General features: G+C 68.9%; 48 protein-coding genes and 1 pseudogene (2 of these 49 running past the window's edge). 19 read left to right on the top strand and 30 right to left on the bottom strand.

What is annotated here, in order from left to right:
* Positions 1 to 399, bottom strand: partial view of a DnaE2-dependent mutagenesis accessory factor ImuA' gene (imuA', locus tag NI1_RS12345; RefSeq protein WP_067818799.1) — the 5' portion only. The gene continues 336 nt to the left of window position 1, outside the view; 399 of the gene's 735 nt are visible here — the first part of the coding sequence; it begins with the start codon at positions 397 to 399; the stop codon falls past the left edge of the window.
* Between the two features lie 208 nt (positions 400 to 607).
* Here imuA' and NI1_RS12350 point away from each other — a divergent pair, with 208 nt between their 5' ends.
* Positions 608 to 1738 carry a serine/threonine-protein kinase gene (locus tag NI1_RS12350; RefSeq protein WP_067818802.1) on the top strand — a complete coding sequence of 377 codons (1131 nt, stop codon included), beginning with the start codon at positions 608 to 610 and terminating at the stop codon, positions 1736 to 1738.
* A gap of 128 nt (positions 1739 to 1866) precedes the next feature.
* Here NI1_RS12350 and NI1_RS12355 read toward each other — a convergent pair whose 3' ends face one another.
* Positions 1867 to 2502: a response regulator gene (locus tag NI1_RS12355; protein ID WP_067819296.1), complete on the bottom strand. Its 636-nt coding sequence runs from the start codon at positions 2500 to 2502 to the stop codon at positions 1867 to 1869.
* A 42-nt stretch (positions 2503 to 2544) separates the two neighbouring features.
* Positions 2545 to 3864 carry a PspC domain-containing protein gene (locus tag NI1_RS12360; RefSeq protein WP_067818805.1) on the bottom strand — a complete coding sequence of 440 codons (1320 nt, stop codon included), beginning with the start codon at positions 3862 to 3864 and terminating at the stop codon, positions 2545 to 2547.
* Between the two features lie 369 nt (positions 3865 to 4233).
* Between NI1_RS12360 and NI1_RS38470 the strand changes: the two genes are divergently transcribed.
* From NI1_RS38470 to NI1_RS12385, 5 genes are all read left to right on the top strand, one after another.
* Positions 4234 to 4884 carry an MspA family porin gene (locus tag NI1_RS38470; RefSeq protein ID WP_067818808.1) on the top strand — a complete coding sequence of 217 codons (651 nt, stop codon included), beginning with the start codon at positions 4234 to 4236 and terminating at the stop codon, positions 4882 to 4884.
* 170 nt (positions 4885 to 5054) lie between these two features.
* A complete protein-coding gene (locus NI1_RS12370; RefSeq protein ID WP_157535083.1) occupies positions 5055 to 8393 on the top strand; it encodes an nSTAND1 domain-containing NTPase in 3339 nt (1112 codons plus the stop codon).
* Positions 8351 to 9004: a WD40 repeat domain-containing protein gene (locus NI1_RS12375; protein WP_067818814.1), complete on the top strand. Its 654-nt coding sequence runs from the start codon at positions 8351 to 8353 to the stop codon at positions 9002 to 9004. The genes NI1_RS12370 and NI1_RS12375 overlap by 43 nt, the downstream gene beginning before the upstream one ends.
* A 79-nt stretch (positions 9005 to 9083) precedes the next feature.
* The gene (locus tag NI1_RS12380; RefSeq protein WP_067819299.1) at positions 9084 to 10634 is read left to right on the top strand and encodes a PspC domain-containing protein; all 1551 of its coding nucleotides are present in this window, start codon (positions 9084 to 9086) and stop codon (positions 10632 to 10634) included.
* Positions 10627 to 10830: a hypothetical protein gene (locus NI1_RS12385; protein WP_067818817.1), complete on the top strand. Its 204-nt coding sequence runs from the start codon at positions 10627 to 10629 to the stop codon at positions 10828 to 10830. Before NI1_RS12380 ends, NI1_RS12385 begins: the two co-directional genes overlap by 8 nt.
* A 112-nt stretch (positions 10831 to 10942) precedes the next feature.
* Here NI1_RS12385 and guaA read toward each other — a convergent pair whose 3' ends face one another.
* Positions 10943 to 12502 carry a glutamine-hydrolyzing GMP synthase gene (guaA, locus tag NI1_RS12390; protein WP_067818819.1) on the bottom strand — a complete coding sequence of 520 codons (1560 nt, stop codon included), beginning with the start codon at positions 12500 to 12502 and terminating at the stop codon, positions 10943 to 10945.
* Positions 12503 to 12955: 453 nt separating this feature from the next.
* On the opposite strand from guaA, the gene NI1_RS12395 reads away from it, so the two are divergent.
* Positions 12956 to 13909, top strand: coding sequence for an alpha/beta fold hydrolase (locus tag NI1_RS12395; RefSeq protein ID WP_067818822.1), 954 nt, complete (start codon positions 12956 to 12958; stop codon positions 13907 to 13909).
* Positions 13910 to 14256: 347 nt separating this feature from the next.
* On the opposite strand, the gene NI1_RS12400 is transcribed toward NI1_RS12395, so the two are convergent.
* Complete coding sequence (locus NI1_RS12400) at positions 14257 to 15390, bottom strand: GuaB3 family IMP dehydrogenase-related protein (protein WP_067818824.1); 1134 nt, start codon at positions 15388 to 15390, stop codon at positions 14257 to 14259.
* 236 nt (positions 15391 to 15626) lie between these two features.
* Entirely contained in the window at positions 15627 to 17168 is a 1542-nt protein-coding gene (gene guaB, locus NI1_RS12405; RefSeq protein WP_067818826.1) for an IMP dehydrogenase, read from the bottom strand.
* Between the two features lie 346 nt (positions 17169 to 17514).
* Here guaB and NI1_RS12410 point away from each other — a divergent pair, with 346 nt between their 5' ends.
* Positions 17515 to 17928, top strand: a complete 414-nt coding sequence (locus NI1_RS12410) for a DUF5319 domain-containing protein (protein WP_067711659.1) — start codon at positions 17515 to 17517, stop codon at positions 17926 to 17928.
* An 83-nt stretch (positions 17929 to 18011) separates the two neighbouring features.
* Here the strand turns inward: NI1_RS12410 and NI1_RS12415 are convergent, their stop codons facing one another.
* The 3 genes from NI1_RS12415 to NI1_RS12425 all read right to left on the bottom strand — a co-directional run bounded on the left by NI1_RS12415 (position 18012) and on the right by NI1_RS12425 (position 20792).
* A complete protein-coding gene (locus NI1_RS12415) occupies positions 18012 to 19136 on the bottom strand; it encodes an anti-sigma-D factor RsdA (RefSeq protein ID WP_067818829.1) in 1125 nt (374 codons plus the stop codon).
* Complete coding sequence (locus NI1_RS12420; protein ID WP_067711665.1) at positions 19129 to 19710, bottom strand: sigma-70 family RNA polymerase sigma factor; 582 nt, start codon at positions 19708 to 19710, stop codon at positions 19129 to 19131. Before NI1_RS12420 ends, NI1_RS12415 begins: the two co-directional genes overlap by 8 nt.
* A gap of 155 nt (positions 19711 to 19865) precedes the next feature.
* On the bottom strand, positions 19866 to 20792 hold the full coding sequence (locus NI1_RS12425) for a hypothetical protein (RefSeq protein ID WP_067819302.1): 927 nt from the start codon (positions 20790 to 20792) through the stop codon (positions 19866 to 19868).
* Between the two features lie 609 nt (positions 20793 to 21401).
* Between NI1_RS12425 and NI1_RS12430 the strand changes: the two genes are divergently transcribed.
* The 4 genes from NI1_RS12430 to NI1_RS12445 all read left to right on the top strand — a co-directional run bounded on the left by NI1_RS12430 (position 21402) and on the right by NI1_RS12445 (position 24075).
* Complete coding sequence (locus NI1_RS12430) at positions 21402 to 21695, top strand: WhiB family transcriptional regulator (protein WP_067711670.1); 294 nt, start codon at positions 21402 to 21404, stop codon at positions 21693 to 21695.
* A gap of 387 nt (positions 21696 to 22082) precedes the next feature.
* A complete protein-coding gene (locus NI1_RS12435; protein ID WP_067818832.1) occupies positions 22083 to 22667 on the top strand; it encodes a sigma-70 family RNA polymerase sigma factor in 585 nt (194 codons plus the stop codon).
* Between the two features lies 1 nt (position 22668).
* The gene (locus NI1_RS12440) at positions 22669 to 22983 is read left to right on the top strand and encodes an RskA family anti-sigma factor (protein ID WP_245663185.1); all 315 of its coding nucleotides are present in this window, start codon (positions 22669 to 22671) and stop codon (positions 22981 to 22983) included.
* 114 nt (positions 22984 to 23097) lie between these two features.
* Positions 23098 to 24075, top strand: coding sequence for a hypothetical protein (locus tag NI1_RS12445; RefSeq protein WP_067818835.1), 978 nt, complete (start codon positions 23098 to 23100; stop codon positions 24073 to 24075).
* A 106-nt stretch (positions 24076 to 24181) separates the two neighbouring features.
* Here the strand turns inward: NI1_RS12445 and groL are convergent, their stop codons facing one another.
* On the bottom strand, positions 24182 to 25789 hold the full coding sequence (groL, locus tag NI1_RS12450) for a chaperonin GroEL (RefSeq protein ID WP_067818839.1): 1608 nt from the start codon (positions 25787 to 25789) through the stop codon (positions 24182 to 24184).
* 99 nt (positions 25790 to 25888) lie between these two features.
* The gene (groES, locus tag NI1_RS12455) at positions 25889 to 26191 is read right to left on the bottom strand and encodes a co-chaperone GroES (RefSeq protein WP_067818842.1); all 303 of its coding nucleotides are present in this window, start codon (positions 26189 to 26191) and stop codon (positions 25889 to 25891) included.
* 635 nt (positions 26192 to 26826) lie between these two features.
* Between groES and NI1_RS12460 the strand changes: the two genes are divergently transcribed.
* Together NI1_RS12460 and NI1_RS12465 are read left to right on the top strand one after the other, a co-directional pair.
* Positions 26827 to 28320, top strand: coding sequence for a DUF7159 family protein (locus tag NI1_RS12460; protein ID WP_157535084.1), 1494 nt, complete (start codon positions 26827 to 26829; stop codon positions 28318 to 28320).
* Between the two features lie 107 nt (positions 28321 to 28427).
* Positions 28428 to 29069, top strand: a complete 642-nt coding sequence (locus NI1_RS12465; protein ID WP_067818847.1) for a maleylpyruvate isomerase N-terminal domain-containing protein — start codon at positions 28428 to 28430, stop codon at positions 29067 to 29069.
* Between the two features lie 92 nt (positions 29070 to 29161).
* On the opposite strand, the gene tsaD is transcribed toward NI1_RS12465, so the two are convergent.
* The 7 genes from tsaD to NI1_RS12500 form a co-directional block, all read right to left on the bottom strand.
* Complete coding sequence (gene tsaD / locus NI1_RS12470; protein WP_067818850.1) at positions 29162 to 30193, bottom strand: tRNA (adenosine(37)-N6)-threonylcarbamoyltransferase complex transferase subunit TsaD; 1032 nt, start codon at positions 30191 to 30193, stop codon at positions 29162 to 29164.
* On the bottom strand, positions 30190 to 30708 hold the full coding sequence (gene rimI / locus NI1_RS12475; RefSeq protein ID WP_067818853.1) for a ribosomal protein S18-alanine N-acetyltransferase: 519 nt from the start codon (positions 30706 to 30708) through the stop codon (positions 30190 to 30192). Before rimI ends, tsaD begins: the two co-directional genes overlap by 4 nt.
* Positions 30705 to 31400, bottom strand: coding sequence for a tRNA (adenosine(37)-N6)-threonylcarbamoyltransferase complex dimerization subunit type 1 TsaB (gene tsaB, locus NI1_RS12480; RefSeq protein WP_067818856.1), 696 nt, complete (start codon positions 31398 to 31400; stop codon positions 30705 to 30707). Before tsaB ends, rimI begins: the two co-directional genes overlap by 4 nt.
* A 187-nt stretch (positions 31401 to 31587) precedes the next feature.
* The gene (gene tsaE / locus NI1_RS12485) at positions 31588 to 32046 is read right to left on the bottom strand and encodes a tRNA (adenosine(37)-N6)-threonylcarbamoyltransferase complex ATPase subunit type 1 TsaE (protein ID WP_067818861.1); all 459 of its coding nucleotides are present in this window, start codon (positions 32044 to 32046) and stop codon (positions 31588 to 31590) included.
* Positions 32043 to 33179 carry an alanine racemase gene (gene alr, locus NI1_RS12490; RefSeq protein WP_369690133.1) on the bottom strand — a complete coding sequence of 379 codons (1137 nt, stop codon included), beginning with the start codon at positions 33177 to 33179 and terminating at the stop codon, positions 32043 to 32045. The genes tsaE and alr overlap by 4 nt, the downstream gene beginning before the upstream one ends.
* Before the next feature lie 174 nt (positions 33180 to 33353).
* Positions 33354 to 34943, bottom strand: coding sequence for an NAD(P)H-hydrate dehydratase (locus NI1_RS12495; RefSeq protein WP_245663186.1), 1590 nt, complete (start codon positions 34941 to 34943; stop codon positions 33354 to 33356).
* Between the two features lie 14 nt (positions 34944 to 34957).
* Entirely contained in the window at positions 34958 to 35440 is a 483-nt protein-coding gene (locus NI1_RS12500) for a hypothetical protein (protein ID WP_218026740.1), read from the bottom strand.
* Between the two features lie 19 nt (positions 35441 to 35459).
* Between NI1_RS12500 and NI1_RS12505 the strand changes: the two genes are divergently transcribed.
* Positions 35460 to 35885 carry a cupredoxin domain-containing protein gene (locus tag NI1_RS12505; RefSeq protein ID WP_067818864.1) on the top strand — a complete coding sequence of 142 codons (426 nt, stop codon included), beginning with the start codon at positions 35460 to 35462 and terminating at the stop codon, positions 35883 to 35885.
* Positions 35886 to 35909: 24 nt separating this feature from the next.
* Here the strand turns inward: NI1_RS12505 and glmS are convergent, their stop codons facing one another.
* Positions 35910 to 37778, bottom strand: a complete 1869-nt coding sequence (glmS, locus tag NI1_RS12510; protein WP_067818867.1) for a glutamine--fructose-6-phosphate transaminase (isomerizing) — start codon at positions 37776 to 37778, stop codon at positions 35910 to 35912.
* Between the two features lie 102 nt (positions 37779 to 37880).
* Here glmS and NI1_RS12515 point away from each other — a divergent pair, with 102 nt between their 5' ends.
* The gene (locus NI1_RS12515) at positions 37881 to 38741 is read left to right on the top strand and encodes a dienelactone hydrolase family protein (RefSeq protein ID WP_067818870.1); all 861 of its coding nucleotides are present in this window, start codon (positions 37881 to 37883) and stop codon (positions 38739 to 38741) included.
* 206 nt (positions 38742 to 38947) lie between these two features.
* On the opposite strand, the gene NI1_RS12520 is transcribed toward NI1_RS12515, so the two are convergent.
* The 4 genes from NI1_RS12520 to NI1_RS12535 form a co-directional block, all read right to left on the bottom strand.
* Positions 38948 to 40882 (bottom strand): hypothetical protein, encoded by a 1935-nt coding sequence (locus tag NI1_RS12520; RefSeq protein WP_067818873.1) that lies wholly within the window; start codon positions 40880 to 40882, stop codon positions 38948 to 38950.
* Complete coding sequence (locus tag NI1_RS12525; RefSeq protein WP_067818876.1) at positions 40879 to 41199, bottom strand: hypothetical protein; 321 nt, start codon at positions 41197 to 41199, stop codon at positions 40879 to 40881. Before NI1_RS12525 ends, NI1_RS12520 begins: the two co-directional genes overlap by 4 nt.
* Positions 41200 to 41229: 30 nt before the next feature.
* Positions 41230 to 41538, bottom strand: coding sequence for a DUF6802 family protein (locus NI1_RS12530; RefSeq protein WP_067818879.1), 309 nt, complete (start codon positions 41536 to 41538; stop codon positions 41230 to 41232).
* Positions 41539 to 41639: 101 nt separating this feature from the next.
* On the bottom strand, positions 41640 to 41837 hold the full coding sequence (locus NI1_RS12535; RefSeq protein ID WP_067819311.1) for a PspC domain-containing protein: 198 nt from the start codon (positions 41835 to 41837) through the stop codon (positions 41640 to 41642).
* 116 nt (positions 41838 to 41953) lie between these two features.
* Here NI1_RS12535 and NI1_RS12540 point away from each other — a divergent pair, with 116 nt between their 5' ends.
* The gene (locus tag NI1_RS12540; RefSeq protein ID WP_067818881.1) at positions 41954 to 43597 is read left to right on the top strand and encodes an ABC-F family ATP-binding cassette domain-containing protein; all 1644 of its coding nucleotides are present in this window, start codon (positions 41954 to 41956) and stop codon (positions 43595 to 43597) included.
* Positions 43598 to 43952: 355 nt separating this feature from the next.
* Here the strand turns inward: NI1_RS12540 and glmM are convergent, their stop codons facing one another.
* From glmM to NI1_RS40110, 6 genes and pseudogenes are all read right to left on the bottom strand, one after another.
* Complete coding sequence (gene glmM, locus NI1_RS12545) at positions 43953 to 45329, bottom strand: phosphoglucosamine mutase (RefSeq protein WP_067818883.1); 1377 nt, start codon at positions 45327 to 45329, stop codon at positions 43953 to 43955.
* A 210-nt stretch (positions 45330 to 45539) separates the two neighbouring features.
* Positions 45540 to 46058: a 30S ribosomal protein S9 gene (gene rpsI, locus NI1_RS12550; protein ID WP_084523062.1), complete on the bottom strand. Its 519-nt coding sequence runs from the start codon at positions 46056 to 46058 to the stop codon at positions 45540 to 45542.
* Positions 46055 to 46498, bottom strand: a complete 444-nt coding sequence (rplM, locus tag NI1_RS12555; protein ID WP_067711732.1) for a 50S ribosomal protein L13 — start codon at positions 46496 to 46498, stop codon at positions 46055 to 46057. Before rplM ends, rpsI begins: the two co-directional genes overlap by 4 nt.
* A 438-nt stretch (positions 46499 to 46936) precedes the next feature.
* The gene (locus NI1_RS39235; RefSeq protein ID WP_245663187.1) at positions 46937 to 50113 is read right to left on the bottom strand and encodes a hypothetical protein; all 3177 of its coding nucleotides are present in this window, start codon (positions 50111 to 50113) and stop codon (positions 46937 to 46939) included.
* 139 nt (positions 50114 to 50252) lie between these two features.
* Entirely contained in the window at positions 50253 to 52304 is a 2052-nt protein-coding gene (locus NI1_RS12565) for an ATP-binding cassette domain-containing protein (protein WP_157535104.1), read from the bottom strand.
* An 834-nt stretch (positions 52305 to 53138) separates the two neighbouring features.
* Positions 53139 to 53348 (bottom strand): annotated as a pseudogene (locus tag NI1_RS40110) (FHA domain-containing protein); the annotation flags it as partial.
* 162 nt (positions 53349 to 53510) lie between these two features.
* On the opposite strand from NI1_RS40110, the gene NI1_RS12575 reads away from it, so the two are divergent.
* Positions 53511 to 54917, top strand: a complete 1407-nt coding sequence (locus NI1_RS12575; RefSeq protein ID WP_067819316.1) for a neutral zinc metallopeptidase — start codon at positions 53511 to 53513, stop codon at positions 54915 to 54917.
* 75 nt (positions 54918 to 54992) lie between these two features.
* Here the strand turns inward: NI1_RS12575 and NI1_RS12580 are convergent, their stop codons facing one another.
* Entirely contained in the window at positions 54993 to 56369 is a 1377-nt protein-coding gene (locus NI1_RS12580; RefSeq protein WP_067818889.1) for an FHA domain-containing protein, read from the bottom strand.
* A 199-nt stretch (positions 56370 to 56568) separates the two neighbouring features.
* On the opposite strand from NI1_RS12580, the gene NI1_RS12585 reads away from it, so the two are divergent.
* Positions 56569 to 57671 carry the 5' portion of a DUF7373 family lipoprotein gene (locus tag NI1_RS12585; RefSeq protein ID WP_067818892.1) on the top strand. 106 nt of this gene lie beyond the right edge of the window, so only the first 1103 of its 1209 coding nucleotides appear in the window; it begins with the start codon at positions 56569 to 56571; its stop codon lies off the right edge, out of view.

The raw sequence follows: 57671 nt of genomic DNA on the forward strand, positions 1-57671 counted from the left end.
ATCCAGACCATCCAGCAAAACCGAGGCAACTTCCAGCGGGTCGGAGCCCGGGTCGGAGATCACGGCCAGGCGGTCCAAGCGGGCGCCCATTTCGACGGCGGCCAGCAAGCCCAGGCGGGGTAAACCGACGACGGCGGCATGCCCACCGGCACCGGTGACGGCGGCCAGCAAACCGGACAGCAACGAGCTCGCGCCTTCATAGGCCACGACCGAGCCCTTCGCCAAACCACCGTCCGGCAACAGACTTTCGAGCGCGGCCGGAACCGGCAGCGACTCCCGCTTCAGGTCTTCCGCCGCCGGTACGCGGGCCGCACGTTCCGCACCCCGCGCCGGAATGGCGGCCATGCGGCGGCGCAGTTCCGCCAGCTGCTGTTGCTTCGCTTCACCCGCCGAACCCATCTATCGACCACCTCTCCCGATGAACGGACCCCGACCTGCACGACAGAACCGATGGCCAGCACCGATTCAGTTACCAACCATACTAGAACATACGTTCGATTCTCTGCACAGTAGAACTCGAGCCCGGGCGCGCGTCAAGGGGCAGTGGCGCAAACGACGAGTTTCGAACCAGGCCAGTCAGGATGGTTTTCCGCTACCCTGCACCCTTGTGACCGAACGCCCCCGTCCCATCGTCGGCCCCGATTACCTGGTCGCCGGCCGCTACCGCCTCCAGTCGAAGCTCGGTGGCGGCGGCATGGGCGCTGTCTGGCTGGCCACCGATCGCCTACTGCACCGCGACGTGGCCATCAAGCAGGTGCTTTCCACCGCCGGGCTGAGCGAGGAAGAGGCCCGCGAGGTCCGCAGCCGGATCATGCACGAGGGGCGGGTGGCGGCCAAGCTGTCGCACGAGCACGCCATCGCCGTGTACGACGTGGTGCTGGAAGCCGGTGAACCCTGGCTGGTGATGGAGTACCTGCCCTCGCGCAGCGTCGCCAAGGCGCTCTCGCTGGCCGACACCCTCTCCCCCATCGAAGTGGCGCAGATCGGCGCGCAGGTCGCCGACGCGCTGGCCGCCGCGCATGCCGCGGGCATCGTGCACCGCGATATCAAGCCCGGCAATATCCTGGTCGCCGATCGCGGTGACGAGGTGGGCATGGTGAAGCTCAGCGACTTCGGCATCTCCAGCGGGGCCAACGACACCTCCGAGGAGGTCGGCGACGTCATCACCGGCACCCCCGCCTACCTGCCGCCGGAGGTGGCGCGCGGGGCCCGGCCGACCACCGCCAGCGACGTATTCTCGCTCGGCGCAACGCTGTACACCGCCATCGAGGGGCAGCCGCCGTTCGGTTTCGACGAGGACAGCAATGTGATCGTGGAGCGCGCCGCCATGGCGCAGATCATTCCGCCGCAGCGCAGCGGGCCGCTCACCGAGGTCCTGCTGCACATGATGGAGCCCGCGCCGCAGCGCCGCCCCACCATGACCGAGGCGCGCAACGAAATCCTCACCGCCGCCTTCGGTCCCGGGACCGCGCCCTACATTCTCGGTGCGCCGGTGCGCACCGAGGACGGCACCATTCCGGCGTGGGCGGCACGCAATTCCGCCGCCGGACTGCGCAGCCCGAACTCCAGCCCGCTGCCGCGCCCGCAGCGCGCGGCCGCCGCGACTCCGGCTGCCCCGCAACGCAAGTCGGGTGGATTCAACCTGGCGAATCTTGGCCCGAACGCCGGGCCGATGGCGGTGGCGGTGGGCCTGCTCATCGGGCTGCTGATCATCATCGTGATTCTCGTCGCGCTCTAGCCGACTGATTTCGCGCGGTCGGGGTAACTCGCCGGGGACGACCGAAATCGGTTCGGCTCCCAACCGCGAGCACGCGTGCACGACAGTCAACGGCACTCTGCCGGGCGCTGAAGTCGCGGAGAGGCGGCTCAGTCGATGCGGCGGCGGTGCGCCCAGCGGGTGAGCGCATTGCGGTTGGACTGCTGGGTCTTTCGCAGCACGTTGGAGGCGTGGGTCTCCACGGTCTTCACCGAGATGAACAGGGTTTCGGCGATCTCGCGGTAGGTGTAGCCGCGGGCCAGCAGGCGCAGGACTTCCAGCTCACGCGGGGTAAGGGAGTCCAGTTCCGGATCCAGGGGCGGTTCCGGCACTTGGGATTTGCCGGTGAAGGAGTCCAGCACGAAGCCCGCCAGGCGCGGACTGAACACCGCGTCCCCACCGGAGACGCGCCGAATGCCGTCGGCCAGTTCGGGTCCCGAGATGGTCTTGGTGACGTACCCGCGCGCGCCGGCGCGAATCACCGCGATCACATCCTCCGCCGCATCGGAGACGCTGAGCGCCAAGCACACCGGACCCGATTCGATGCCCTGCAAGACCGCGACCCCGCCGCCGTCCGGCATGTGCACATCGAGCAACACCACATCCGGTGTCATCGCCTTGATCCCGGCGATGGCCTCCGAGACCCCGCCCGCCTCACCGACCACCTCGATATCGGATTCCCGGCCCAACTCCGCCCGCACTCCGGACCGGAACACGGCATGGTCGTCGACCAGGAAAACCCGGATGCTCACTACCTCTCCTCACTGACGAACCGGACCCACCCCGTTTCACAGTGGGGCGGCGTCTTCGGGGATGTCGTTCTGCGCGACCAGGCGGTCGTCCCTGCCATCCTTGCGCGGCATGATGATTCGCACCTCGGTACCGCGGCCCGGTGTGGACTCTATCTCCACATGCCCGCCGCGGCGTTCGATCCGGGCGTGAATGGACTTGGCCAGCCCCTGCCGGTCCGACTCGATCGTCTTCGGATCGAACCCCTTGCCGCGGTCGCGCACGAAAATGCTCACCTGATGCGGTTCCGCCTCCGCGAACAGGTCGATGGCGGGCACCTCGGCATGCTTGGCCGCGTTCACCAGCGCCTCGCGGGTCGCGCCCAGCAGCGCGGTGAAATGCTCCTTGGGCAAGCCGGTTCCGCTGTCGTCGACATCCATGGACACATCGCCCACCGTCACCGGCGTCACCTTCACCCCGTGCTGATCCTCCACCTCGCCCGCGATGGTGCGCAGCGCCGCCGCCAGACTGGATTGCGCCGGCCCGGTGTCGTCGAACAGCCACCGGCGTAGCTCGCGTTCCTGGCTGCGCGCCAGCCGCGCCACTTCCTGTGGGTCGTCGGCCTGCCGCTGGATCAAGGCCAAGGTCTGCAAGACCGAATCGTGCAGATGCGAGGCGATCTCCTCGCGCTCCTCGTTCCGGATGCGCGCCGCCCGTTCGGAATTCAGCGCCCGCACCATGCGCAACCACAGCGGCACGGTGAGCAGCCCGGCCCCGACCAGGGTCACCGCGACCGCCAGCAGCGCCGACCCGAGCGAACTCAGATCGATGCGCGCCAGCACCACCACGCCCAGCCCGACCACGATCAGCGTCGCCCCGCCGACGATCCGCGCCCAGGTCACCACCGACGAATCGGCCGGCAGCCCGAAGACGGAACGCGGTCCCTCCGCATCGAATTCGCGCCACACCAGCGCGACACCGACCGTCACCACGATGATCGGCCCCACCACCTGCGCGGCCGTCCCGTTGAACACCCACGCCATGGCGACGGCCGAACCCATACCGAGCAGCGCCAGCCCGATGGCCTGCCGCCGCTCCGCCGGACTCGGCTTGACGCTGTCCGCACCGCCCGGCGTGAAGATCCACAGCAGCCCGTACGCCACCACCCCGGCCCCGGCCAATGCGGCGAGCAGCACGAACGCGATCCGCACCTTGAAGACGTCGACCCCGAGATGATCGGCGAGCCCGCCCGCGACCCCGCCGACGATCCGCCCGCCGCCGCGCCGCACCAGTTTCGGCGGCATCGGCCCGGCCTCCACCGCGCGCGGGGGCTCGAACGCTCCGCGGGCAGGGTCGTAGAAGGGCGCGGCCGGGTACATGCCTTCGATACTGGCACGCCGGACCGACGCCCGGGCATCCGGAAACACCCGGATTCACACCCTGAGACGGGTGAGCAGAGGCGCTCCGGAGGGGATTTTCTGTCCGGTCCGGACAACCTCAGCGCCCTCGGACGACCCCCTGCCGACCGGACCGGAGAATCCGTCAAACCCTCTCTACCAGCTGTTTTATCGCCGTTCTCGATCTTGCGAGCTCGTCCGCTCCCGTCCGCGTCCATAAATTTCTGCTCAGCGGGCCACCGAGTCCGACCTCGGGGGCCCGGCCCATCGGGGAACCGAATTCCACAGGGCGAGAGCCCGACACCGCGACCGCTATCGCAGCGGCGCACACCGGTTCGGGGAGGAACCATCATGATCATCAAGACCGCTACCGCCGCCGTACTCGCCGCCACCGGCCTCGTCTTCGGAGCCACCGCCGGCATCGCACCCGCTTCGGCGGCCGATCTCGCACCGCACGAGAAGACGACCACCGCACCCAACGGAATGGCCGCCACCGTCGGCCACCTGGACAACGCCGCCTGGGCGATCACCGGCATGAACGGGATGCCGACCAGTCGCGAGGTGTACCTGAACAACACCGCCTACGGCCGCGTCGCAGCCGGCACCGGCAAAATCAAGACCGGCTTCTTCGTCGGCTGCGCCATCGACCTGGACGTGAAATTCACCATGAGCGCAGCGATCGGCGGCAGCGCCAGCGCCACCCTGGGCGCCGGCCTCGGCAGCTCCGGCCTGATGCCCTCCGCGACCTTCAGCATCGGCCCGACCGTCACCGGCAGCATGGGCGTCGCACTGACCCTCGACGAAGGCAAATACATCGAAGTCAAAGGCGGCGAGAAGACCATCCCCGCTGGCGGCACCGCCTACCTCGTCAACCGCGACATCCGCGCCACCGTCGAAAACTGCGCCGGCCCGGTCACCGTGAAGGCGTACACCATCATCGAGGCGACCTCCCCCGAAGCCGACGTGACCGACTGGGTCATGGGCGATCCGGCGATCCTCTGATCGGCGACGGCGTCTCGATGCCGGGCGGCGGCGGAGCCCGGCGCTCCGCCGCCGTCGCGGCAATTCCCTTGCCGGACGGCGTATCCGGTCTCATATCCTCGGCTCCGAACCTGCACGGAGATCGACGCCGTCGCATGCCGTTACTTCTTCCCGGACAGTAGATTTGGCTCATGCTCGCGGGGGAACGTAAGAATGCCGGACCGGATGGCGAGGACGAGGTTCGGATCCTTTCGCCTCGTGCGCTTTTCGCACAGCGGTTCGGGGAGTTGTATGCGGCGGCCGGGAATCCGACGTTGCGGCGGGTGGCCGCGGCGGCGGACCAAAGGATGCGGGCGGCGCAGGGGAATCGGGCGGGGGCGGCTTCGGCGCAGCGGATCAGTGATTGGAAGGCGGGGCGGAATGTGCCCGCACGGTTCGAGTCGTTGCTGCCGGTGGTGCTGACGCTTGTCGAGCTGGCGCGGAAGAACGAGGCTCCGTTGTCGCGGGAGTTGGCGGATCCACAGCGGTGGCAGCGACTTTGGCAGTCCGCCACGACCTGGGATCCGGAGGGGGAGGCCGAGTCGGCGTGCCCTTATCCGGGATTGGCTCCCTACGGGCGTGCGGACCGGGCGTTGTTCTTCGGACGAGATCGGGCCGTCGGCGAGCTGGTCGAATTGGTCGGCGCGGCGCGCGGGATCGTGGTGGTGGTGGGAGCTTCGGGGGCCGGAAAGTCGTCGCTGCTGGCGGCCGGAGTGGGTGCGGCGAAAACCGGGCGACACGTCGTCACGTTCACGCCCGGTGCGCAGCCCCGGGCGCGCCTCGCGGCGGCGCTGGGTGAGGACGACGGCGGCGCGGATCGGCTGGTGATCGTGGACCAGTTCGAGGAGCTGTTCACCGTCTGCACCGATGACACGGAACGCCAGAGCTTCCTCACCGAGCTGCACGAATGTTCTTGCCGGGCCGATGATCCGATCGCCGTCCTGGTGGCGCTGCGCGCCGACTTCTATGCGCAATGCTTGAACTATCCGACTCTGCGGGATGCGCTGGAGCATCGCAGCTATCCGCTCGGCCCGCTGTCGCCGGATGAACTGGCGCAGGCGATTTCGAGCCCGGCGCGGGCTATCGGAATGGAGTTGGAGGCCGGGCTCGAGGAGCTGATCGTCAGCGAATTGCGGAGCGCCGGAGACCATCACGACGATCGGGCCTACGATCCCGGCGCATTGCCGCTGCTGTCCCACGTCATGGCCGCGACCTGGCAGCATCGCGAAGGACGAAGGCTCACCGTCGACGGATATCGCAAGGCCGGTGGCGTGGCCGGCGCGGTCGCCGAAACCGCCGAACGGACCTGGAGCGAGCTGTCGCCCGCACAGCAGGCGGCCGCGAAGGAAATCCTGCTGGGACTCGTTGCGGTCGGCCAGGATTCGCGCGACACCCGCCGGCACGCCGACCGCGCGGAACTGCTGCGACGAGCGGCCGAGCCCGAAGACGTCACCGCCGCACTGGAAGTCCTCGCCCGCGCCCGCCTGATCACCCTCGACGCCGATGCCGTCACGCTGACGCACGAGATCGTGCTGTCGGCGTGGCCGCGGCTGCGGGGGTGGATCGACGAGGATCGGGTGGGGTATCTGATCCGGCAACGGCTGGAATCCGATGCCGCGGAATGGGCCGGGCAGGACCGGGATTCCTCGTTGCTGTATCGGGGGACGCGACTACAGAGCGCACGTGCCGCGACCGACCGCTCGCCGGTGGGTCCACTCGCCACCGAATTCCTCGCCACGTCGGTCACCACCTCGGTCGGGGCCCGGCGCCGCACCACGCGCATGAAGGCGCTGTTCGCCCTGCTCGGAGTGGTGCTGCTGCTCATGGGATTCGGGCTGTACACCCAGGACCCGCAGGCCGATCAACGCCGGGCGGACCGGGACTACGCGGCGGTACTGGCCGCGGCCGATCAGGTGCAGCAGACGAATCCGACGCTGGCCGCGCAATTGAACCTGGTCGCCTGGCGGCTGCGACCGGGCGATCAGGCGGTCCGGTCGCGGTTGCTTCAGACCGAGGCCGATCCCCTGTTCACCGTCTCCACGGGCGCGCACCAGCAGAATGTCGGCAAGGTGGTCCGGCAGCCGGGTGGGTCCATGCTGGCCTCCCTGGCCGGTACCGAACTGCGCTTCTGGGAGTTCGGCCGGCCTTTGCGGGCGATCGGTGAGGCGCAGGCGAACATCGACGATGTCGCGATGGCGCCGGGCGGCAGGCTGATGGCAACCGCGGATCTCCGGGGACCCGCGGAGCACACCGTCACCCTCTGGGACATCGCCCTCCCCGGCCCGCCGCGACGACTCGGGACGTTGCCGGGTCCGACCGACGCGGGCACGGCACGCATCGCGTTCGCCCCGGACGGCCGCACGGTCGCCGCGCTGACCGATACCCGTCTCGTCCTGTGGAACGTGAGCGATCCCCGCACGCCGGTCGTCACCGCGATCCGAGAACTGAACGAAGCACAGCGCGATGCCTCGCAGGGACGAATCGTGTTCAGCCCCAACGGCCGGACGCTGGCCCTCGCCCTTGGCTCGGGCGACGCGGCGACCGGCAATACGCAGCTCTGGGATGTCACGGATCCGGCGCACCCGGCCATCGTGACCGCTGCCCTCGCCGTCTCCGGCCCCACCAAGGCGATCGCCTTCAGCCCCGACGGCGCCACCCTCGCGGTCGGCAGCGGGTACAGCTCCATCGACGGCGAGGGCAAACGCGCCGCGATACAGCTCTGGGATACCGCACAGCCCCGGCAGGCGCAGTTGCTCTCGACCTTCGAGACCGGCGACAATTCCATCGCCGCAATGGAATTCGCCCCGGCCGGCGATGCGCTGGCGAGTACCGGGAACCGGACCGCCGGGCTCTGGAACGTGCTCGATCCAGGCAGTCCGCGGCGATCGATCGACAAACTGCCCACGGCCCTGTCCGACTGTCATTTCGGCACCGTGTCGGCCCGCTGTACGGGCGGTCCGAAAGCGCTCGCCTTCGCCTCGGACGGACGTCAACTGGTGACCGGCGGGCTGAGCGGCGAACTGTACGTCTGGTCCCTGCCGGCCGCGGTGCTCACCGGGCATATCGGCTGGCGCTACCCGCCCGCGTTCGCCGCGAACGGCGCACGCATGGCCACCAGCACCGCCGACGGCAGGATCGAGCTGTGGGACATCCGCGATCCGCGCTCCCCCACGCGCATAGGCGAATATCGCACCGCGCGCGGCTCTTTCGGTGCGACGCTGTCACCGGACGGCAGCCAGCTCCGCATCCTGGACCTGACCGCGCGCACGCTCCGCACCCTCGACATCTCCGATCCGGCGCACATCGGACTGCGCGGCGAATGGACGCTGCCCGCCTCCGAATCTCTCGCGGGGCTCAGCGTCAGCAGAGACTTCCGCCGGCTCGCCACCTCCGATGACAAAGGCGGCGTCCAGCTGTGGGACCTCTCCGACACCACCCGCCCCGGCCCATGGGCACCCGATTCACCGCCGCCGACTCGACAGGCTCGCTGAGCCTCGGCTCCGACGGCCGGACACTGACCGTCACCGCGGTCCGGTTCGTCGCCGGCCGGAGCCGGACGGAACGCGTCATCACGCTGTGGAACCTCGCCGATCCCACCGAGCCCCAACGCGTGGGCGAGCTCCTCCGCCAGCCGACCGATGTCATCGACACCACCCTGATCAGCCCCGACGGACGCTTACTGGCCGCCACCGAGAACGAGACCGTGCAGCTCGCGGACATCAGCGACCCGCGGCATCCCGAGCGGCTCGGCGAACCCATCACCCATGTGCTGCCCGCCATCCCGTTCGACTACACCCCGGACTCCCGCAATCTGCTCACCGTCGGCGTGGACGGCAGCTTGAACCGGTGGGACGTCAGCGATCCCGCGCATCCGGTGAAGACCGTGAGCCTCACCCAATCCGACGGCTACTCCTGGAACGCGACGCTCGCACCCGATGACCGACATGTCGCCTCGGCCTCCTCGGACGGCACCGTGCACCTGTGGAACCTCGACGAGAACGCCGCCATCGACCGCATCTGCGCGATCACCGGTGACATGTGGACCGAGGAGTTGTGGAAACACCGTCTCCCCCAACTCCCCTACTCCCCACCCTGCCGCTGACCGGCCGAATTCAATTCGGGTGATTGTTCAGGGTCAACCCTGATGCGCCTGAGCTGGGCGAGCCGCCACGATGGGAAACATGACGAAGACGAGCGACTGGTCCCAGAACACCGGCCGGGCCGGCTTCTCCGATCAGCTACACGAATTGTGGCGGACGCGGCCGGTGCGGCTGCCGCAGCAGGGGCCGATCGCGGGGGTGGCGACCGGGTTCGGGCGGCGGTTCGATGTGGATCCCGTGGTGGTCCGGGTGGCGTTCGTGGTTTCGGCGCTGTTCGGCGGGGCGGGGATCGCGCTGTATTTGATGGCGTGGTTGCTGCTGCCGCAGGCCGGGGATGAGACCTCAGCGGCGGAATCGCTGTTCGGGAAGGGGCAGAGTTCGCAGAATTCTTCGCGGACCATTGTGCTGATGGTGGCGTTGGGGATCGTCGTCAGCACGATGGGGCCCGTCGGGGTGGGGCTCGGCGGGTCCGGGGCGATCAGTTTCGCGCTGATGCTGGCGGGGTGGTGGTTGCTGTATCAGCGGCAGCCGCAGCCGCCGGTGGGGTATTCGGAGGTAATCGCCGGAGGTGCGGGCACGGAGGCGGTCACCAATCCCTGGTGGACCGGATATCCGGGCACCACACCGCCTTTCGAGACTTACGGGCCGTACACGAAGCTGCCGGATCATTACGAGCCGGAGCCGGGGCAACCGGCCGGTAATGCGGTCACGTTCGAGACGGAGCAGCCGACCGAGGTCATCGAAAAGGACAGCGCAACCGTCGTTCTGGCGAAGGACGAGACGGTTCGCGCGGAACCCGAACCGGAACCGGGCGAACCGTCCGACCCCGAAACCGTGCAGCTGACCAAGGAATTCACGGTCGAGAAAACGGGAACCGCTGTTCTGCACAAGATCCCGAGTGCGATGGAGCGCCCGTACGCACCGGTCGGTCCGGCCCCCATCTCCCCCGATTTCGGCCCCACGCCGCCCGGCTGGGATCCGCTCGGCGTCGCGCCGATGGCCTGGGATCTGCCGGAACCCACTGCGCCCGTACAACAACCGGTACAGACGGTCGTACCGCGTAAACCGCGCTCCCGGCTGACCCCGGTCACCATCGGACTGGCCATGCTGGCCGCGGCCGCCGCGGGGTCGGCCGCTGCCTCCGGCGTCGATTGGATGACCCCGGGGCGGGTCGGCGCGGCGGCGCTGGCGGTGGTGGCCATCGGCCTGATCATCGGGGCGTTCCTGCGCCGCGGCTACGGGCTCATGGTGATCTTGGCTCCACTGGCGGGGTTCGTCATCCTGTCCTCGCTGGTCGGTCCCATCGGATTCGATCAGGGTTCGATGGGCGACCGCACCTGGTCCGCCGCCACGGCCGCCGACCTCCAGCCCGAGTATCACCTCGGAATGGGTTCGGCCACCCTCGATCTCAGCCATCTGACGCTGACCGAGGACCGCACCGTCAAGGTCTCGCTGGGCATGGGCGAGGTGCGGGTGCTGCTGCCGGAGCACCTGCGCGTGCGCACCACCTGCGATATCGGCATGGGTGACAACGCGAACTGCAAGGAAGGCATGTCCGGTCCCGCGACGGGTCCGGTCCTCAATCTCGATATCGATGTCCGGATGGGCAATGTGGAGGTGAATCGTGGCTGACAACAAGACTTCTCGACGTCCGTCGTTCTCGCTGCTCCTGGCGGGACTGCTCGGACTGGGCGTGAGCATCTGGGCATTCATCGGCCCGCACTTCTGGCCCGTGTCCGGCGGACTGTCGCTGGGCTGGATCGTGGTGATCGCGGCCATCGTGGTCGGGATCGTGCTGGTGCTCTCGCCCCGCAAACCCCGCGAATAGACTTCGCCGTCACCGACCTCCCCCCTACGGGGACGGCGAAACGCCTTCCACCGGAAGGCGAGAAGGCCCCGCACACCGGGTGTGCGGGGCCTTCGCTATGCCTGGGGGAAACTTATTCCCATTCGATGGTGCCCGGCGGCTTGCTCGTCACATCGAGCACCACGCGGTTGACCTCCGCCACCTCGTTGGTGATGCGGGTGGAGATGCGCTCCAGCACCTCGTACGGCAGGCGCGTCCAGTCCGCGGTCATGGCGTCCTCGGACGAGACCGGGCGCAGCACGATCGGATGACCGTAGGTGCGGCCGTCGCCCTGCACGCCGACGCTGCGGACATCGGCCAGCAGCACCACGGGGCACTGCCAGATCTGCTTGTCCAGCCCGGCCGCGGTGAGCTCCTCGCGGGCGATGGCATCGGCCTGGCGCAGCAACTCCAGGCGCTCGAAGGTCACCTCGCCGACGATGCGGATGGCCAGGCCCGGGCCCGGGAACGGCTGGCGCGCAACGATTTCCTCCGGCAGGCCGAGCTCGCGGCCGACGGCGCGCACCTCGTCCTTGAACAACAGGCGCAGCGGCTCGACCAGCGCGAACTCCAGATCGTCCGGCAGGCCGCCGACATTGTGATGGCTCTTGATGTTCGCGGTGCCGGTGCCGCCGCCGGACTCGACCACATCCGGGTAGAGCGTGCCCTGCACCAGGAATTCGACCTTGGTCTCGCCCTGCTCGCCGACCACCTCGGCCACCGCGTCCTCGAAGGAGCGGATGAACTCGCGGCCGATGATCTTGCGCTTCTCCTCGGGATCGGAGACGCCCTTCAGCTCGCCCAGGAACTTGTCGACCGCGTCGACGGTGACCAGCTTGGCCCCGGTCGCGGCGACGAAATCGCGCTGCACCTGCTCGCGCTCACCGGCACGCAAGAGCCCGTGATCGACGAACACACAGGTCAGGCGATCGCCGATGGCTCGCTGCACCAGTGCGGCGGCCACCGCGGAATCGACACCGCCGGACAGACCGCAGATGGCGTGGCCGTCGCCGACCTGCTCGCGCACCTGCTCGATCAGCGCCTCGGCGATATTGGACGCGGTCCACGCGCCCGGAATGCCGGCGATCTCGTGCAGGAAGCGGCTCAGCACCTGCTGGCCGTGCGGCGAATGCAGCACCTCCGGGTGGTACTGCACACCCGCGAGCTTGCGCGCCCGATCCTCGAACGCCGCGACCGGCGCGCCCGCCGACGTAGCGGTGACCTCGAAACCGGCGGGGGCATCGGTGACCGCGTCACCGTGGCTCATCCACACCGGCTGCCGGGTCGGCAGACCGCCGTGCAGGATGCCGCCGTCCACACTCAGCTCGGTGCGGCCGTACTCGCGAGTCCCGGTGTGCGCCACCGTGCCCCCGAGCGCCTGCGCCATCGCCTGGAAGCCGTAGCAGATGCCGAACACGGGGAGTTCGAGATCGAACAGCCGGGCGTCCAGCTGCGGCGCGCCGTCGGCGTACACGCTGCTGGGTCCGCCGGAGAGGATCACCGCGACGGGATTCTTCTCCGCGATCTCCTCCACCGTGATGGTGTGCGGCACCACCTCCGAGTAAACGCTGGCCTCGCGCACCCGGCGCGCGATCAGTTGGGCGTATTGCGCGCCGAAGTCGACGACAAGGACTGGTCGCTGGGTTTCTGCCACCGGATAAGTCTAAAGAGCGACATAGAACACAGTGTGCGCGGGCGGGCCCGCGACCCGCCGCTGCGCGACTTCGGCACGCGGGCTCGAGCTGTTTGGACCTCCACCGGGCCGAGCGCACACCGGCCTCGGAGCGGTGGCGGGTCGGCCCGATCGGTGGAGGCGTTGGGACGGTATCGAGTGATCACCACACGGCAATAGGGCATTCCGACCCTAGGCGGCGAACGCGCCGGGCGGGCGGAAGCGACACGCCCGGCACAGCTTCGGGCGTCACCGCTCCGGCCGATACGGGCGGACAGGTCGCGGACGATAGCGGGCGGGCTCGTCCGGCACCAGGGTGTGCCGTCATCGCCGGCGAGGGAACTCCGGCTCCGAGCGGCGGGTCCGGTGACCCCGGGTGTGTCGCACGGAGGAAAGCAGAGCTTTTCGTCAGTGGGTCTGGCTATTCTCTAACTCGTGCCATTCGCCCGTGCGATCGACGCCGAGATCCACTACGAGGACAGCGGGGGCGAGGGACCGGTAGTACTGCTGGGGCACGAATTCCTCATGGACCGAACGATGTTCGCGTCGCAGCAGGCGGCTCTCACGCCCGAGTTCCGGCTGGTGACCCCCGATGCCCGCGGTCACGGCCGCACCCGCGACGAGGGGCTGCCGTTCACCTACTGGACCTGCGCCCGCGACGCGCTCACCGTGCTGGATCAGCTCGGCGTGGAACGAGCCGTGCTGGGCGGAACTTCGCAGGGCGGTCACATCGCGTTGCGCGCCGCCCTGCTCGCACCGGATCGTGTTGCGGCACTGATCCTTATCAGCGCCGAGGCGCACGAGCCCACGCCCGAGGAGCAGCTGAACGCCCGCCGCTTCCTCGACAAGTGGCACGAGGACTCCTCGCGTCCCGCGCTGGCCGCCTTCCTCGCGCGCCGCCTCATCGGCGATGACGATCGGCAGCACGCGGTCTGGGTGGCCCGGTGGCTCGCCCGCGACCCGCACGCCACCGAGATCGGCGCGGGCGCACTGCTCGGCCGCGACTCCATCCTGGATCGACTAGGCGAAATCACCTGCCCCACACTGGTTATCCACCCCACCCTGGGCGGTGTCCCGCGCAGCCACGCCCGCGCACTCGCCGACCGGCTGCCCGACGCCCGCTACCTGGAGATCACGGGCGCTCGCCAGACCGTGAACATGACCCACGCCCCCTTGATCAACACCGCCATCCGCGAGTTCCTGCGCGCCACCTCGGTCAACCGCGCCCTGGCGTCCCCCTCCATCCGCCTCTGGTCCGGCGAAATCCCCATCCGCACCACCGATCCCGCCCCGCATCCGACCGAAATCCCCCGGAGCGCACCGCAATCCCCTGCGTCCGCCGAAATATCACGCACCCCAACCCAATCCCCCCGCAACCCCGGCCACTGACCACTCGACTCGGCCACTGACCACTCGACCGGGCCGCAGACCACTCGACTCGGACGCTGACCACTCGCCCGGCCAGAGGCCACTCGACCGCGAACGCCCCACGGCACCGCGAACGCTAGGCATCGCGAACGCTAGCTGCACGGCATCGCGAATTCTGGCCGCACGACACCGCGACCGCCGGCTGCTCGGCGTCGAGTGGCACACCACTGTGGCGACACGCCGCGCGACACCTCCGTGGTGTGCCACTCGAATTCCGCTGACGGGAAAGGCGTTACGCCGGGAACGAATTCGCCCCGCCGCGGGTGGCGCGGCGGGGCGAATCAGTCGAGTGGGTCGGGGTCCGGGACTCAGCCTCGGACGTTCAGGCCGACCTTCTGGAATTCCTTGAGGTCGCTGTAGCCGGTCTTGGCCATCGAACGACGCAGGCCGCCAACCAGGTTGAGCGAACCGAACGGATCGTTGGAGGGGCCGTTGAGGACCTGCTCCAGGGGCACCCGCTCCTCGTCGAGGGCGTAGGGCAGCAGCGAACCGCGCGGCACCGAGGGGTGCGCGGCGGCGGACGGCCAGTACCAGCCCGAACCCGGCGCTTCCTGGGCGAGGGTCAGCGGCACGCCGAGCATGACCGCGTCCGCACCACACGCGATGGCCTTGGCGATATCGCCCGAGGTGAGGATCTGGCCGTCGGCGATGACATGCACGTAGCGGCCGCCGGTCTCGTCCATGTAGTCGCGGCGCGCGGCGGCGGCATCGGCGATGGCGGTGGCCATCGGGACGCCGATGCCGAGCACCTCACCGGTGGTGGTGGCGCCCTGCATCGAGCCGTAGCCGACGATGACGCCGGCCGCGCCGGTGCGCATCAGGTGCAGCGCGGTGCGGTGATCGGAGACGCCGCCCGCCACCACCGGCACATCGAGTTCGGCGATGAAGGTCTTGAGGTTCAACGGTTCTCCGTCGCCCACGTGCTCGGCGGAGATGATGGTGCCGTGCACGACCAGCAGATCGATCCCGGCCTGCACCAGCGCGGGGGTCAGCGTCCGCGCGTTCTGCGGGGAGACTCGCACCGCGGTGGTGACGCCGGCGGCGCGCACCTCGGCGACGGCGGCGGCCAGCAGCTCGGGCTGCATCGGTGCGGCGTGCAGCTCCTGCAACAGCGCGATGGCCGCCTCGGTGCCTTCCTTCTCCGCGGTCTCGGCCAGCTGGGTCAGCTTGGCCTCGACGTCGGCGTGCCGGGCCCACAGTCCCTCACCGTTGATGACGCCGAGCGCCCCGGCCTTACCCAATTCGATGGCGAAGCGCGGCGACACCAGCGCATCGGTCGGATGGGTCAGCACCGGGATCTCGAACCGGTAGGCGTCGAGCTGCCAGGCAACCGACACCTCCTTGGACGAACGCGTCCGCCGCGACGGAACGAGCTCGATATCGTCCAGTTCGTAGGTGCGCCGGGCAGTCCGGCCCATGCCGATCTCGACGAGGTCGCGCATCTTCGTTCAGTCCTCTCGGTATTTGATGCCCTCCGCTGCACGCGGGCGGGCGCAGTGCCCTGCGCTCCGCGAAGGGCGGGTTCGCGGCCCGGGAGCGTTCGTGCTTCGCTCCTCCGCGCCGCGAACCCGCGCCGAGGCGGAGGTCCGTGGTCGCGGTCCGGAACGAGCCAGCACTCCGGTCGCCAACCTGCGGGGCGGGGCCTCGGCTGCCGGGAATCGGTCCCGGCAGCCGACTTTCAGCGGGTGGTGTAGTTCGGGGCCTCGACGGTCATGGTGATGTCGTGCGGGTGCGATTCCTTCAGGCCCGCCGCGGTGATCTGCACGAACTGCGCGGCTTGCAGATCGGTGATGCCCTGCGCGCCGGTGTAACCCATGGCCGCGCGCAGACCGCCCACCAGCTGGTGGATGACCTGGTCCAGCGGACCGCGGAACGGCACCCGGCCTTCGATGCCCTCGGGCACCAGCTTCTTCTCCGACAGCACGTCGTCCTGGAAGTAGCGGTCCTTCGAGTACGACTTGGCCTCGCCGCGGCCCTGCATGGCGCCGAGCGAACCCATACCGCGGTAGCTCTTGAACTGCTTGCCGCCCACCAGGATCAGCTCGCCCGGCGATTCGGCGGTGCCGGCCAGCAGCGAACCCAGCATGACGGTGGAGGCGCCGGCCGCGATGGCCTTGGCGATATCACCGGAGTACTGCACGCCACCATCGGCGATGACCGGAACCCCGTGCGGCTTGCACGCGGCGGTCGCCTCGAGGATGGCGGTGATCTGCGGCGCGCCGACACCGGCGACGACACGGGTGGTACAGATGGAGCCGGGGCCCACACCCACCTTCACCGCGTCCACACCGGCTTCGACCAGTGCCAGCGCACCGGCGCGCGTCGCGACATTGCCGCCGACGATCTGCACCCGCTCGCCGACCTCGGCCTTGATCTTGGTGACCATCTGCAACACGCCGGACTGATGCCCGTGCGCGGTGTCGACGATCAGCACGTCCACGCCGACATCGGCGAGGGTCATGGCGCGTGCCCAGGCATCCTCACCGACACCGACGGCCGCACCGACGAGCAGTCGCCCGTCGCGGTCCTTGGTGGCGTTCGGGTACTGCTCGGTCTTGACGAAGTCCTTGACCGTGATCAGCCCGCGCAGCTTGCCGGAGCCATCGACGATCGGCAGCTTCTCCACCTTGTGGCGGCGCAGCAGCCCGAGCGCGGCCTCGGCGGTCACGCCCTCCTGGGCGGTGATCAGCGGGGCCTTGGTCATCACCTCGGCGACCTTGCGGTTCTCGTCCACCTCGAACCGCATATCGCGGTTGGTGATGATGCCGACCAGATTGCCCTGCGCGTCCACCACCGGCAGACCGGAGATGCGGTACCGCGCGCACATGGCGTCGACCTCGGCGAGGGTGTGCTCGGGGGTGCAGGTGACCGGATCGGTCACCATGCCGGCCTCGGACCGCTTCACGGTCTCGGCCTGCGCGGCCTGCGCCTCCACCGACAGATTGCGGTGCAGCACACCCATTCCGCCCGCGCGGGCCATGGCGATGGCCATGCGCGCCTCGGTCACGGTGTCCATCGCGGAGCTCACCAGCGGGGTGCGGAGAGTGATGTCGCGAGTCAGCTTGCTCGAGGTGTCCACCGAACTCGGAATGAGATCGGACGCCGCGGGAAGCAGCAGCACATCGTCGAAGGTGAGACCCAGCATCGCGATCTTGTTCGGATCGTCGCCGCCCGTATGAGGGCGGCCGTTGTTTCGTTCGCCCGTCACGGGACTGCTCATCGGATCGACCCCTCCTGGACCTAAGTCCTCGTTCTCCGGCCCGGATACCCGGCGAACGAGTGGATGAATGACAATGCCGGAAATTCCTACCCGGCTCTTGGTCAACCATGGTATCGGTCCACCGATTCCGGATCGCACCCACGCCCGGACTCGCGCCGGTGGCAGCGCGCCGGTGTGCGCGCGGCCACCGAGCGCTGTAGCGTGCCTCGTCGGACACCGCGTAGAACTACTCACCCCGCGCTGTGTGCTTTCACACTGGGACACTGTGTGCTTCGCCACCAGCGAAGTGGGGGCAAATGGGCGTCAGCGCTGGCGCGGAGGGGTGGTCTCTGCGTACCGTGGACCTGTGCGTGACCATCTACCACCTGGCTTGCCGCCGGATCCATTCGCCGGAGACCCCTCCGACCCGTCGGCCGCGCTCGATGCCATCGAGCCGGGGGAACCGCTGGATCCTCACGAGCGCCTAGCGGTCGAAGAGGATCTCGCCGACCTCGCGGTCTACGAGGCGCTGCTGGCCCACCGCGGTATCCGCGGGCTGGTCGTCAGCTGCGAGGACTGTCGGCAGGATCACTACCACGACTGGGATATGTTGCGCGCCAACCTCCTCCAGCTATTGGTGGACGGCACGGTGCGCCCGCACGAACCCGCCTACGACCCGACTCCCGAGGCGTACGTCACCTGGGACTACTGCCGTGGATACGCCGATGCCTCGATGAACGAGGCGTTGCACGGCGACGGGTTCGACGGGTTCGATCTCTGATCGCGACCGCGACCCGCTGAAAACGATTACGGGCCTGCGTCCCTCGCGGAACGCAGGCCCGGTTTTCGTGCCCTGGAAGCGGACTAGCGCGTGTTACCCGGAGCCGGGAAGCTCGGCATGGTGATACCCGCGGTCGGCAGTGTGTTCGGCTGCGTCTGCGGCACCGTCGGCACACCGGCCGACGGCTGCTCCACCGGAGGCTGCGTAACGGGCTGACCGCCACCCGTACCCGGGTTGGCGGTCGGAACCGTAGCGGTGGTGGTGACGATCGGCCCGCCGGTCGGTACGGAAGGCTCCGACGGTTCGGGCGACGGCTGGGTCGGCTGTGTCGGCACCGTGGTGTGGCCGCCGGTGCTCGGACCGCCGGTACCTGGTTCCGGCGTGGACATGATGGTCGGATCGACGCCCGTGCCGCCACCGTTGCTGCCCGTGGTGGGCGGAACAGAAGGCCCGCCAGAGGCATTCGGCTGCGTGCTCACCGACGGCTGCCCACCGGTGGTCGGCGTGGACGGCGTCGTGGTCGGCGCCAGCGTGGCCTGTACCGCGGGCGGCAGCTGGGCCAGCAGGGCCTGCCAGCGATCGAGCAGATCGTCCTTCTTGCCGCTGTCGTTGACCTGGCTGGCATTCGCCTGCGCGCGCTCCATGACGATGGCGGCTTCCTGCGGCTTGCCCTGCTCGATCAGCTTCTGGGCCTCGATCAGGTCACCGTCCGCCCGCGCCACGACCGTGGTCTGGGCCTGCTCACTGAACACGACCTCCTTGATCCGCCACAGCGGATCGCCGGGTGCCGCGTTGTAGGAGAACGCCGTCAGACCGCCGATGACCAAGGCGATGGCCGCCGCCGCGCCCAGAATGGGCCGCACCAGCCGTAGTCGCCCCCCGGCATGCGCGTTGATCCGCGCCGTGCGGGCGCCGATCTCTTGATTGACCGCGGCGACGATGGTGTCCAGGTCCGGTCCGGCCGGCATCGGCTCGGCCACGATCTCAGCTCGCCAGTTCGCCAGCAACGCGGCCAACTGATATTCCTCCGCGGTGCCCGTCTGCACGGGCCCGTCGCCGGAGATGGCATCGATCAGGGCATCGTCGCGGCGTACCGCGGCGATGTCCACCGGCCCGGTGTCACCCGACGCCTCGGCGTAGGGACCGCTGTTCTGCGATCCAGGTCGCGCCTTGAAGTCGCCCCGACCGCGCTCGCCATCCCTAGCCATACATTTCACCTGCCCTCGCCACTTGAGACTTGAGTTTCGCGAGTGCCCGGTGCTGGGCGACTCGTATAGCACCTGCCGTACTGCCCACGGCAACTGCGGTTTCTTCTGCCGACAGACCCATGACCAGGCGAAGGATCAGGATTTCTCGATGCTTCTCCGGAAGTGTCGCCAGCAGAGCGTTCATCTGCCGGCTGGTTTCGGATTCGAGAGCTCGCTGCTCCGGTCCCTGGTCGGTGGATATGACATCCGGTACTTCGGCCATGGCGTCCGCCTTGTTACGGGCGGAGTTTCGATGAGCGTCGGCGACTTTGTGTGAGGCGATGCCGTACACGAAAGCCATGAACGGTCGGCCCTGGTCCTGATAACGCGGCAAGGCGGTCATCACGGCCAGACATACCTCCTGCGCGACGTCGTCCGCGGAGAGCGATCCGCGTTCGGCGGAACCGATGCGCGCACGGCAATACCGCACCACCAAGGGGCGGATGCTCTCCAGTACCTGGGCGAGCGCAGACCTGTCGCCCTGCGCGGCGGCAGCGACGACTGCGGGATCCAACTCCTCACCCGTGTTGTTCATCGTCAGAGCTGTTCCTGGCGTTACGAGTGGCACTTCGCCCGAGGGGCGGTGCTTCCGCGGAGGGGCGGAACGCGTCAACAATAGCGGCTGACGCATTCGAGACAGGTGTTACGGGGTCACTCTCGGGGAGGATTCAGGGACCTCCCGGAGAACACTCAGGGTCGCGCGAGATGATCGGCGGCCGAACGGAATCGCCCGCCGCGGATGTTCAGCAACCGCTCGGTATCCGCGGCGACGAGGGCGCCGTCACCGGCCGGATCGATGCCCGCGCGCAGCATGGCGCAGGCCCAGCGCAACGGTCGCAGCTCGAATTCCGCGCATTGCGAATCGACCTCGGCGGCCAGCGCGCGGGCACGCTCGAGATCGCCGGCGACGGTCGACGCGGCGGCCACCAGTAGCCGCGATTTCACCCGATGGCGCTGCGAGGGCGCGCGTTCGGCCAGCGCCAGCGCCGCTTCGGCGTGGGCGAGCGCGGGATCGGAATGCGCGCGTTCGCAATCGGCGAGCGCGCCGGGCGGAGGCGCGGCGATCAAGCCGGATCCCGGTGCCGACAGCGCGGTTTCGGCACTCACCCAGTGCAGCCGGACCCGCTGACGCCACGCCGTGTCCGGATCGGGGAGATGAATTTCCAGGTGCGTACGGCAACGTTCGAGCAGCCGGGCGGCAAGGGCCGGGCGCGCGGTGCCCAGCGCGTCCGCGGCCAAGCCCGTCAACGCGTCGCAAACCGCTTCGGCACGAGCCGCTTCCGAGTCCGGGGTGCCGGGGGTGCGGACCGGGCCGGGCAGCACCAGAGCGGCGGCGCGGCCATCGGAGACAGCGGCGTAGCTGTGCCACCCGAGTTGGCGCAGCAGGGAGCCCTCGGTGCTGTGGGTGAGGGAGCGCAGCACCGGATCGGTGGTGGCGCGGCGGGCGCGGCGGAGTTCGGCGCGGGCCGCGGCGTAGTGCCCGGCGCCGCCGAGAGCGACGGCGCGCAGCCAGGATTCGGTGGCGTCGGCGGGGACGGGCAATCCGGTGGCAGCTCGCTCGGGGGTGGCGCCGAAGGCGGTGGCGGCGAGCACGGAGTTCACTTCGGGCACAGGCACCGCCGCACTGTAACCAGTGCCGCCGCCCGGCTTTGCGGGCGCCATAGCACGAATCCTCAGCTACCTGTCAGCATTCACAAGCGGCTTTGTGTTTCCACTCGGTAAATCTGTCCTCGCTATCGGCTAGCACGCCCGTAAGAAATTCGTATGGCGTTTCGCGCTATTAACCTACCGGCCTCGGGGTGGCCATCTGCACCCTACTCAGAGCGGAGAGCGCAATGCTCGAGATCACTCGGGTCGACTGCGGCGCATAGCCGGTATTGCTCGGATTCGAGTGCGAAAAGCAAGTTCTACCAGGCATTTTCGCTAGTCGGATGGGCTATCAGTGCGATCCCCCGCTCCTGGGCAACCGATCAGTATCACCACAGTGAGGCCACTTTGTAAATAGAGGGGATGTTAATTCTCTAATGTCCTGGTATTTGGATCGCAGAGGGACAAACTATTGACTCGATTTCGTTCCCCGACCTAACGTACGACATCGCCGACGTTGGTGCCGTGCGAAATTGCGGCATCGGCGGAGTGCGATCGCCGGGCACCGGCGATGCGGCCCACTGTTAGCCACAAGCACCGCTCGACAATGCCGACGAGCTCGCACCATAAGGAGTTCACATGCCTATGCCGACCCACCTCCCTGGTCCGAACGCCGATGTCTGGGATTGGCAGATGCGTGGTTCCTGCCGGGGTCAAGACTCTTCGGTCTTCTTCCACCCGGACGGCGAACGCGGCCGCGCCCGTTCGCAGCGCGAGATGCGCGCCAAGGAAGTCTGCCGGGCCTGCCCCGTGCTCCTACAGTGCCGTTCGCACGCCCTGAAGGTCAGCGAGCCCTACGGAATCTGGGGCGGCATGTCCGAGACCGAGCGCGAGATGCACGCCCGCCGCAACCGCCGCCGGGTAGTCGCGTAGCCGGCGACCTGTGACGGTTGTGCACCATCGGGGCGATCGGGGCGCAGGGTGCCGTTCCCGCTGAACACAGCGGTGTGATTTGCAATTTCCTCCCATCCGTGCGCCCCGGCGCGCCGAATGTCTAGCAAACAACCGGCCACTGCGGGGCAGCGATTGGTTGTGCCCGGCCAACCCTGCGCGCATCGGCGTGTCTCTCGAATCGCAAATAGGGCGAGTCGGTACAAAACGGAAAAACTTTGTGCGACAGTCGTTTTGCCGATACCCCCCACCGAGAGGAGGTCATAGCGGCACGCTACCCTCGTGGCCGATGACACAGAATGGAGCGTTGTGACAACGCGGCCGCCGGCCGCAGAGGGCGACTCGTTCCAGAGTTCGAGGAACGAGCGGGTGGCGACGCCCGACTCTGCGATCACGGCACGCGCAGCCGAAAGCCTCGAACTCGCCGCACTTCTCGAACGCTGCGGGCAGTCGGATCAGCAGGCGTTCGCCGAGCTGTACGACCGCACCAGCGCCCGAGTGTTCGGCCTGGTCCTACGGGTCCTGCACGATCCCGGCTACGCGGAGGAGACGACCCAGGAGGTCTATCTCCAGCTCTGGCGTACCGCGGCCAACTTCGACCCGGCCAAGGGCTCCGCGGTCACCTGGCTGATGACGCTGGCTCATCGCCGCGCGGTGGATCGCGTGCGCGCCGAACAGGCCCATGCCTTGCGCGAAGTCGCCTACGGCACCAGCACTCTCGGTAACGAATTCGATGAAGTCACCGAAGAAGTTGGTCGACGGCTGGAACAGCAGGCGGTCCGGGCCGGTTTGGCCACCCTGACGGAGACGCAGCGGGAAGCGATCTCGCTCGCCTACTTCGGTGGCCGGACGTATGCCGAGGTAGCGGCGTATTTGGGCGTAGGATTACCGACCGTTAAGTCCCGTATTCGGGACGGACTGACACGACTCAAGAAAAGTTTGGGAGTGACGTGAGATGAACGAAAGCCAGATCGATCTCGCGGCCGCTGTCGCGCTCGGATCGATCGGCGACGAAGATCAGCGCGCAGTGGCGGAGTTGCTCGACACCGATGACCCGATACTGCGCGCCGACTTCACCCAGGAAGTGCAGCAGACCCGAGAAGTCCTCGCCCAGTTAGCTTCGACGGTGGCCACCGCGCCACCGCCCGCCCTTCGCGACCGCCTCCTCGCCGCCATCGCCACCGACCCGGCGCCGCCGACCGCGATCCACCACTCTCCCAACGGTTTCCGTCCAGGAAACGGCCGCAGCACCCACTCGCTCCGAGACTGACCCTTTCCCGTACACCCAGTTTCGGTCGCCCGCCCGGTTCTTTCCACGCCCGAAATCCGATGGTGTCCACTGCTAGGTTTGCAGTGAGACACATCGGTTCGGGGGAAATCTGTCATGACACTGCGGGCGCTGAGCGAATTCGTCGCGGCCGAAACCGATCCGGCGGAGATCGCGTCGTTCACCGGCGGGCACGGCATCCTGTTGCCCCCGGACGTGCGAGCCGAGATCACGCGGGTCCAATCCGGTAGCACGCTCGCGGAGCTCACCGCCGGCGTCGTCTCGCTCCGCAATCTGATGCCGGGCGGGGATCTGTTCCACACCGCGCTGCTGGCACTGCTGTGCGGCACCATGGTCGAGAACGGGGCGGATCCGGGGGCCGCCATCGATGCCACGCTGCAATTGCTGCTGCGGCTACTGGAGGCGCTCTCCGAGGACCCGGACGAAACCACCCGGGCGGCGGCGCAATTGGCGATTCCGGCGGCCATGACCATGCTGTGCCGGTCCAAGGAGACACGCAAACGCTGGCGGGCGCGGCCGGACGTGCTGGAGCTGCTGGACGATCTCGAGGACAGCGAACTGGTGCCGTCCTTCCTGCGCGAGGTCTTCACGCTGCACGACGATCTGGATCTGCTGGTGCTGGATCGAAAGAATCGGCGCGCCTTCGAATTCCGGCTGACGGCGGTGCGGGACCGGCTTTACCACTGCTATGCGCTGTTGCAGGATGCGCTGCTGCGGCATACGGGGCCCGGATATCTGGATGCCGAGCCGGTGGATCCGCTCGCGGTGCGGTACGCGCGCAATCACGCTCTGACACCGGCCGATTACGCGGCCTCGGCGCATCTGCTGGATTATCAGCGCTTCAATTTCGCCCCGCCGGGATTCATGTTCATGCCGGGCTCGGCATCGCCGTCGGAGTTGCCGTTGCTGGAGGGTATGGCGCTATTGCTGGTGGAGCCCAAGGGCATGCACACGCAGTGGCGGCCGTCGAACATGTATCCCGTGGTGCACGAAGCCCTCGAGGCCGGGTGCGAGTTGGTGCGCGAGCACGATCGTGAGCACACCGAGCGGCTGCTGGGCCGCCTCGGAATCTGAATCGACGGGCGAACCGGCACCGTCCGCCGTCTCCCCCGATGACAAAGCCCCCGAACGGTTACCCGTCCGGGGGCTTGCCCGTTACCCGCGTCAGCGGAGCCGCAGGCTAGTGCGAGTGCCCGTGGTGGCTGTGCTCCGGCTCCTCGGCCGGCTTCTCCACGATGGCCGACTCGGTGGTCAGCACCATGCGCGCCACCGAGATGGCGTTCTCGACCGCGGAACGGGTCACCTTGACCGGGTCGATGACGCCCTCGGAGACCAGATCGCCGTAGGTCAGGGTGGCCGCGTTGAAGCCGTCCTTGCCCTCGGTGACCTTGGCGACCACGACCGCGCCGTCGACGCCGGCATTGCTGGCGATCCAGTACAGCGGGGACAGCAGCGCGTTGCGCACGACCTCGACGCCGACCGCCTCGTCACCGGTCAGCGAGTCGCGCAGCTCCACCAGGGTGGCGGCGGCCTGCACCAGAGCGGTGCCGCCACCGGGGACGATGCCCTCGGCGACCGCGGCCTTGGCGGAGGAGACCGCGTCCTCGACCCGGTACTTGCGCTCCTTGAGCTCGGTCTCGGTGGCCGCGCCGACCTTGATCACCGCGACGCCGCCGGCCAGCTTGGCCAGCCGCTCTTCCAGCTTCTCGCGGTCCCAGTCGGAGTCGGTGTTCTCGATCTCCTTGCGCAGCTGGGAAACCCGCGCGTCGATGGCGTCCTGGGTGCCCGCACCCTCGACGATGGTGGTGTCGTCCTTGGTGACGACGATGCGACGGGCCTTGCCCAGCACGTCCACGCCCGCCTCGCGCAGCGTGATGCCCAGGTCCGGGTTGACCACGGTGCCGCCGGTGACGATGGCCAGGTCGTCCAGGAACGCCTTGCGGCGGTCACCGAAGAACGGGGCCTTGACCGCGACGACCTTGAGGGTCTTGCGGATCGCGTTGACCACCAGGGTGGAGAGCGCCTCGCCCTCGATGTCCTCGGCGATGATGACGACCGGCTTGCCGGACTCGGCGATCTTCTCCAGCAGCGGCAGCAGATCGGGCAGCGAGCTGATCTTGTCGCGGTTCAGCAGGATCCAGGCGTCCTCGAAGACGGCCTGCATGGTCTCCGCGTCGGTGACGAAGTACGGGGACAGGTAGCCCTTGTCGAACTGGACGCCCTCGGTGATGGCGACCTCGGTCTGGAGGCCCGAGGACTCCTCGATGGTGACGACGCCGTCCTTGCCGACCTTGGTGAGCGCCTCGGCGACCAGGTTGCCGATCTCCTCGTCACGCGAGGAGACGGTGGCGACCTGCGCGATGGACTTCTCGCCGGTGACCGGGGTGGCGGCGGCGTGCAGGGCGGCGGCGACGGCCTCGGCGGCCTTCTGCATACCCTTGCCCAGCACCATCGGGTTGGCGCCGGCGGCGATGTTCTTGAGGCCGCCCTTGATCAGCGCCTGCGCCAGCACGGTGGCGGTGGTGGTGCCGTCACCGGCGACGTCGTTGGTCTTGGTGGCGACGGACTTGACCAGCTGCGCGCCCAGGTTCTCGAACGGGTCCTCGAGATCGATGTCGCGGGCGATGGTCACGCCGTCGTTGGTGACGGTCGGGCCGCCGAAGGCCTTGGCCAGCACCACGTGCCGGCCGCGCGGGCCGAGGGTGACCTTGACGGCGTCGGCGAGCTTGTCGACGCCGCGCTCCATAGCCCGGCGAGCCTTCTCGTCGAACTCGATCTGCTTTGCCATGTGTTATCTACTCCTGAAATGAGTTGGGGGAGAACGCACTCCGCCCCGGGCCGGAACTGCTCTAGCAGCGACGACGCCGGGGCGAAAGTTGGTCGTTCCCTACTTGGTGACGACGGCCAGCAGGTCGCGCGCCGACAGGATCAGGTACTCGCCGCCGTTGTACTTGATCTCGGTGCCGCCGTACTTGCTGTAGATGACGACGTCGCCTTCCTTGACATCCAGCGGGATGCGCTTCTCGCCGTCTTCGTCCCAGCGGCCGGGGCCGACGGCGATGACGGTGCCCTCCTGGGGCTTCTCCTTCGCCGTGTCGGGGATGACCAGGCCGGAGGCAGTCGTCGTCTCGGCCTCGTTGGCCTGGACGAGGATCTTGTCCTCGAGCGGCTTGATGTTCACGCTCGCCACAGTGAGCCCTCCACTTTCAGGGGATTCTTCTCGTCCGAGGCGGGTTGCCTCGGACTCACGGTTTCGGTCTTGTCCGACTCTGTGCATTGCGCCCCGTCGTCGCGGGTGCCGGGACCCCTGCCCAGAAGTCTTGCGCTGGCAGCTGAGCACAAAACCAGTGCCGACTAGCACTCTATACACGTGAGTGCCAGCGCTCAAGGGCGGGCTCTGCTACCGCGACTGTACTTACAGATGCAATGCCGCAGGACAACCGTGCAATCCCGCTGGACAACGCGACTCGCCGAGTGAGCGGGCAGGGATTCTGAGGGCTTCCAAAGAAATCCGAAAATCTGTAACGTTCGGATAACGGATTGTGACACTATTGACGGCGGTCGCGCGGCTGGCCCGATCAGGCCCCGTCACGCACACCGCCGAGAGTTACATAATCGCTTCACCCCGCTAACTGTGCGGCATCGTCCGTGCAGGCATGAGACGAGAGCAAGACCGCAGTTGATCGCCGGCTGGTCCCGACGCCCCATCGGACAAGGGTCCGGCTTGATCCGTAGCTCGGAGTCGTCCGTTACCCGCAGGACGCCTCCGCAGTCCGTTCGAGATGGTCGGTTACACCGGGACCATCCGCTCGAAGGGAGGTGAACATGCGAACATCCCTCGGCATATCCGCCGGGAGCGAGGTGGTGTGCTCGGCAACCGTCGCCACCGCGCCCAACGGCGCCCAGAACTTCGACTACCGCGTCGTCACCGCCGACACCGCCCACTCCGATCTCGGAGACCTGGTGGCGTCCTCGATCGAGTTGATGACCAACCAGATCCCGCGCGAGACCGTGCACCCGGTCGGCGCCCACCCGATCGCCCGCAACGGCGCGCATGCCGATCCCGAACCGAGTCCGCCCGGCGAGATCGCGGTCGCCTACCGGGACCGGGAACAGGCCCAGATCATCCGCTCCGCCATCGGCCGCCAGCGCCACAATGTGAAGCTCATCCCGGAAAGCACCGCCGCCCTGGCGTTTCTGCGCCACACGGGCCTGCTGGACCGCTACGAGACGGTCGCCATCATCGACCTCGGGGCCACCGGCGCCACCGTCACCGTGGCCGACCACGCCGACGACACCGTGCTGCGCTCCGAGCGCACCACCGTGGTCAGCGGCAACGCCATGGACGAGCTGATCCTGCAACACCTGCTGGACTGCCATCTGGCCCGCCGCGGCACCCGGCCCAATCGCGGCATGCTGCTCAACCGCAGCCGCGCCGCCAAGGAGCACCTGTCCATCGCGCCGGCGGTGACCATCGACCATGTGGCCGGGCAGCCGCTCAAGCTCACCCGCGTCGACTTCGACGAGCTCGTCGCCGACCTGCTACGCGAGCTGGCGGTATTCGCCCGCGGGGCGTTCGCGCGGGCCCCGAAGTTCCCGGAGGCGGTCGCGGTGCTCGGCGGCGGGGCGAACACCCCGGCCGTGGTGGAGAGCCTCGAAAAGCAGCTCGACGTACCGGTTTTCACCGTGCCCGAACCGGAATCGGCCATCGCCAAGGGCGCGGCGCTGGTCGCGGACACCACCACACCGGCCGCCTTCCAGGTGATCAGCCTGGGTTCGGACGCGCCCGTCGGCACCTTCACCAAATTGGCCGGCACGCTCGCCGGCGCCATCGTGGTGGTGGGGCTGATCATCGGATACGGGGTGAAGGAGCTGGTCCCCGAACCGCAGGGCACCAACTACTCGCCCACCACCACCGGGGTGTCGGTGCCGGTGAATCCCAGCGCGCCGACCACCGCGCCCGCGCCCGCGACCACCACGGCCGGGCAGAGTCGCGGGACCGTCAAGAACTCCATCCCGGCCCCCACGCCCACCGCCGGGCAGTCGGGGCTCCCCAGCGGTAGCCAGACGCCCGCCACGACCGTCCAGCAGCCACCGCTGCGGCCGGATCCCGATCTCCCGCAGATTCCCTTCCCCGCGGACCTGCCGCGCATTCTGGGGCCGCTGCTGGGCACGCCGCTGCCGACCACCACCGAGAGCGGCACCACGGGGTCGCACGCGACGAGCACCACCGGATCGACGACGCCGAGCACCACCGGCCGCGCCAATACCGGCTCCGGCGCCGGCGGCACCACCACCCTGGTGCGCCCGACCGACTAGTCCACCCATCTCTCATCGCGACCGCGGACAGATCCCCGGTCGCGGTCGCATGTCAGGGGGGCTCACATACCCGGACCGGATCGCGCGAGCTGTGCCAAAGTCGAATCATGGACGACTTCTACGGCAGCAGGGTTGATGCGCTCGAGGAGATCTGGGCGGTGTGGGGCGAGCTCGGGGCGGGGCTCGACGAACAGCAGTGGCGGGCGGAAAGTCGTTGCCCGGGCTGGGATGTGGCCGCGATCTTCGCGCACCATTCGCTCATGCCGGTCGCGTTCGACACCCCGGCGGAGCTGCCCGGGCCCGGCAGCATCGACCGGGTGTGCACGGCGGCCGAGGCGCTGCGCGGATTCAACGAACCGGACGGGCTGGCCCATACCCTCGCCGATACCGTCGCGGATCAGGCTGCGGCGGAATCGGTTTCGTGTACGCCGGACGAGCTGACCGATCGATTCCGGGTGCGCGGGGCGAACGCGGTGCGGAAATTGCGGTCCGCGCCGCCGGAAGTGGTCGCACCGTGGGGTTCGACCGGGCGAATGATCACGCTGGCCGAAGGGGTACGGATCGTCCTGCTGGAGGCCACGATTCACCTCCTGGACGTATTGCGCGCACTCGAACTGCCGCCGGAGCTGGTGCCCGCCACGGCCCTCGCGGAGACGGCCGCGCTGCTCGCCGAGCTGCCGCCGCCCGTCGACTTCATCGAAGCGGCAGCTGGGCGGAGCACCGCCTCACCGTTCCCGATCCTGCGCTAGCTCCTCGTCATCCCGGCATGCCTTTAGCCGGGATCCAAAGCGAACCGTGTGGATTCCAGCCAAAAGCACGCTGGAATGACGGGGCGGCGGGCTCAGATACGGCTGACCGAGACCGGGAGGCCGGGATCGGTGGCGACCGTGAGTTCGGAAGGCGGTGCGCCACCGGCGATCACGTGCGCGCCGAGGGTGGCGATCATGACGCCGTTATCGGTGCACAGGCGCGGCTTGGGCACGCGCAGGGTGATACCCGCTGCGGCGCAACGCTCTTCGGCCATCGAGCGGATGCGGGAGTTGGCGGTCGCGCCGCCGCCCAGCACCAGGGTGTCCACGCCCACATCCTGTGCGGCCCGGACGGCTTTCATGGTGAGCACATCGGCGACCGACTCCTGAAAGGAAGCGGCGATATCCGGAATCGGCAGCTCCCGGCCTTCCCGCTGGGCGGCTTCGACATAGCGGGCCACCGCGGTCTTCAAACCGGAGAAGGAGAAGTCGTAGCGCGGGTCACGGGGGCCGGTCATACCGCGCGGGAAATTGATTGCCGCCGGATCACCTTCGGCCGCAATGGAATCCAGCACCGGACCGCCCGGATAACCGAGCCCGAGCAGCCGCGCCACCTTGTCGAACGCTTCACCGGCGGCGTCATCGACGGTGCTGCCCAACTCGGTGATGGGCTGGGCCAGATCGGTGACCTGCAACAGATGGGTGTGCCCGCCCGAGACCAGCAGCGCGACCGCCGGCGGCATCGGGCCGTGCTCGAGGGTGTCGACGGCGACGTGCCCGCCGAGATGGTTCAGCGCGTAGAACGGGATATCCCACGCCGCCGCATACGCTTTCGCGGCGGCCACACCGACCAGCAGCGCACCGGCCAGACCCGGGCCGATGGTGACGGCGAGCGCGTCCGGCCTGCTGATACCCGCCGCCGCCAGCGCCCGGCGCATGGCCGGCACGATGGCCTCGAGGTGCGCGCGCGAAGCGATCTCCGGCACCACACCGCCGAAACGCGCATGCTGATCCACGCTGGAGGCGACCTCGTCGGCCAGCAGCTCACAGCTGCCGTCCGGCAGCCGCCGCACGATGCCGACTCCCGTTTCGTCGCAGGAGCTTTCGATACCCATGACGATCACGACAAGACCTCCGTCGTCCCCATCGAAGATCCGTTGACGTCCTGCGGGAACCCGGCCACCGCGGGCTTACGCATGGTGTAGGCGTCGGCGCCGCTGGGCTGGTAGTAGTTCTTGCGCAATCCGATGATGTGGAAGCCGTGCTTCTCGTACAGCGCGATCGCGGGCGCGTTGTCGGTGCGGACCTCCAGGAACACCGGGCCGCCGCGCTTACCGGCCTCGGCCAGCAGCGCCTGCAACAACAGCGTGCCGATACCGCCGCGATGCAACTCCGGATCCACGCCGATGGTGTGGATCTCGGCCTCCGGATGCTCCGGATCGCCGAGCAGCGCGATACCCGCGTAGCCGAGCATGCGGTTGTCCTCGTCGCGGGCGGTGATGTAACGATTGTGCGGTCCGGCCAGCTCCGACAGGAACGAAACCTCGTGCCAGGGATCGTCTTCCGGGAAAAGCACCTGTTCGAGCTGCGCGCAGCGGGTCACGTCGGACGGCCGCATCGGTGCGATGCGGAGGGTCATCGGCCCACCTGCGCGTAACTCTTCTCGACGGCGTCCGGGCGGCGCAGATACAGCGGCACGAGCGGCTCCGGCGGGGTTCCGGCCAGCAGAGCGCGGGCGGCGCAGCGCACCAGCCCGGCCGGAGACGGGGTTTCGACGGGCAGCACCGGCAGATCGAAATAGTCGACGTGCGAGGCGGATCCGGCGATCAGGTTGGCGGTGCCCTGATCCAGGTCGGCGGGCTTGCTCACCTGCGGGCCCTCGACGCGGCCCTCGGCGCGATAGCGCGCCCAGTAGACCTCGCGGCGGCGGGCATCGGTGACGACCAGCAGTTCGACGGGCTCGTCCTGCGCGCGGTCCGCGACGTAGGTCTCGGTGTCGGCGGCGATGGCGTCCAGGCTGCACACGCCGTAAACCGGGACGCCGAGCGCATCGGCGAACGCGGCGGCCGTGGCCATGCCCACCCGCAGACCGGTGAAGGGTCCGGGACCGATCCCGGTGACAACGGCGTCGATCTCCGAACGCGAGCGCCCCGACTCGGCCAGGCAGGCCAGAATCTGCGGGGTCAACACCTCGTTGTGCGCACGAGCATCCACGGTCACTTTCGTGATGACCGTGGTGATTCGAGGAGTCGGCCCGGGTTCCGCCGGTTCCAGTTCCACCAGTCCCGCCGTGACAGCGGGCGTCGCGGTGTCGACAGCCAATATCAACATGATTGGCCCAACAATACTATTCCGCCTCTCCGGGACTTCAGCGCGTGGCTTGGGAGCCGTTGCCTGTTCTGCATGCGGTTCGGCGGTTGGGGGCCGCAACTATTTTGGGCGTCCCCGGGGAGTTACCCCGATTCTTGCGAAATCAGTTGTTGCGTTTCGGGGGAGGGTTGGGAGGTGTGCGTTGGGGTCAGGTGGTGGCGGCTACCCATTCCCATTCGATGGTGCGGATGTCGGATTCGGGTTCGCGGTGGAGTTGGACGCGGAGGTGGCGGTCGGTGAGGTGTTCGGCGACGCCGAGGCCCCATTCGACGACTACTACGGCGTGATCTAGGTCGGTCTCCAGGTCGAGGGCGTCGAGTTCGTCGAGGTCGCCGCCGAGGCGGTAGGCGTCGACGTGTACCAGGCCGACGGCGCCGGGGTGCGGGCCGGGGCGGTGCTGGCGGGCGATGATGAAAGTGGGTGAGCTGACGCGGCCTTCGACGCCCAGGCCGGCGGCGATGCCACGGGTGAGGGCGGTTTTGCCGGCGCCCAGGGGGCCGTCGAGGATGACCAGGTCGCCGGCTTGCAACTGGCCCGCCAGTTCGTGGCCGAGGGCTTCGGTGTCCTCGACCGTTGCCAGCAGGCGGTGGCCGCGTGCGTCGATCATCGAGTGCCTCCGATGTGGGTGCGGGTCGCGCGGCCACGCGGGCCGCACACCACCTCGTAGTTGATGGTGCCGAGCGCCTCGGCCCATTCGTCGGCATGCGGCTGGTGCGGTTCGGCGCCGAACAGGACCGCGTGATCGCCCGCGCGGATGCCGGCCGGATTGTCGCCCAGGTTCACCACCAGCTGATCCATGCAGATCCGGCCGACATTGGGATATCGCTCACCGCCGATCTCCACGGTGATGCGGCCGCTCAGCGGGCGCGGCACCCCGTCGGCGTAGCCCGCGGGAATCAGCGCGACGGTGGTGTCGCGGTCGGCGTGCCAGCGGTGGCCGTAGGAGACGCCCTCGCCGGCGGCGACCTGCTTCACCAGGGCGACCCGGGCCCGGAAGGTCATGGCCGGGCGCAGGCCGAAATCGGATATTTCCGGCATCGGCGACAGGCCGTAGACGGCGATGCCGGGCCGGATCATGTCGTAGGCCAGGTCCGGGCGGGTCAGCGCCGCAGCGGAATTCGACAGGTGCACCAGCTCCGGCGGCAGCCCGTGCGCTTCGGCGGCGGCGATGTACTCCAGGAACCGTTCCCGCTGCATGTCATTGGCGGGATGCTCCGGCTCGTCCGCGTTCGCCAGATGCGAGAAGATCGCCCGCAAGCGCACCGTCTCCTCGCCGACCAACTGCTTGAGCAGCTCGAGCACGCGCGGGAACTCGGTCGCCGAAGTCCCGTTCCGGTTCAGCCCGGTATCCACCTTCAGCGAAACCGTCGCCGTCCGACCCAGCCGCCGCGCCGCCTCGGCCACGGCCTCGAGATGCGCCACCGACGACACCGCGATCTCGATATCGTGCGCGATCGCCCGCCCGAAATCGGCGTCGAAGGTGTTGAGCCAGCACAGCACCGGCGCGGTGATCCCCGCCTCACGCAGCGCCACCGCCTCCGCGATCGTGGTGACACCGAGCTCGCGCGCCCCCGCCGCCAGCGCGGCGCGCCCCACCTCCACGGCTCCGTGGTTGTAACCATCCGACTTCACCGCGACCATGACCGCCGCATCCCCGGCGGCCTCGACCAGAATGCGCACATTGTGGGCGATGGCATCTAGGTCGACGAGCGTCTCCAACTGCGGACCGGGGTTGTTCACAATCCCGATCCTGCCATCTCGGGCGGCGCGATACGGATCACACCCGCGCAGGTGGGGTCGGCGCAAGTGGGACGCCGCGGCCGCCGTCCCCCGGTCACTCGGGTGGCTCGGACGCGAATCCGGTCGCCGGCATAGCCCAGGTTGGAGTCGCGGCCGCGAATCCGGTCGGGCGATTCAACGCCGATTCGGCGCGGGCGGGGCCAGTTCGCGCAGGGTGGCGATGGCGGCGCGGACGTGTGCGAGCAAGGGGGACGCCGAGATCGGGGCCCCGGCGGCGGTGTCGGCGTGGGCGGCGAGGTTGGCGGCGAGGGCGTGCACTCGGGCGGCGGCGGCCGCCGCCCAGGCGGGGTCGCGACCGGCTGCCAGCAGCGCGCCGATGATTCCGGACAGCACATCTCCGGATCCGGCGGTGGCTGCCCAGGACCCGCCCGCCTCGTTCACCAGCACCGGCCGGCCGGGTGCGGCGACGAGGGTGGCGCGGCCCTTCAAAAGCACGGTCACCTGCCATGATTCGGCCAGCTCGCGGACCGCGCCCACGCGGTCCGGTCCGGGTTCGTGGCCGGTCAGCCGCGCGAATTCACCGGCGTGCGGAGTGAGCACGGTCGGCGCGGAGCGGGTCTTCAGCACGCTCGGATCGGCGGCCAGCAGGGTGAGACCGTCGGCGTCGACCACCACGGGCAGGTCGGTGGCGAGCACTTCCGCCAGCCGGTCCCGAGCCCCGGAATCAGTGCCCGCCCCGGGCCCGAACACCCACGCCTGTACCCGGCCAGACTCCGAAATACTCGGCGCGGCAATCACTTCCGGAAAATGCGCCAGCACCTCCCCCGCTCCCGACCCGGCATACCGAACCATCCCGGAGGTGGCGGCGACCGCGGCCCCGGTACACAACACCGCCGCCCCCGGATAGGTGGCGCTCCCCGCGCAAACTCCGGTCACCCCTTGCGTGTATTTGTCGTCGGCCGCCCCCGGCACCGGCCATCCCGCACCGACCGATTCCGGCTCCAGCGCAGCAAGTTTCGCCTCCGGCAGCCGTAAGCCGATCGGCACCAGCTCGATCCGCCCGCAATACGGTGCCGCCAGCGCGTGCACCGGCTTGTACGCCCCGAACGCCACCGTCACCGCCGCCCGCACCGCGGCCCCCGCCACCGCCCCCGTATCCGGATCCACGCCGCTCGGCAGATCCACCGCGACAATCGGAACCCGCACCGCCGCTACCAGTTCCGCCGCCCGCGGCCGCAACCCGCCCCGCCCCGATATCCCCACGATCCCGTCGATCACCAGATCCGCGCCACCGATCGCCGCCCGAGCAGCAGCATCCGAAACCCCGCCGCTCGGCCCGGCTGCTCCATGCGAATCAGCCGCGTCGGCAATGCCCTCCGCTGTGGACGTGGTGGCGTCGGCCTCGCCGGAACCCGCGCCGGCGGACGTAGCGTCCCGGCATTCGACTACTCGGCCACCGGCGCGGCGCAGTGCGGCCAGGCCCGCGGCGTGTGCTCGCTCGGGAGCGAGGAGGATCGCGTTGACGGCTACGCCGCGGCGGCGGAGGAAGAATCCGGCCCAGAGGGCGTCGCCGCCGTTGTCACCCGAGCCGACCAGCAGGGTTACGGTGCGGCCGGCGATTCCGCCGGTGCGTTCGCGGAGTTCGCGGGCCACGACGTCGGCCAGGCCGAAAGCGGCTCGGCGCATGGGCATTCCGTCGGGGACGCGGGTGAAGAGTTCGGCTTCGGCCGCGCGTACCTCGTCTGCCGTGAAATATCCGCGCACTGTCGGATCGTCTCCTATTCGCGGTCGGCCAGGCGCACCACGAAGCGCAGCCCGGACCAGATGTCGTCGATGGCGATGCCCTTGTTGTCGACCAGCCCGGACGCCAAACCGTATTGCTGGACGATGCTTTCGCTGAGATCGGTGGGAACGCCGCTGGCCTTCTTCGGCCAGGCCAGCCACAGCCCGCCCGCCTGGGTCAGGCGGCCGCGCCAACTCTCGAAACCGCGCACCAGGGCGGCGCGATCGGCGCAGAACCCCACGATCACCTCGTAGTCGCCCCGGCCCGCCCGGCGATGCACCGCGACGCCGTCGGGCAGCGGATCGAGTTCGAAACCGGGTGGCATGTTCGCCAGCAGCACTCGATCCCCCGCCTTGATACCGAGCTTGCGAGGTAGCGGCGTGCCCGAGTAACCGGCCATGCCCGCAACGATATCGGTCGAGACCGTCCAGTGGCTGACGAGGCGCCCGGGAATGCCCGCGAATGGGCCGTTAACCATGGGGGTTACGCTGGCGGCCATGCCGATCCGACGCTATTCGCCCGCGCGTGCCCTGCTCCTGGTAACCGTTTCGGCGGGGGCGCTGGTGGTGGCGGGGTGTGGGTCGGACTCGCCGAAATCGGGGACGGTGTCTGCGACGGCGGCGGCGAGCAGTTCGGCGGCGGTGCCGTCCGGGCCGCGGCCGGCGGCGACCACCACGGTCGCGGTGGACGATATGAGGTTCTCGCCGGCGAATGTGACGGTGAAGGTCGGGGACACGGTGACGTGGAAGTTCTCCGACAAGGCTCCGCACGCGGTACAGGGGATCGGGGATGCGGCGATGGGGATCAACAGTCCGATCACCCGGACCGGCGAGTGGAGTTACACCTTCACCACAGCGGGCACCTTCCGGTATCTGTGCCCGCTGCATCCGGAGATGAAGGGTGTGGTCACGGTCGAGCAGTAGGCCGAATCGGGTTCGGCCGCAGCACTATTCGACGGTGACGGATTTGGCGAGATTGCGTGGCTTGTCGACGTCGTAGCCGCGCGCCTGCGCCACTTCGGCGGCGAAGATCTGTAGCGGGACGGTGGACAGCAGCGGCTGGTACAGCGTTGGCGCGGACGGGATTTCGATCAGGTGGTCGGCGAACGGCCGCACCGTGTCGTCGCCCTCCTCCGCGATCACGATGGTGCGGGCGCCCCGCGCCTGGATCTCACGAATATTGCTGAGCAGCTTGGAGTGCAGCACCGCACGCCCCTTCGGCGAGGGCATGACGACGAACACCGGCAGGCCGTCCTCGATCAGCGCGATCGGGCCGTGCTTGAGTTCGCCGGCCGCGAAGCCCTCGGCGTGCATGTACGCCAATTCCTTGAGCTTCAAAGCCCCTTCGAGCGCGACCGGGTAGCCGACATGGCGACCGAGGAACAGCACGGTCGGTTCGTGCGCGAACTCCCGCGCGATCTCCCGGATGTGCGGAGCCTGCTCGAGCACCTGCGATACCAATCGCGGCATGTCCTCGAGTTCGGCGTACTCGCGCGCCACCTCATCGGGGTATTTCGTGCCCCGCGCTTGCGCCAGCGCCAAACCGACGAGGTAGTTGGCGGTGATCTGCGCGAGGAACGCTTTGGTGGAGGCGACGCCGATCTCGGGACCGGTGCGGGTGTAGAGCACGGCATCGGATTCGCGGGGAATCTGCGCGCCATTGGTATTGCAGATGGCCAGCACGCGCGCCTTCTGCTCCTTGGCGTGCCGCACGGCCTCGAGCGTGTCGGCGGTCTCCCCCGACTGCGAGATGGCGACCACCAGGGTGGAGCGGTCCAGCACCGGGTCGCGGTACCGGAATTCGCTGGCCAGCTCCACTTCCACGGGCAGCCGCGTCCAGTGCTCGATGGCGTACTTGGCCAGCAGCCCCGCGTGATACGAACTGCCGCAGGCGACCACGAAGACCTTGTCGACCTCGCGCAGTTCCTGATCGTGCAGCCGCTGCTCATCGAGAATGATCTTGCCATCGGCGAAGTGCCCGATCAGCGTGTCGGCGACACCGGCCGGCTGCTCCTCGATCTCCTTGAGCATGAAGTAGTCGTGGCCGCCCTTCTCGGCGGCGGCCAGATCCCAGTCGATGGTGAACGGCCGGATCCGCACGCCCTCGGTCCTGCCGTCGAAATCGGTGACCGTGTAGCTGTCGGCGGTGATCACCACGGCCTGGTCCTGACCGAGTTCGACTGCCTCCCGGGTGTGTTCGATGAAGGCGGTCACATCGGAGGCGATGAACATCTCGCCCTGCCCGACGCCGACCACGAGCGGGGTGGAGCGGCGCGCGGCGACGATCGTGCCCGGATGGTCGGCGTGCGTGAAGACCAGCGTGAACGCGCCCTCCAGCCGGCGCACCACCGACAGCGCCGAAGCCACGAAGTCCCCCGCGGTGTCCCCGTCGGCGTAGGCGCGGGCGACCAGATGCACCGCCACCTCGGTGTCGGTATCGGAACCCAGCTCCACTCCGGCGGTTTCGAGTTCGCGGCGCAGCGGCACGAAGTTCTCGATGATGCCGTTGTGCACGACGGCGATCCGCCCGCTGCCGTCCCGGTGCGGATGGGCATTGCGATCGGTCGGCGCGCCGTGCGTGGCCCAGCGGGTGTGTCCCATGCCGGTCGAGCCGCTGAAGCGATCCGTTCCCGCTTCGGCGAGTTCGGCTTCCAGGTTCGCCAGGCGACCGGCCTTGCGCTCCACCGCGAGTCCGCCGGCGCCGTCCAGCACGGCCACCCCCGCGGAGTCGTAGCCGCGATATTCCATGCGGCGCAACGCGTCCACCACTACGCCGAGGGCTTCCCTATACCCCACGTACCCCACGATTCCGCACATGGGTCACCAGCCTAACCGGGAGGCGCGGGCCGGCGAATTCGAAGGGGACCGAGACCCGGGCGAAACACCCGAACCCCGGCGCGATCGGATAAGTTCGTCTCCGTGTCGGCGTCTGTGAAATCGCTCCTGAGCACCCTGACAGCCCGCGGCCCCCATGAGGTGCTGCGCGGCAATCTCGGCATCGCCGGGCAGCCGGGGGTGGTCTTCACGCCCGCGAAGGGGCTGAACCTGCCCGCCGTGGCCTTCGCGCACGGCTGGCTGGCCGGCGCCGCGAACTATCGGCGAACGCTGGAACATCTGGCCTCCTGGGGTTTCGTGGCCGCCGCGCCGGACACCGAACGCGGGCCCATCCCGTCGCATCTGAACCTGGCGACGGATCTGCTGACGACCCTGGACATCTGCACCGGGGTGCGCTTGGGCATCGGCGATATCAGCGTGCACCCCGACAAGCTGGCCCTGGCCGGGCACGGTATGGGTGCGGGCGCGGCCGTCATCGCCGCCTCCCAGCGCGAGGTCGCCGCGGTGGCCGCGCTCTACCCGTCTCCGACCGCCCCATCCGGTGAGGCGCTCGCCCCGAGCATCGACGCGCCCGCTCTCATCCTCGGTGGCGCGGACATCAACTCGGTGAGCTCGAATGCCGTTCCCCTGGGCGCGGCCTGGGGCGGTCCGGCGGTTCTCCGCTCGGTCGACAAGGCCAGCCACAACGGCATGGTCGAGGGCCGCCGCGCCCTGGCCGCCCTCGGTGCGGGCAAGCACGAAGCCAAAACCGAACGCGTGACGCGTGGCCTCCTGGTCGGCTTCCTCAACTACACCGTCCTCGGCGACAAGAAGTACAAGCCCTTCGCCGACCCCGAAGCCCTCATTCCGCACACTCAGATCGTCGATCCCGAAGCGGTGGAGGAAGAGCCGGAGCAGCCCCAGAAGCTGCCCGTCCTGCAACTCATCCAGGCGTTGCGCAAGTAGGCGACGGCACCGCGCCCGGTTTAGGCAGCACCGCGCCCGTTGTCGACAAGACCGCGCCCGTTGTCGACAAGACCGCGCCCGTTGTCGACAAGACCGCGCCCGTTGTCGACAAGACCGCGCCCGTTGTCGACACCGCCGCGCCGGACCCGCTGCGCCGCGTATCTCCCGCCGCGGCATGCGACCCCAGCGGCCTACGCACGTACGGATCATGGCACCGCCTCCGGGATGTCGACTCCGCCCTCGGGGATCTCGGCAGGTCGCGGACTGTAATCCGGTAGCGGGAGCGCATCCGTGCTGGGAAGCGGCGGCACTCCGCCTTCCTCGGCGGGCGGACCAGCGGCAGGTCCGGCTCCAGGCGAATCGCCCGGCGGCGCGCCATGTTCATCCACCGACGAGCCGCCGATCGGCCCGGGATCCAGGCCGGCCTCCGGCGGAGGTTCTTTCCCTGGCGGCGAACACATTCCACCGCCCGAGTGAATTCCCGTTTGTTCGCCGGCAGCGCCGGCGGAGTCCGGAGCCGGTGATTCGGCCGGTGGGCGCACGGCCTCCGGCGGCGTCTCGTCCGCGGCCTCGGGTGGGGCACAGCCCGATCCGTCCGGCGTGTGCGGCGAGGCTCCGGTATCCGGCGCGGGTTCGGAGCAGCTCGGCGGTGCAGGTGAATTCGGTTGCGGTGCTTGCGAATCAGCGGCGGCACCGTCGGCGGGAGTAGCGGGTGACTGTTCGCTTTCGGTGAGGACCGGCAGACCGTGTTCATCCAGCGTCAGGGTGTAGGTGTGTGCCCTGCCGGTCTCGTCGGTGACGGTCAGGCGCAGTTCGCCGGTCGGCGATTGTTCGAAAGCGAAATGCTTTCCGGCGAAGTCGAATTCGGTCTGCACCGAACCCTTCTCCGGTGCGGTTTCGGACTTGGTCTCGCCGCCCGGATCGCCTTCGGCCGCGCCCTTCGTTTCGCCGGTCGAGCCGGTGCCGGTGGTTGCTTCCTGGCCGGTTGCCGTGGGCAGTAGGGATTGGAGTTTCGTCAGCGCGCCTGTGATGCCCTGCTGGACAGCGGATGTCAGCGATTCGAGTCCGGAGGTCAGCGCTCGCGATGTGGTAGCGCCCAGGGACGACGTGTCGCCGGTGGACGCGGGGAGGGTGTCGGTTGTGGAGCCGGTCGCCGACTGCGGCTGGGATCGAGTTTCGGCGTCGGGAGCTTCGGCTGTCGTCCCGGGTTGTGGAGTCGCACCGGATGATTCGGCGGGCCGGACCGTGGCCGGTCCCGGCGCTCCGAGGTCGGATCGCGATTCATCGCCGGACCCCCACGCCGGCTGCGCCGGTGCACCCGACCTATCGGCGGACTGCGGCGCGGCGGGCCAACTCGATTGGAACGGCATCGAACCCGGACCGGGTGAGGACGAGTAAGCGGGTGGTGCCGTGACACTCTGCGGAACCGTTGCGGTCGGTGGGAGGACTATCTCCCGCGGGCAGGGGTAGGGCAGCTCGACCACTTGATTCAAGGTGAAGAGCACCGCGCCGTAATGGCTTTCGAAGGCCGCGTCAGCTGTCGCGCAAGCAGTCGTGAACAGGTCGAGTTTGTGTTCGACATCCGGACGGAAGGTGTCGGTCAGCCAGGGGTCGGACTGGTCGGCTATCAGGGTGTCGATGTCGTCCGGCGTTTTGCCGCCGAGCGTGAGTTCGACTGTGCCGTCGCTGGTTTGCGGAAGCAGCCCGAGGGTGGCGTTCGCCTTGGCGAGGACCGCCTGGCGCATGGGTTCGATCACCTCGCCGAGCGCGGCCGCGGCAGTTCGAGTGGCGTCGAGATCCGTTCGGGCGCGGCGCAGCTGGGCATCGAGCATCGCCAGAGCTTGATCCCCGGTGCCACCGGTCCACGCTGCTGTCAGATCCCGTGCCACGGCTTGTTCCAGCTGCCATTGGGTCTCGGCGTTCTCGAGCGCCTTCGCCATTTCACCGCGGGTGGTATCGAGTTTCGCGAGGTCGGTGCCGCGTTGTTCGTCGTAGGCCGCCTGTAAACCCGACAGGGTGGCGTTGCGGCAGGGTCCGAACGCTTCCTCGTACAGGGGCAGAAAGTGTTCCCAGTACTGCAAACCCGGTGCGCCGTAATCGAGTATCTCGTCGATCGTCTTGCCGGCCGGATCGAAGCTCACGGATGCACCCCCGCGACGGCGGCCGCCCGGGTGCTGTCGATGCGATCGTATTCGGCTGCGGCACGGTCGAATACGTCTGCGGTCACGGCAGCCGAGGTCGCCCAAGCGCGCAGGCAGGCGGCGATGCGCTCCACCCCGTGATGCACGCCCGAACCCTGCGACGGGTAGTTCCGCCCGGCCTCGTCATTGCCGATTCCGAAGGCGTGCTCGCCGATTCGGTTCGACTGCCGGCCGAGCGTGGTGGCGGCTTCGCGCAGCATCGCGGCCGCCCCACGCAGTGACTCGGTGCTTACCCCGAGCACGTCGGACCCACCCATCCGTCCCCCTCGATCGAAACCCCCGCCCGGCTAGCTGCCCAGGCGTCCTTCGTCGGTGCGCACCCATTCGGTGGTCCCGTCCGGGTGATGATGGAACTCCCATGCCGCGTAGTCACCGCCGGAGTCGACAACGGTCACGTGGTCGGCGTAACCGTCATGATCCAGATCGGTCCAAACATGCATGGCGTGATCACTGTTCGTGGTCACGGTGTCGAGCTGACCGTCACCATCGATGTCCTGGGTCGGATGTTCTAGCTCCACCGCACCCAGCGCACCGAGTTCCGAATGCGCGTCGAGATTCGGCAGTTCCAAGCCCGGCAGATCACCCGATGTGACCATGTGCGCTCCTCCGCAGTGACGTGACTCTCATCCTGTCATCCGCGCCGGGGCCGCGCAGCCGCTTGATACCGAATGTGGATAACTCGAGGGCCTGTGAGCAATCAGCGCTTCGGAATCACCAGCCACAGGATCAGGTAGAGGATGAACTGCGGCCCGGGCAGCAGGCAGGACAGGACGAAGAGCAGGCGCACGAGGCCGGCGTTCCAGCCGAGGTACTGGGCGAGGCCGCCGCAGACGCCGGCGATCCACTTGTCATCGGTCGAACGGGTGAGGCGGCGGGTGCTGGTCGGTGTTGTCATGCCTCCACTCTCCGCGTTTCCGGGGCCGCGCACATCGGTCCCATGACCCATTCCGACCCTGAACTTCGGTGGGGGCGGGGTCAGGGTGCCACCCTGAGCAGGGCAGAATCGCCCTGGTGAGCACCACACTTCAGGCGCGCGGACTCGCGGCCGGACACGGCGAACGGACCCTGTTCAGTGACCTCGATCTCGTGCTGGCGCCGGGCGATGTGATCGGCCTGGTCGGGGTGAACGGGGCGGGCAAGTCGACGCTGCTGCGCATGCTGGCCGACGGTCACGCACCGGAAGGCGAGATCACGCTCAGTCCGCCGGACGCCACGGTCGGCTATCTGGCGCAGGAGCCGGAGCGGCTCGAGGGCGAGACGGTGCTCGAATTCCTGCGGCGGCGAACCGGAGTCGCGGCGGCCCAGCAGACCATGGACGATGCCGCGGAACGGCTGGCCGACGGCGGCGAAGACCAGTACTCGCCCGCGCTGGAACGCTGGCTGGCGCTCGGCGGCGCGGATCTGGAGCAGCGCGCCGAGGAGGTGGCGGCCGAACTCGGGCTGGCCGAGAGCCTGCCGCACGGACTGGAGACGCTGATGACGGTGCTGTCCGGCGGGCAGGCGGCGCGGGCCGGGCTGGCGTCGGTGCTGTTGTCGCGCTTCGACATTCTGCTGCTGGACGAGCCGACCAATGATCTGGACCTGGATGGGCTGGCCCGGCTGGAGCAGTTCGTGACCGGGGTGCGCGAGCCGCTCATGGTGATCAGCCACGATCGGGAGTTCTTGGCGCGCACCGTGAATCGAATCGTGGAGCTGGATCTGGCGCAGCAGCAGGTGGGCGTCTACGACGGCGGCTACGACTCGTATCTGGACGAGCGGGAGATCGCGCGGCGGCACGCGCGCGAGGCATACGACGAGTTCGCCGATACCAAGGCCGGGCTGGAAGCGCGCGCGGTCATGCAGCGCAATTGGCTGGAGCACGGCGTCCGCAACGCCCGGCGGAAGGGAAAGACGGACTCCGACAAGGCCGGTCGCAAAATGCGGGCCGAGTCGACCGAGAAGCAGGCGTCGAAGATCAAGCAGACGATCAAGCGGATCGAGCGGCTGGACGCGGTGGAGGAACCGCGCAAGGAGTGGGAGCTGCGGATGTCCATCGCCGCCGCCCCGCGCAGCGGTTCGGTGGTGGCCACGCTGTCGGGTGCGACGGTGGTGCGCGGTGACTTCACGCTGGGACCCGTTACCGTGCAGGTCGATTGGGGCGATCGGATTGTGCTCACCGGGGCCAACGGGTCCGGGAAATCGACACTGCTGTCGCTGCTGCTCGGAAAGACCGAGCCGGACAGCGGATCCGCGACGCTGGGCTCGTCCGTGGCGATCGGCGAGGTCGATCAGGCGCGCGGACTGTTCCGCGGGAGCGACAGTCTCGCAGACACTTTCGGTGCGCAGATCCCGGACTGGCCGGAGGCCGAGGTCCGCACGCTGCTGGCCAAGTTCGGGCTGCGCGGGCCACATGTGATGCGCCCCAACGACACGCTCTCCCCCGGCGAACGCACCCGCGCGGCATTGGCCCTGCTGCAAGCGCGCGGAGTCAACCTATTGGTGCTCGACGAGCCCACCAACCACCTGGATCTGCCCGCCATCGAACAGCTGGAGCAGGCCGTCGAATCCTTCGAGGGCACAGTCCTGCTCGTCACCCACGACCGCCGCATGCTCGACAATGTGCGAGCCACCCGCCGCTGGCATATGGACGCCGGTCGGCTGACCGAAACGCAGTAGCCCGCCCGCGACGGATGGAGGAGGGACTCGGGGGCGTTGCCCCCGACCCCCGTAGGCGGCCACCAAGCGGCGGGCGCGGACGTTCGTAGGCCCGGTCGCCCGCACCCTGCCGCGGATCTTCGGAAGCGGACCGCTGCGCCGCCCAACCACCGAACCGCCTGACCACCGAACCGCCCGACCAGCGCGCCGCCCGACCACCGAACCGCCCGACCAGCGCGCCGCCCGACCACCGAACCGCCCGACCACCGAACCGCCCGACCAGCGCGCCGCCCGACCACCGAGCCGCCTGACCATCGCGCCGCCTGACCATCGAGCCGTCTTATCGGCGAGCCGTCTTATCGGCGAGCAGCGACCGTCAGACCGCGGCGACGAGCTTCGCGAGGTCGTCGGCCAAGCGCTGGGCGGCTTCCGGGTCGGTGGCCTCGACCATGACGCGGACCAGTTGCTCGGTTCCGCTGGGGCGCAACAGGACTCGGCCGGATTCGCCGAGTTCGCGTTCGGCCTCGGCGACGGCGTCGAGCACCGAGGGGGCCTTGGCGACGGCGGCCTTGTCGGAGACCGGGACGTTCAGCAGGACCTGCGGGACGGTCTGCACGAGCCCCGCCAGATCGGCGAGGGTGCGGCCGGTTTCGGCCATCCGGGCCATGAGTTTGAGGCCGGTGAGGACGCCGTCGCCGGTGGTGCCGAACTTCGGGAAGACCACGTGCCCGGATTGTTCACCGCCGAGGGTGTAGCCGCCGGTGCGCAGGTCCTCGAGGACGTAGCGGTCGCCGACGGCGGTGGTGCGCACCGTGATTCCGGCCGCGCGCAGGGCGATGTGCAGGCCGAGATTGCTCATGACGGTGGCGACCAGGGTGTCCTGGGCGAGTTCACCGGCATCGCGCATGGCCAGGGCCAGCACGGCCATGATGGCGTCGCCGTCCACGATCGCGCCGGTGGCGTCCACGGCCAGGCAGCGGTCGGCGTCACCGTCGACGGCCAGGCCGATATCGGCGCCGTGTTCGCGCACCGCCCGCTGGATCGGCCCCAGGTGGGTGGAGCCGCAGCCGTCGTTGATGTTCAGGCCGTCGGGGTCGGCATTGATGGCGATGACCGTGGCGCCCGCCTCGCGCAGGGCGGCCGGGCCGACCTCCGAGGCCGCGCCGTGGGCGCAATCGATCACCACGGTGAGGCCGCTCAGGTCGCGCGCGGTGGCCTCGACCAGGTGCTCGACATAGCGTTCGTGGGTGCCTTCCAGGCTGTAGCGGTCATCGGCGTCGAAGACGTGACCGCCCAGGCCGGGCCGGCCCAGGACGCGTCCGATGGCCGCGCCGGTCGGGCGCGCGAACGCGCCTTCGGCGATCAGGGCCTCGATCTTGTCCTCGATGACGTCGTCCAGCTTGTGGCCGCCGGCCGCGAAAATCTTGATGCCGTTGTCCGGCATGGGGTTGTGCGAGGCGGAGATCATCACGCCGAGGCAGGCGTCGTACACGCCGGTCAGGTAGGCGACGGCCGGAGTCGGCAGCACACCCACCGAGAGCACATCCACGCCCGCGGAGGTCAGGCCGGCGATGACGGCCGCTTCCAGCATTTCGCCACTCGCGCGCGGATCACGCCCCACTACGGCGAGCGCGCGCTTCTTGCCGCGACTCAGAACCTGTGCCGCCGCGGCCGAAACGCGCAGCGCCAGCTCAGGACTCAACGAGTCATTGGCAAGCCCGCGAACTCCGTCGGTGCCGAACAAACGTCCCATTACCTCACCCCTGGTCGGTGTATACAGCACGAGAGCAGGCACCCGGCCCTCTCCCTCCGCTCGCGACCCGCTGCGGGTCGCGCCCAGGAGAAAAATAGGCAACAGCTTCGAAAGCTGTTGTAGGGAGCCTGCTCTCGTACAGGTTGCCGTGTAGACCGTACCGCGCCCGGCCCTCGGAAGGACCGGGCACGGTAGGCCGGACGGCGAATATCAGCGCTTCGAGTACTGAGGCGCCTTACGGGCCTTCTTGAGGCCGTACTTCTTACGCTCGGTGGCACGCGGGTCACGAGTCAGGAAGCCGGCACGCTTGAGGGCGGGACGGTCGTCCGGGGTGACCTCGATCAGGGCACGCGCGATGGCGAGGCGCAGGGCGCCGGCCTGACCGGACGGGCCGCCGCCGACCAGGCGGGCGAAGATGTCGAAGTTCTCGGTGCGCTCGACGGTCACCAGCGGCGACTTGACGAGCTGCTGGTGCACCTTGTTCGGGAAGTAATCCTCGATGGTGCGGCCGTTCAGCACGAAGTTGCCGGAGCCCGGCACCAGGCGCACGCGGACGACGGCTTCCTTACGACGGCCGACGGTCTGCACCGGGCGGTCGATCAGGACGGGCGCCGCGAAGGACTCGGTGTACTCGGCCTCGGCCTCGTAACCGTCGCCCTCTTCGACGACCTCGACGGCGGTGTCTTCCACGACGAATTCGTCGTCGTTGAATTCCTCAGGAGCGGTCACTGGGCCACCTGCTTGATCTCGAAGGGGATGGGCTGCTGGGCCGCATGCGGGTGGTTCGGGCCCGCGTAGACCTTCAGCTTGCCGATGATCTGGTTGCCCAGCTTGTTCTTCGGGATCATGCCCTTGACGGCACGCTCGACCAGACGGTCGGGGCGGGTGTCCAGGATCTGGCCCACGGTACGGCCCTTCAGACCACCCGGGTGACCGGAGTGGGTGTAGAGGACCTTGTCCTGCCGCTTGTTGCCGGAGACGGCAACCTTCTCGGCGTTGATGATGATGACGAAATCGCCACCGTCGACGTTCGGAGCGTAGGTCGGCTTGTTCTTGCCGCGCAGCAGGTTCGCAGCCTGCACGGAAAGACGGCCGAGCACTACGTCAGTGGCGTCGATGACGTACCACTTGCGGGTAACGTCACCGCCCTTCGGGCTGTACGTAGGCACAGTGCATCCCTTGTCTGTCGTAGGTTTTGCCAGCCCAGGCGTGTGGTCGAGCTGATCCCCGGCGGCCGGTGGAGACCCGGGGGCTCGTGCGACAACCGGTTGCCCGGCCGTACCGCACGCCAACGAGCCACCATACCAGCGGGTGCGCTGACACCCGAATCAGGGTGTGCGCTCGCTATGAGTAAAGAAGCCCGCGCGCTGCCGGTGGCAGCGCCCGGGCCGATTCTATGCGGTGGAGGCGGACCTCCCGCGTCCGCGCCGATGCGGTGGAGGCAGACTTCCCACGCCCGCGCCGATGCGGTGGAGGCAGACCTCCCGCGTCCGCGTCTATGCGGTGGAGCGGGCCTCCCGCGTCCGCGCCGGCGATGGCCGCGGTACGGATCGCACAGCCGTCGCGCAGCAGTGGCCGCACCACACCGGTGGCGCGGGCAGCGCCGATCAGATGGCGAGCGGGGGTCCGGGGTCGGCGCCGCGCACCGGTCCGGGGACCGAGTAGCGGAGGGTGCCGGTGCCGCGGCCGAGGCAGTCCAGCTCTTGAGGGTCGCCGATGCTGGAGATGCCCGGGCGCGGATCGGTGTTGACGGACGGGGTGAACGCGCAGGCGTCACCCGCCTGGAGGGCGCTGCGTTCCACGGCCGGCCAGTCACCGAACGCGGCGAGCAAGGGGCCCGCTTGGTCGAGGGTGGTGGTGAGGTCGAAGGTCGCGGCCGAGTTCGATGCGGGCTGGAACGAAAGTGGCGCGCTCGCGTCGCGAACAGTCGAGCCGCTCGCATCGCGAACCGCCGAGGCGCTCGCATCGCGGATGGCGGAGGCGAAGGACGGGAGGCCGGGCGTCGCGTCCCCGATGCCGCGAATGTCCGATCCGGCAAGGGAATCGGCGGTGCCGATCTCACCGATGGCGCTCGCGTGCTGGGTGGACTGGTCGTCGGCGTGCATGCCGACCGCCGCCAGCGCGGCCGCGCCCACCACGATGGGTGCGCCGAACAGGTTGTCTTTCATCTTGTTCCAGAGCTTGCCCTTGCGAGGCTTGCGCCCACCCTCGGACTCCGAACTCGAATCCGATTGTCCGGCGGCGTCTTCCGGCGAACCAGACGGACGCGGCCCAGTGGGAGGCATCGCCCCACCGTACCCCGATCCACCCTGACCAGGAGCGTTTCCGCCAGGTCCAGCAAAATTCCCGCTTCCCGGCGCGGCGCCGCCGCCCGGCGCGCCGTACCCGGTGCCGCCGGGACCGTAGCCCCCACCGGCCCCCGGATATCCACCGGAACCGCCCTGGCCACCGGCGTTTCCGTACGCACCGCCCGGCCCACCGGCCGCACCGTGCTCACCGCCCGGCGCCGAACCGTAGCCGCCTGCTGCGGGGTTGCCACCCTGGCCGTACCCACCGACCACCGGATTGCTCCCGGTCCCATAACCGGCCGCACCCGAACCCCCGCCGGGACCGTAACCGCCAGCGGCAGAACCACTTCCGGGCCCGTAACCGCCACCACCCTGACCACTGTCGGGACCGTAGCCACTACCGCCCTGGGTGGCGTCGGGACCATACCCGCTACCCCCCTGACCCGCGTCGGAGCCATACCCGCTCCGGCTGGCGTCGGGACCGTAACCGCTACCGCTCTGACCCGCGTCGGGGCCGTACCCGTAGCCACCCTGCGCCGGACTGCCGGCCGAGCCGTAGCCGGGGACCTGGCCGTAGCCGCCTCCGGCCGAGTCCGCACCCGGGACCTGGCCGTAGCCGCCCGGCGAACCTGGTTGTGCGCCGGGCGAACCCGGCTGGACGGCACCGTAGGAACCAGTGCTCGGACCTTGCGGAGCGCCGTAGGCGCCAGGGGCGTACGCACCGCCCGGCTGCTGCGGCGGCTGCCCGGTCCCCGGCTGTTGCGGACGGCCCATGACAGCGGTCATCTGATCATCGGCCGGCGAACTCGCCTTGGCGGGCGGCCGAGTGAACCGGCTACCCACATTCGCGAGCCCCGGCGGCAGCGACCGAGAACTACCTGCCTGACCGAGATCCTCCGGCGTCCCCGGTTGAGCCGAATCACCCTGATTTACACCGGCACCCGCCTGATGCGGACTCGCTCCGGCCTGCTGCGAACCTGTTCCCCCCGCCTGCGCGAGATCCTCAGCGGTCACCCGTCGCGTCACATCGGCATGCTGGCCCGCACCCGAAGCGCGTGCGAGATCATCCGCGGTCACCCGCTGAGTTGGATCCGCGGGCTGTGCGGAACTCTGCGCGGCGCGGCGCTTGGCGTCGGCGTGATGCGCGACAACGGCATTCATCTGCGCGATGTCGTCCGGGGTGATGCGGCGGGTTTCCTCGTCCTCTCCTACTGCCGGGGCGGCGGATGGCGTGCTCATCGGCGGGCGGACGGAATCCGGTCGGGGCGAGGGGGATTCGCTCGTGGGCGGGGAATCCGTGTGGCGCTGAACCATTTCCGGCTGCTGGGGCAGGGGTTCGGGCTGGCGCTGCATCGGGTCCAGTTGGGCCGGGGATTGCGGCTGGGGCTGCGGGACGTGGCGCGGGCCCTGGTCGATCCGCCGGCTCGGGCTGTCGATCACCGTTTCCATACCGGGCGCGGCGCCGAGTCCGGGCGCGTTGGTGTCGCCCTGCATTGATCCACTCGCGCCCGCACTCCCGGCGGGGCCGGGGCCGGGTGCCGCACCACCGGCAGGACCGGTCGATGCCTGGGGGGACCCGGCACCGTGGGCCGGCGGCCGGCCGGAACCTTCCGGGCTCGCGTGCGGATGCTGGTGGCGGGGTTGGGGTTCGGGGTGGTCGCCCGCGTCGGAGTCGGCGACGAGGAGGTGGGCGGCGCCCAGGACGAGGGCGTGCATGGGGTGGTCGGCTACCTGGAAGCGGTGGCCGAGGTGGTTCTGGAAGGCCAGGCGGAGGGCGTCGTTGAAGCAGACGTTGCCGGTCAGCAGGATGGTCGAGGTGTCGGCGTCGATGGCTCGGGCCGCCGCCATCACCTCGATGACCACGTTGTCGGCGGAGCGGGCGTCGTGCAGCGCTTCGGCGTCGATGGGAACCGAGACGGATTCGGTGGGGCGGTCGTCGTCGCCGTGGACCGCGACCACGAGGCATTCGCGGCCGTCGGAGTAGACGCCGGTGGCGCCCACCGCGGGGCCTCGGCCTGGTGCGCGCACCAGGCCGAGGGCGCGGACGTAGCCGGAGAGCGCGACGGATTCGGGCAGCGGCTCGGCGGGGTAGCCGAGCAGTTCGACCAGGCGGACGTATTCGTCGACCTTCGGGTCCGGCCATTCGTCGGGGAACGGCACGGCGATCACGTCGGGCGCACCGCCCAGGTGTTTGACGATCGCCTCGACCGGGTTGTGCAGGCGTGCCCGGAAGACCAGGTCGGCGGGCCAGGTGGCCCCGGCCACCACGATCTGCGGGTGCCCGAGGATGTCGCGCACGTCGGAGATGGCGATGCCGACGTCGGGCCGCCGGTCCACCCCGGCGGTGTGCAGCCGGCCGGACGAGTCCGCCAGCAGGTATGCGGGCGGTGTGTACGTACCTTCGACCTGGACCGGCCGTATCGGGGACCCGCCGCCACCGGCGGCCACCGAGACCACGTCCCAGCCGAGATGCACTGCGCCAACTCGAGCTGTCACAGCCATCAGTGTGCCTGTTCCGCGCGACGGGTGCGCGACCGAACCGACACTTCGCGCAGGGCGAACCCCGGCGCGTCGCCGGAATCCGGTCCCCCGCACCTGTTCGGCAACGCCGTCACGGGCCGCTTCCGCACCGGCTTCACGAGGCCGACTTCTTCAAGCGCAGTCGCGACCAGGTGAGCAGCGCCAGCACGATGATCAGCACGCCGAGCACCGAAACATCCAGCGCCCAGATACCCGCCTCGTGCTTCCACAACGAGTCCGGTTGCGCACTCGGGAAGAGCTTGCGCACATCGACCGTGGACGCCCCGGAGGCATACCCCCAGCGCGCGGGGAACAGCCAGGAAATCTGTTCCAGCACAACTCGTCCCGTCACCGGGATCAACCCGCCCGCCATGACCAGCTGGGCCATGATGGTGACCACCAGCAACGGCATCACCTGCTCGTTGGATTTGGCCAGCGTGGACAGCAGCAACCCCACCACCACGCAGGTGATGGCCGTCAGCGCGATATCGACATACAGCTCGAGGCTGCCCGCCGGAATCACCGAACCCGCCGAGGGCCGCTTCTTCCCGACCAGCACGATGCCCACCATGACCGCCGATTGCAGCAGCGCCGCCAGGCTGAACACCACGATCTTGGACATCAGGTACGCCCCGGAGCGCAGGCCGACCGCCCGCTCCCGGAAGTAGATGGGCCGCTCGCCCACCAGATCACGCACGGTCAGCGTCGATCCCATGAAGCACGCGCCGAGAATCAGAACCACCAGCAGCTGCTGCGATTCACTACCGCCGACCAGCTGGAACGACCCGTCCGGCATCTGCTTGAGCGCGCCCTTCTGGAACCCGTTGCTGCCGGGCACCACCAGTGACAGACCGCCCAGCACGAACGGCAGCACCAAAAGGAACGTCAAATATCCGCGATCGGCGAGCACCAGCCGGATCTGCCGCCGCGAGAGCGTCGAGAACTGCTTCAGCGCACTCGATTTCGGCCCCTTCGCCTTCTCCCCCGGCGGCGCGGCCGGCGGTGGCGGCGCGAACGCCTGGCGGGAACGGAAATTGGCGAAGGCGTGATCGGGATCGTCGGCCACCCGCGCGAAGATCTCGGCCCAATCGCTGGTGCCGAGGAAATCGCGCACGGTGCCCGGATGCCCGCAGAACGCGGTCTTGCCGCCCGGCGCGAGCAGCAGCACCTGATCGCACATGTCCAGGCAGGCCACCGAGTGGGTGACCACGATGACGGTGCGCCCGGCGTCGGCCAGCTCCCGCAGCATGGTCATGACCTGGCGATCCAGCGCCGGATCCAGACCGGAGGTGGGCTCGTCGAGAATGAGCAGCGACGGACCGGTGAGCAACTCCATGGCCACCGACGCGCGCTTGCGCTGACCACCGGAGAGCCGGTCGACGCGGGTATCCGCGTGCTGGGTGAGCGAAAGTTCGTCCAGCACACCGTCGATCACCCGCTGCCGGTCGGCCTTGCTGGTGTCGGGCGGCAGCCGCAGCTGCGCGGCGAATCCGAGCGCCTGCTTCACGGTGAGCTGGCGGTGCAGCACATCGTCCTGCGGCACCATGCCGATCCGGGATCGGAGCGCGTCGTATTCGGCGTGCAGATTGCGGCCCTCGAAGGTGACCACACCGGTCGAGGGCGAGGTGGTACCGGCGATGAGCCGCGACAGCGTGGACTTGCCCGCGCCGGAGGGTCCGATGAGCGCGGTCAGCGACCCCCGCCCGGCCGCCATGTTCACATCGACCAGCAGCTGCTTGTTGCCCTCGACGGTGAAGCCGATGCCGTGCACGTGCAGGCCCTGTTCGGCGACCGGCCGCTGCCGGTGCACCAAAGAGCCTTCCTCGACCGCGAAGTCGACATTGCCGATGGTGACGATGTCGCGCTCGCGCAGCAGGGTGCGCTGCTCGCGGCGGCCGTTGACGAAGGTGCCGTTGGCCGAACCCAGGTCCTCGATGGCCAGGCCCTGCGGGTCGGCGACGAGTCGGGCGTGCTTGCGCGAGGCCATCGGATCATTGACGACGATCTCGTTGTCGCTGGTGCGGCCGATGCTCAGGCCGCCCGGCGGCAGCCGATCGGCCTTGGCGACGGCCGACTTGCTGGACCGCGCCCGCATCGGCGGCAGTGCGGCGGTGCTGGCCCGGGCCGTCATATTGATGTTGTCCGGCACATCCGGATGCAATGGCATGTCCTGCACCGGGTTCGCGCCCGATTGCAGCGGAGTCGGCCCCGAGCGCTGCGGATTCACCCCCGCGTGGGCCGGATTCTGCCCGTATTGCAGGGGATTCGCCCCGGACTGCTGCGGCGTGGGCTGCAACGGATTCGGCGCGGACTGCTGCGGGTTCGGTCCCGATTGCTGCGGATTCGGCCGTCCCTGAGCGGGATTCGGCCGACCGAATTGCTGGCCGGGCCCCTGCGCACCCTGACCCGGCTGCCCGAACTGACCGAACTGACCTGGCTGAGGTCCCCGCTGACCGGGCTGCTGGCCGTGCTGACCCGGCTGCTGGCCGTGCTGACCGGGCTGCTGCCCCCGCTGACCTGGCACCTGGCCGTGCTGACCCGGTTGCTGCCCATGCAATCCCGGCTGTCCGTGCTGACCGGGCTGTTGCCCATGCTGCCCCGGCGGCTGCCCATGCTGCGGCCCCCGCGCGCCGCCCTGCGGCCCGGGCCCCTGCGGCCCGTATCCCTGCGGCGGCCGCTGACCATGCTGCGGCCCTGGCACATTCTGCTGCGCCCCGGACGGCGGCCGCTGCCCCGGCGCCGGCCGCCGATCCTGCTGCCACGGCTGCCCCTCCGGCCGCTGCTGCCCGCCGTCCGGCCGGAATTGCGGCGCGTCCTGCCGGAACTGCCCGCCGAATCCCCCTGCCCCGCCCTGGAACTGGGGGTTCTCCGGCGCGGCGCCCCCCGCCGGAATCCGCGACCCGGACGGCAGCAGATGCAGCAGCGGACCGCTGATCGCGTCCCCCAGCCGCACCTGCGTGGCCCGATTGATCACGATCGGCGTGGTGATCCGCCGCGCGTCCACGAACACCCCGTTGGTGCTGCCGTTGTCGGTCAGCATCCAGGACCCGGCCTCGTAGCTGAGGATCGCGTGCACCCTGGACACGAGTGGGCTGTCCACGAACAAGGCCACTTCCGGGGCGCGCCCCATGGTGACCTGCTGGCTCGCGTCGAAGACCCGATCGGTTCCCTCATGACGCACGGTGATCTGCTGCGCCCCCGGTGAAGACATGGCCGCATAATATGCGAAGGCCCGGGCTCACGGCTTTGCGCTCAGCAGCCGTACGCCTGTGACCCGGGCGGATGTCCGTTGGCCTGCGAGGGAGTGGAAGTGGCTAGACGCCAGGGGGTGGCCGTGGTCGGACGTCGGCGGGCGGTGGCGCTGGGCATCCTCATGCTGGTGGCGACCTTGCTGACCGGATGTACGCGGATGGTCTCCGGCCATCCGGTTTCCATCTACGACGATCCGTTCAAGGTCGCGGGCCTGCCCACCACCGGTGGTCCGAACGGACCGCGCGCCAATGTCCCGGACACCACCCTGACCGCATCGAACTCCGACGGCGGCGAGATCGACCGCTTGGTACTCAATGCCCTGGAGGACATCCAGACCTATTGGCAGGCCGAGTACCCCAAGGAATTCGGCGGCGAGTTCAAACCGGTCGACAAGTTCCTGTCCTGGAGCTCCAAGGCCAAGCGCGCGCAGGCGGTCGAGTTCTGCGAAGAAAGCACCTACCGCTTGGTCAATGCCGCGTATTGCAAGACCGACGGCTCCATCGGCTGGGACCGCGCGGTGCTGCTGCCCGCGGTGCAGGAGACCTTCGGCAAGATGTCGGTGGTCATGGTGCTGGCCCACGAATACGGCCACGCCATCCAGTTGATGGCCGATCTGGTCGGCCGCAAGACCGCCACCATCGTCAAGGAACAGCAGGCGGACTGCTTCGCCGGCGCCTTCATCCGCAATGTGGCCGAAGGCAACTCGAAGCACTTCACCATCAATACCTCCGACGGCCTGAACCAGGTGCTGGCCGCCACCGTCGCCATTCGCGACGACAATCCCGACGATCCGGAGAGCGTGCACGGTTCGGCGTTCGAGCGGGTGACCGCGGTGCAGGTCGGCTTCACCGACGGCCCCAAGGGCTGCAAGGCCATCGACGCCGACGAGATCGAGCGCCGCCGCGGCAACCTGCCGCAGACCTTCGGCAATGACGCCTCGCACGGCGAATCCGATGTCAGCCAGGCGAATCTGGAGGATCTGGCCAAGTCGATGGCGACCATCATGCCGATCGACCCGGAACCGAAGTACGACTACGCCTCCGCGAAACTGAAGTGCCGCAACGCCTCCGACACCGAGCCGGTCACCTACTGCCCGGCCACCAACACCATCGGCACCGATATCACCGCCCTGCACGAGCGTGGCGTCTCCAATACCGGTGAGTCGGACGGCCTGCCGGTCAAGGTGACCGGTGACTTCACCGCCTATGTCGTCTTCATCTCCAGATACGCGCTGGCGGTGCAGCACTCGGCCGGGCAGACGCTCAAGGGCGCGAAGACCGGCCTGCGCGCGGCCTGCCTGGCCGGGGTGGTGACGGCCAAACTGGCCGATCCGAACCGATCCAAAGCCGCAGGCAGCGTGAGCCTTTCCGCCGGCGACCTGGACGAGGCCGTCTCGGGCCTGCTCACCGACGGGCTGGCGGCCAGCGATACCAACGGCCAGACGGTGCCGAGCGGATTCTCCCGGGTGGATGCCTTCCGAGCAGGTGTGCTGGGCACCCAGGAAATCTGTAAAGCCCGCTACTCCTGATGTCATTCCGGCATGCTTTTAGCCGGAATCCACCGCTGGATCCCGGCTCAGAGCACGCCGGGATGACGAAGGCGATTACCCGAACGGCGGCGGCGCGACCGGCTCCAGTCGAAGCACCCGGTTGCCGAGCATGAGCTCCGCACCGGTGAGCAGCGTCATGGGCTGATTCGGTTGCAGCCGAACCCAATCCCGGTATCCGGGCAACCGCACCCGGGTCCCGTTGGTCGACCCGCGATCGATGACGGTGATATCCCAGTTCAGCAAACGGATTTCGGCGTGCGCCCGCGACATCCCCCCGGAGGCGTCGTCGATCCGCAGGGGCACCAGCCCGGCCCGCGCGGGCTCGGAGTTCTCCGGATCGCGCCCGATCACCGCATCGGTGGAGACCACGTAGGTCATGCCGTCGTCCAGGATCAGCATTCCCAGCGGCGGCCGGATCACCTCCGAGACCTGCTGGGTCTGATCCACCGGCATCCCGCACACCGTGCAGAACGCCGCCCGCGGATCACTGGGATGGGCACGCGCGCACTTGAATCCGAGCACCTTGACGGTGAGCGCGGTGGCCTTGGCGGTGGCGTCCAGCCGTCGTTGCAGATCCGGATCGGGTTTGGGCGCGGGATTGGTGCCGCCCATCTCGGTCGGCGCGCGATGCGGATCGAAGAGGCCGACCGGCAGCGCCTCCTCCTCGGTCTCCCCGTCGTCGAACTCGCCGGCCGCCGGATCGTATCCGGCGGTGGCGGACTGGTTTCCGAGGTCGAAGTCGAGTTCGGTGGGCAGCCGGGCCGAGGTGCGGGTGGGAACCAGGTTGGGGTCCAGCGGAATTCGCTCCGGCTCCGGATCGAAGGCCGCGGTCGGCGGCGGCGGTTCCACCAGTCGCCGCTCGCCGGTGGTCAGCCGCGCCGATCGCCGGGGCAGCACGGGTTCGCCCGGGAACCAGACCACCGCCCCGGTCGCGGCCGCCGTGCCCTCGATGAGCGCACCGATACCGCGCTCGGGTAGTTCGGGCGCGCGCCGCGTCCCGTCGTCGATGAAGAGCGCCGCCGCCAGCTTCGGATGCTCGGCCACCCGGTCGACGGTGAAGGCCGCGTCACTGCCCCGGTAGTACTCGACCGTCTGCCCGGCCAGCACCGCCGTCACCGATCCGTGCAGGAAGATGGCGACCCCGCCGGTATCGGCCGCGGAGAGGATCCCGAATTCGATGGGCACCCCCGGCGAGATCCGCTCGGCCTCCTTCATCAGCCACCGGGTGGCCTGCCGGGCAACCAATCGTCCCGGCCCGTCGGGGGCCTGATCGGTGACCTCGGCAACCAGGTCGGCGAGGGCGCGGGCGGCCACCGCGGCCTTGGATTCCGCGCTCGCCGGACCCCGCTCCCGGTGTGCGACCAGGATCACAGCGCCGGCCGTCCGGATGAGCACATGGGGGCCGGAAACAACCTCGACCTGCCGATCCATCAACGGAACCGGCCCCCGGAAGCTGCGCGGCGCGGGATGTTCAGCACATCGACCAGGTTACGTCGCCCCGCGGTGTTGCATCCGGGCCGCTCTCCGGCGATGAGTTTGCGGATGCTGTCCGACGATCTTTCGACAGCGCCCGGCGGCGGCTCCGGTCCGCTACTTTTGATGCATCGCACGGGAGGAACGAGGACCTGCCATGGTTCGCACCGCACGCACTTCGCTGTTCGTCGCCTGCTCTGTCGCGACCGCCCTGCTACTCGCGGCCTGCAATGTCTCCGGCACCCCGGTCGCGGGCGAACCGGATGTGCGCAAGCTGGAGGTCGGCGCCTACGCGGTGGATCGCTTCAGTTATCCCCAGGACGCCAAGGGCAACGGCCCACTGCTGGAAGGCTTCCGGATGGCCGATGCGGTGGTGCCGTCGGTGCGGATCGATCCCTCGCTGGTGTACGGCCGCGGCGGCCGCGCCACCGCGAGCGCGAAGGACGCCACCGATATGGGTCTGGCCGCGCCGTCGCAGGCGGTGCTGGAGCGCAACAACCTGCTCGCCGGATTCATGGCCAGCGGATCGGATCAGACCAAACCGGGCAAGAAGGCCGGGGCGGGTACCACCACGGTGACCACTATGGCGCTGCGGTTCGCCGACGAGAAGACCGCCAAGACGGCCGCGCGCGAGCTCGAGGACGCCGACTTCAATGTCGCCGCGGACCTGAATCGCAAACTCTCGCTGAGCCAGTACCCGGACGCGCAGATCCATTGGCGGCCCGGCGTGGCCACGGTCGGCACCTTCATGGCCTACAAGCAGTTCGTGATCTCGCTCTTCATCGAGCGGCCCAAGGCGGAGGAGAAGGATCTGCTGGAGTGGGTGCGCAAGACCCTCGACGCCGAGGTGCCGGTGCTGGAGAAGTTCCAGCCGACGCCGGAGTCGAAACTCTCCAGCCTGAAGGTGGATCCGGACAATCTGCTGGCCCGGCTGGTGACCGAGGACCGCAAGGAGGGCGGCACCCCGGATCCGCAGCTCTTCGGGGTCTACGGCGGTACCAAGATCGTGCACGGGGCCTTGAACCAGACCAAGATCCAGCAGGCGGTCACCGACAGCGGCGCGGATGCCATCGCCATCGACAAGACCTCGGCGCTGGTCCGCACCCGCGACGAGGCGGGCGCGAAGATCATGTTCGATGCCCTGATCGCCGACGAGGGCGACCACTACGACGCCATCGAGGCGCCGAAGGATCTGCCGACCGCCAAATGCGTACGGCTGAACAGCAAGGGCGACACCGAATCCGAGTACAAGAACCGTTG

The sequence above is a fragment of the Nocardia inohanensis NBRC 100128 genome (assembly GCF_001612945.1).
GTDB lineage: Bacteria > Actinomycetota > Actinomycetes > Mycobacteriales > Mycobacteriaceae > Nocardia > Nocardia inohanensis.

What these genes read in the sequence shown, in the direction of transcription:
- NI1_RS12440 (WP_245663185.1), top strand. Translation starts at nt 22,669, where the DNA reads ATGAACGAAAGCCAGATCGATCTCGCGGCCGCTGTCGCGCTCGGATCG.
- glmM (WP_067818883.1), bottom strand. Translation starts at nt 45,329, where the DNA reads ATGGGACGTTTGTTCGGCACCGACGGAGTTCGCGGGCTTGCCAATGAC.
- rimI (WP_067818853.1), bottom strand. Translation starts at nt 30,708, where the DNA reads ATGACCCTCCGCATCGCACCGATGCGGCCGTCCGACGTGACCCGCTGC.
- NI1_RS12500 (WP_218026740.1), bottom strand. Translation starts at nt 35,440, where the DNA reads ATGGTTAACGGCCCATTCGCGGGCATTCCCGGGCGCCTCGTCAGCCAC.
- NI1_RS12460 (WP_157535084.1), top strand. Translation starts at nt 26,827, where the DNA reads ATGCGAACATCCCTCGGCATATCCGCCGGGAGCGAGGTGGTGTGCTCG.
- NI1_RS12505 (WP_067818864.1), top strand. Translation starts at nt 35,460, where the DNA reads ATGCCGATCCGACGCTATTCGCCCGCGCGTGCCCTGCTCCTGGTAACC.
- NI1_RS12360 (WP_067818805.1), bottom strand. Translation starts at nt 3,864, where the DNA reads ATGTACCCGGCCGCGCCCTTCTACGACCCTGCCCGCGGAGCGTTCGAG.
- NI1_RS12525 (WP_067818876.1), bottom strand. Translation starts at nt 41,199, where the DNA reads ATGGGTGGGTCCGACGTGCTCGGGGTAAGCACCGAGTCACTGCGTGGG.
- tsaB (WP_067818856.1), bottom strand. Translation starts at nt 31,400, where the DNA reads ATGTTGATATTGGCTGTCGACACCGCGACGCCCGCTGTCACGGCGGGA.
- NI1_RS12580 (WP_067818889.1), bottom strand. Translation starts at nt 56,369, where the DNA reads ATGGATCGGCAGGTCGAGGTTGTTTCCGGCCCCCATGTGCTCATCCGG.
- NI1_RS12400 (WP_067818824.1), bottom strand. Translation starts at nt 15,390, where the DNA reads ATGCGCGACCTCGTCGAGATCGGCATGGGCCGGACTGCCCGGCGCACC.
- glmS (WP_067818867.1), bottom strand. Translation starts at nt 37,778, where the DNA reads ATGTGCGGAATCGTGGGGTACGTGGGGTATAGGGAAGCCCTCGGCGTA.
- NI1_RS12535 (WP_067819311.1), bottom strand. Translation starts at nt 41,837, where the DNA reads ATGACAACACCGACCAGCACCCGCCGCCTCACCCGTTCGACCGATGAC.
- tsaE (WP_067818861.1), bottom strand. Translation starts at nt 32,046, where the DNA reads ATGATCGACGCACGCGGCCACCGCCTGCTGGCAACGGTCGAGGACACC.
- NI1_RS12530 (WP_067818879.1), bottom strand. Translation starts at nt 41,538, where the DNA reads ATGGTCACATCGGGTGATCTGCCGGGCTTGGAACTGCCGAATCTCGAC.
- NI1_RS12465 (WP_067818847.1), top strand. Translation starts at nt 28,428, where the DNA reads ATGGACGACTTCTACGGCAGCAGGGTTGATGCGCTCGAGGAGATCTGG.
- NI1_RS12380 (WP_067819299.1), top strand. Translation starts at nt 9,084, where the DNA reads ATGACGAAGACGAGCGACTGGTCCCAGAACACCGGCCGGGCCGGCTTC.
- NI1_RS12375 (WP_067818814.1), top strand. Translation starts at nt 8,351, where the DNA reads ATGGGCACCCGATTCACCGCCGCCGACTCGACAGGCTCGCTGAGCCTC.
- NI1_RS12370 (WP_157535083.1), top strand. Translation starts at nt 5,055, where the DNA reads ATGCTCGCGGGGGAACGTAAGAATGCCGGACCGGATGGCGAGGACGAG.
- NI1_RS12565 (WP_157535104.1), bottom strand. Translation starts at nt 52,304, where the DNA reads ATGCCATTGCATCCGGATGTGCCGGACAACATCAATATGACGGCCCGG.
- NI1_RS12430 (WP_067711670.1), top strand. Translation starts at nt 21,402, where the DNA reads ATGCCTATGCCGACCCACCTCCCTGGTCCGAACGCCGATGTCTGGGAT.
- guaB (WP_067818826.1), bottom strand. Translation starts at nt 17,168, where the DNA reads ATGAGCAGTCCCGTGACGGGCGAACGAAACAACGGCCGCCCTCATACG.
- NI1_RS12420 (WP_067711665.1), bottom strand. Translation starts at nt 19,710, where the DNA reads ATGAACAACACGGGTGAGGAGTTGGATCCCGCAGTCGTCGCTGCCGCC.
- NI1_RS12445 (WP_067818835.1), top strand. Translation starts at nt 23,098, where the DNA reads ATGACACTGCGGGCGCTGAGCGAATTCGTCGCGGCCGAAACCGATCCG.
- groL (WP_067818839.1), bottom strand. Translation starts at nt 25,789, where the DNA reads ATGGCAAAGCAGATCGAGTTCGACGAGAAGGCTCGCCGGGCTATGGAG.
- NI1_RS12415 (WP_067818829.1), bottom strand. Translation starts at nt 19,136, where the DNA reads ATGGCTAGGGATGGCGAGCGCGGTCGGGGCGACTTCAAGGCGCGACCT.
- NI1_RS38470 (WP_067818808.1), top strand. Translation starts at nt 4,234, where the DNA reads ATGATCATCAAGACCGCTACCGCCGCCGTACTCGCCGCCACCGGCCTC.
- NI1_RS12575 (WP_067819316.1), top strand. Translation starts at nt 53,511, where the DNA reads ATGCTGGTGGCGACCTTGCTGACCGGATGTACGCGGATGGTCTCCGGC.